Raw genomic sequence first — 56,568 nt, 5'->3', positions numbered from 1 at the left:
CAGCATTTTCAATCCGATTAACACTGAAATTTTCAATCAGTATTCCATCTCTTGGGAAAAGACGGTATCCCTTCAAAAAATCGCGCTTCAGGAGCTGTCGGCGCCGCTCATCCCCGTGTTTGAGAACGTGACCGTTATGCCGCTTGTCGGAACGATTGATACGGAGCGTGCGAAGCAGATTATGGAAAACCTTTTGAACGGCGTCGTCAAACATCGCGCGCAGGTCGTATTGATTGATATTACGGGCGTGCCGGTCGTTGATACCATGGTCGCACATCACATCATTCAGGCATCAGAAGCGGTAAGGCTTGTCGGAGCGAAATGCCTGCTAGTCGGAATCCGCCCGGAAATCGCGCAAACCATCGTTAATCTGGGAATTGATTTGTCTCAGGTTATTACGAAGAATACCCTTCAAAAAGGAATTCAAACAGCGCTGGAGATGACAAATCGAAAAATCGTTTCATTGGGGGAATAACATTGTGAGACATCCAAAAATCCCGATCCTGAAACTGTATAACTGCTTATTAGTATCCATTCAATGGGAACTCGACGATCAAACTGCTTTGCATTTTCAAGAAGACCTGCTGAACAAAATTTATGAAACCGGCGCAAACGGGGTCGTCATTGATCTTACATCCGTTGACATGATTGACTCATTTATCGCAAAAGTTCTCGGAGACGTCATTACCATGTCAAAACTGATGGGTGCCAAAGTCGTATTAACGGGGATTCAGCCTGCTGTAGCGGTAACGCTGATTGAACTGGGAATCTCACTTGAAGAAATCGAAACAGCGCTCGACTTGGAGCAAGGGCTTGATACATTGAAGCGGGAATTGGGGGAATAGCGATGAACGACCAATCCTGTGTAAAAATCATGACAGAATGGGATATCGTAGCCGCCAGACAGCTTGGCCGCAACGTTGCAAAGGAGTTAGGCTTCGGGACGGTAGATCAGGCCAGAATCACGACGGCTATCTCAGAATTGGCCAGGAATATTTATTTATATGCCGGCAAGGGCCAGGTGAGCATCGAACAAGTAAACGACAGAGGAAAAAAAGGCCTTAAAATCATAGCGGAAGACAAAGGACCCGGAATCCCCGATATCCGTAAAGTGATGGAAGACGGCTTTTCAACATCAGGCGGACTGGGAGCGGGACTTCCGGGTGTAAAAAGACTGATGGATGAATTCAGCCTGCAATCTGTTGCAGAGGAAGGAACAGAGATTCAAGCCGTAAAATGGCTTCGGTAGGAGGTAAAAACGTGGATTTCAGGGAGGTTATTGAGCAGCGGTACCACCAGCTGCTTAGCCGTTATATAGCCGAATTAACAGAAACATCTTTATATCAAGCTCAAAAATTCAGCCGAAAAACGATTGAACATCAAGTTCCTCCGGAGGAAATTATAAGCATCCACCGAAAAGTAGTGAAGGAGCTGTACCCGGATTTGCCGGAGGATGTTTTTCATTCGCTGGATTTTTTAATAGAAGTCATGATTGGCTACGGGATGGCCTATCAGGAACATCAAAGCCTGAGAGATATCCAGCAGGAGCTGCGCTCAGAGATTGAAATCGCCGCAAATGTCCAGCAAACGCTGCTCGGTACAAAAATTCCCGATGAAGACGAGCTGGATATCGGCGCAATCAGCGTTCCCGCTAAACAAATGAGCGGTGATTATTATCACTTCGTCAAAGACAAGGAATCTATTAACATTGCGATAGCCGATGTGATTGGGAAAGGAATCCCCGCCGCTTTGTGCATGTCGATGATTAAGTATGCCATGGACTCTTTGCCTGAGACCGGCATTCACCCCTCCCAAGTGCTGAAAAATCTTAACCGCGTTGTAGAACAAAATGTGGACGCAAGCATGTTTATCACCATGTTTTATGCAAACTACAACACGAAAAGCCACCAATTTACATATGCTTCAGCCGGGCATGAGCCGGGCTTCTACTACTCTGAAAAAGAAAACAAGTTTTATGATTTAGAGGCGAAGGGTTTAGTCCTGGGGATATCTCAGGATTTTGATTACGACCAATATGAACAGCATATGGAAAAAGGAGACATGATTGTTCTCTTTTCTGACGGCGTCACCGAATGCCGGACAGAAAACGGTTTCCTAGAACGCCGAGATATTCAGAACATGCTGGAAGCACACATGGAATGCTCCGCGCAGGACATGGTAAAAAATATTTACAACAGCCTGCTGCAGCTTCAGGATTTTCAGCTGCATGATGATTTTACGTTAATTGTTTTAAAAAGAAAGGTTTAAAGAAACAGCATCTCGGGTAATTAACCATTAGCATTAGTGAAGGATAACTTTCAGAGGTGATACGATGAATTTAAAAGTAGATATGAAGCAGAATCTTTCAGATATACAGGTCAATATCGCTGGAGAAATTGATGTATACTCAGCTCCGGTCGTTCGTGAAAAGCTGATGCCGCTGGCAAGCGAGGGAAAAGACATGAGAATCTGCTTAAAAGATGTAAACTATATGGACAGTACGGGTTTAGGCGTATTTGTCGGTGTGTTCAAAACGGTCAGTAAGGAAGGCGGCTCTATGAAGCTTGAAAATCTTTCTGACCGTCTCGTTCGGCTGTTTGAGATCACTGGGCTTAAGGACATCATTGATATTTCGGCAAAGTCAGAAGGTGGCGTGCAATGAAGACATCAGTTGATTATATAGAAATGAAGATTCCGGCCGAACCGGAATATGTAGGAATCGTCCGGCTTACACTTTCAGGTGTCGCAAGCAGAATGGGCTATACCTACGATGAAATTGAAGATTTGAAAATTGCTGTCAGTGAAGCCTGTACAAACGCTGTTCAGCATGCTTACAAAGATGACAGCAAGGGTGAAGTATCCGTACGATTCGGTGTGTTTGAAGACCGTTTAGAGGTTATTGTGGCGGATGAAGGAGACAGCTTTGACTTTGATCAAAAGCAGCAGGATCTAGGGCCGTACACACCTTCGCACACAGTTGATCAATTATCAGAAGGAGGGCTCGGTCTATATTTAATGGAAACGCTCATGGACGAAGTCAAAGTTCAAAGCAACTCTGGCGTCACCGTGGCGATGACAAAGTATTTACATGGGGAGCGAGTTGATCATGGCACAACCATCAAAAACTACGAAACTAACTAAAGATGAAGTTGATCGGCTCATACGCGAATTTCAAATAAATGATAATAAAGAAGCCCAGGAAACACTCGTCGAAGTGTATACCAATCTTGTCGAAATGCTGGCGAAGAAATATTCAAAAGGCAAAAGCTTTCACGAAGACCTTCGCCAAGTCGGGATGATCGGGCTGCTCGGCGCCATTAAAAGATATGATCCTGAAGTCGGAAAAGCATTCGAAGCCTTTGCGATCCCGACCATAATCGGGGAAATTAAACGCTTCCTCAGGGACAAAACGTGGAGCGTCCACGTCCCCAGACGGATCAAGGAGCTCGGCCCGCGAATTAAAATGGCGGTGGATCAGCTGACGACAGATACGCAGCGATCACCGAAAGTCGAAGAAATCGCGGCTTACCTCGACGTTTCTGAAGAGGAAGTGCTGGAAACGATGGAGATGGGCAAAAGCTATCAGGCCCTGTCTGTCGATCACAGCATCGAGGCGGACGCGGACGGAAGCACCGTCACCATTCTCGACATTGTCGGTTCCCAAGAAGAAGGATACGAACGCGTCAACCAGCAAATGATGATCCAAAGCGTGCTTCATGTGCTGTCTGACCGTGAAAAACAAATTATTGATTTAACATTTGTGCAAAATAAAAGCCAAAAAGAAACAGGGGACATTCTCGGAATATCTCAAATGCACGTCTCGCGCTTGCAGAGAAAAGCGGTGAAAAAACTGAGAGAGGCCTTGATTGGAGATCCCTCCATGGAGCTAATGTAATGATTCAGGTTGAAGAAAACGAACATGTTCAAACCCTTGTATACCAACTAAATAAAGAAGGCAAGTCCGTTTGCGGCGACAGCTTTTTCATGAAGGCGAATGAAGAGGAACTAGTATGTGCGGTAGCGGACGGTCTCGGGAGCGGATCACTTGCCAATGAGTCCTCATCAGCCATTAAAGACATCGTTGAATCCTATGCAGACGAGGACGTGGAAAGCATCATCGAACGATGCAACCAAGCGATGAGAAACAAAAGAGGAGCGACTGCCTCCATCTTAAAAATCAATTTCATCAAAAGGCAGCTGACGTACTGTTCAATCGGGAACGTCCGTTTCTTTCTGCAATCCCCATCTGGCGACAGCTTTCATCCTCTGCCGATCTCAGGTTACCTGTCAGGCAAACCGCAGAGATACAAAACTCATACGTCATCATACGAAAAAGGAGCGAAATTCATCATCCACACTGATGGGTTAGATGTTCCGAACATCCGCTCCTATTTAAAACAAGGGCAATCAATAGATGACATATCAAATTCGCTTCACATGTACACAACGTCAAGAAAAGATGATTTAACCTATATTCTCGGGCAGCTTTTATCGTAAGGCTGCTTTTTTTATGTTCAGCCGTTTTTTGATACACTAGAGGAAGAATGAAGAGATGGAGGCTTTGGTGATATGGAAACGTTAGCCCTTTTGAAAAAACAAATTGCTGCAGAAACAGCTTTATCACAAAAAAACGTCGAAAGTGTAATCCGCCTGCTTGAAGACGGCAACACCGTCCCGTTTATCGCACGGTACCGAAAAGAACAGACAGGTTCAATGGACGAGGTGCAGATTCAGACGATCTCTGAGCGCTGGCAATACATTCAAAACCTGAGCCAGCGGAAAGAGGAAGTGATCAGGTTAATCGCCGAGCAGGACAAGCTGACAGACGATTTGAAGCAAAAAATCGAACAGGCCGTCAAGCTCCAGGAAGTCGAGGATTTGTACCGCCCCTTCAAACAAAAGCGGAAAACAAAAGCGACCGTCGCCAAAAGCAAAGGGCTTGAACCGCTTGCCGAATATATTCTTTCCCTGCCGAAAGATAACCGTCTTCACGAAACGGCTGATCAATACATAAGTGCAGAAAAAGAAGTGGCTTCAAGAGAAGAAGCCATCGAAGGCGCGAAGCACATTATAGCCGAACAAATCTCGGACGATCCTTATTTCAGAAAATGGATACGCCAAGAAACCTTTAAAAAGGGAATCCTTACATCTGCGGCAGGAAAATCAGCCGGGGATGACGAGAAAAACGTCTACGAAATGTATTATGAATATGAAGAGCCGATTCAAAAAGTTGTGCCTCACAGAGTGCTTGCGATGAACCGGGGTGAAAAAGAAGGCATCTTAAAGATTGGGATCGAACCGCCCGCCGATCAAATAAAGGCCTATTTGGAAAAGCACATCATTAAACACCGCGATACACCGGTCAGGGAAACGCTGAAAGAAGCCATTGACGATGCGTACAAACGCCTGATCCAGCCGGCCATTGAGCGTGACATCCGCAAAGAGCTGTCAGAGAAAGCAGACGCGCAGGCGATCCATATTTTCTCTGAAAACCTGCGCAAGCTCCTGCTGCAGCCGCCGATGAAGGGAAAGGTTGTGCTCGGCGTCGATCCGGCCTTCCGCACTGGGTGCAAGTTAGCCGTCGTCGACGAAACGGGAAAGGTGCTCAAAATCGACGTTATTTACCCGCACGCTCCAGTGAAAAAGACAGCGGAAGCGCGGGAAAAAGTGAAAACCATTTTGGAGAAGTACGAAGTCGAGGTCGTGGCGATCGGAAACGGTACGGCATCCAGGGAGACGGAGCAATTTACGGTTGATCTATTAAAGGAAACGGAGCGGGACATTTATTATGTGATCGTCAATGAGGCCGGCGCAAGCGTCTATTCTGCGTCAGAGCTGGCGCGGGAAGAATTCCCTGATTTTCAGGTTGAAGAGCGCAGCGCCGTCTCAATCGCGCGGAGATTGCAGGACCCGCTGGCCGAACTCGTCAAAATTGATCCGAAATCAGTCGGCGTCGGCCAATATCAGCATGACGTCAGCCAAAAGCAATTAAACGAATCTCTCCGTTTTGTCGTTGAAACCGTTGTTAACCAAGTCGGCGTAAACGTCAATACCGCATCAGCCGCTCTGCTTCAATATGTAGCTGGATTATCCAAGACAGTTGCCGGCAACATCGTTAAAAAACGGGAGGAACTCGGCAAATTTACAAATCGCAAAGAGCTGAAAGACATCCCGCGTCTCGGCGCGAAAACGTATGAGCAATGCATCGGCTTTTTGAGGGTGCCGGACGGAAAAGAATCGCTCGACCGAACAGGCATTCACCCGGAAAGCTATAAAGAAACTAAGGACCTGCTTAAAAAACTCAAGCTCACAACAAGCCAGATCGGAAGCGCTGATCTAAAAGAGAAGATCAGTAAGCTGCCGCTGTCTGAAACGGCGCAAGAGCTCGGAATAGGGGAAATCACGCTGGCAGATATTTGCGGGCAGCTGACAAGGCCTGAACGCGATCCGCGTGATGAAGTGCCGAAGCCGTTACTGAAAAAAGACGTCCTTCAGCTTGAGGATTTAAAGGAAGGAATGGAACTGCAAGGCACCGTCCGCAACGTTGTAGACTTTGGCGCATTCGTCGATATCGGCGTCAAACAAGACGGGCTTGTGCACATATCCAAACTGAGCAATCAATTCGTCAAACACCCTCTCGACGTCGTATCGGTCGGAGACATCGTCACCGTATGGGTGGAAGGGGCAGACGTGAAAAAAGGCAGAGTGTCACTGTCTATGGTAAAATAAAAGCACTGCTTACGAGCAGTGTTTTTTTCTATAAAAATACCAGCATTGGTTCAAAAGCTTAATTTGATAATTATCCTTTTCTAAAAATGCTTTTTGCATTTGTTTCATCAGCCAATTCGGCATGGCTCATTCCTCCTCAGCTTTTAGTAAGAGGGCGGTATTAACACATTGTATGCGAACGGTGAATTGTCCCGTTCAATGTTTTTAATGCGAGGTGCACAATGGATAACGAACAACTTCAAAAGCTGACAGAAGACATCTCTGCCGTTTATTTCGAAAAACCGTTCCGTCACCGGGCATTGTTTAATGATCGGCTGAAAACGACGGGAGGCAGATACCTGCTGTCTTCCCATAACATTGAATTGAACCGGAAATATTTACTTGAACACGGCCAAACAGAGCTGGAAGGCATTATCAAACACGAACTGTGCCATTATCATCTTCATCTTGAAGGGAAGGGGTACAAGCACAGGGACAAAGACTTCAGAGACCTGCTTCAGAAAGTAGGGGCGCCGAGATTCTGCACGCCGCTTCAAACAAAAAAAGTTCAAAAGAAAACATATATGTATAGATGCACGGCTTGCGGCCAACAGTATATAAAGAAGCGGGCGATGAATCCGGAAAGATATGCCTGCGGAAAGTGCAGAGGAAAAATCAAAAGAATTTTGTAAAAAGGCTTGACTCATTTTGTGGTCCTATGTTAAATTATAAAAGTCGTTGAGAGACAATGATACTTTCTCAAAAAAATATTTGTTGCTTCTTGACACTATATGTCGCATCATTTATAATGAAGAAAGTCTGATTATTCCACAGTAGCTCAGTGGTAGAGCTATCGGCTGTTAACCGATCGGTCGCAGGTTCGAATCCTGCCTGTGGAGCCATATGGAGAAGTACTCAAGTGGCTGAAGAGGCGCCCCTGCTAAGGGTGTAGGTCGTGTAAGCGGCGCGAGGGTTCAAATCCCTCCTTCTCCGCCAGATAAGTTCTCAACCAGACGGCCCGTTGGTCAAGCGGTTAAGACACCGCCCTTTCACGGCGGTAACACGGGTTCGAATCCCGTACGGGTCACCACTTACCTTCGTTGGGCTATAGCCAAGCGGTAAGGCAACGGACTTTGACTCCGTCATGCGTTGGTTCGAATCCAGCTAGCCCAGCCATTTTTATTTGTAACAATCACTTTTATAGAGCGAGCCATTAGCTCAGTTGGTAGAGCATCTGACTTTTAATCAGAGGGTCGAAGGTTCGAGTCCTTCATGGCTCACCATTTGTTTTTCGCGGGTGTGGCGGAATTGGCAGACGCGCTAGACTTAGGATCTAGTGTCTTACGACGTGGGGGTTCGAGTCCCTTCACCCGCACTTTATTTTTAAAGTGTTTATCACTAGCTTTCATGCTTAGTGGAAAAACAATTTTATAGTCACGCGGTCGTGGCGGAATGGCAGACGCGCTAGGTTGAGGGCCTAGTGGGTGAATAACCCGTGGAGGTTCAAGTCCTCTCGGCCGCATCAATGATACCAAGGGTTATAGACCCTTGGTATTTTTTGTTTTATGGAAAAGTTATCTGTTACTGCCCACTCACTGCCCAGTTACTTATAGTAAGTCATCTAGTTTGTCAGCCAGCTCTAACTTTTTAAAAGGGAGGGAATACTTTTTTTAAATACCAAGGCAATAATGAGAAAACTTAAAAGAGCCCGCAGGCCCTATGGAAACATTAGTAAAATAATTCACTTAATAAAATCTGCGTCTTCTTCCATCGAATCCAAACCGTCTTCTTCTTTCGAATGCAAAAGGGAAAAATTCTCTTCTTCTAAAGCCGGCACGAAAAAATCGGTTCCTTCCACGGAATCCAAAAAAAGGCATGTGATTTTCCTCCTTTCAAGGTCATAAGTTATTGCGCGATCTGCTCCGCAGGCGTTGAACAACCTACAATGATTAGTAGAACAAATATTAAATGACTAAGGCAAACCTGAGTCCTTATCCATCATTTGTGAAAATTAATGAGATCTTGTTAACAATCTATTCATCATATCCTCTTCAGAACACTGCACCAATAATAAATAATTAATAGAATGAACAAGACAACGATTAGTGCAAAGCAACTGCGACCGCCATACTCATCGTATCCGCAGAGTCACCTCCTGTTTGGAGTAATGAATCACAGAATATTTTATGTGCAGATAAACAAAATAGATTGGGCGAACTCTTTAGTTATTTATAAAATTCCACGTTATAGCAATCTGCTGAACGTGGCACCAGTCACATGTGCATAGCTACACAATTATTACAATGATTATTTATAAGCCCCAAACAGTGCCCATTTTGTGCATGGAAATAAATCGAAAATGAGTGTAAATGAAGAGTTTAAATGCTGTAAACATAGGCTTTTATAACAGATAATAAGCTTTCACTTTAATGAGGGCCTAGTGGGTGAATAACCCGTGAAGGTTCAAGTCCTCTCGGCCGCATCATTGATACCAAGGGTTAAAGCCCCTTGGTATTTTTTGTTTCAACGATTTAGGGCGGTATTTGAGAAATACGTCCGTCAGGAAGGTGTTTTTGATCAAGTGAATATTATTATGGCGCTCACCATGCAGGAAAGTGGTGGGCGCTCTTTTATGCAAAGTTCAGAAAGCATAGGATTGCCGCTGAATACTATTACAGATCCGGAATACTCTATTGAGGTATCAAACATTGAAAACATATAAATAAGTTTAAATTCTTTACTGATCGTTCTCGAATTTGATATGATTGAAACACGTTAGATCTAATTGTTTTGTTTCTCAATTAAGAATGATCATTCTTTAATTGTCTAAGAATATATTGAGAGAGGGGTGAATATATAAAGTTGTTATGCTCCTAGCATCAATGATTCTCAACCCTTTCTCAGAAATAAGAAGTAATACGTTCTAAGGTGGGATTACATGGCTAGAAATAAAGAATTTGATGAAAAAGAAGCATTAAAAAGAGCGATGGAGCTTTTCTGGGAACAGGGTTATGAAAAAACATCCATGCAAGACTTGGTGGACCATATGGGCGTTCACCGCAGAAGTATCTATGATACATTTGGCGACAAACATACTTTATTTATGCGAGCCTTAAGTCACTATGTAGAAGTAATGGAACTAAGAATGAAGAATGAAGTGAAAACAGAATTAACGGTTAAGCAGGCTATACGAAAATTATTTGAAATGGTTATTTATCCAAAAGAAAATCAGCCAAAAGGGTGTTTAGCTGTTAATGCAGCTGTTGAATTATCCCTAATAGATGGAGAAGCAGCTAAGAAAATTACAGAGATTTTTATAAATGCGGAAGCCTTATTATTTGATCTGCTAAAACATGGTCAAGAACAAGGAGAAATTCCTAAACACTATGACATCAAAGGGCTTTCTCAATTCATTCATAATTCACTCGTAGGGGTACGAGTATTAGCAAAAACGACAAATGATAAGGAAAAATTAGAAAACATTATTGATTTGACTTTGTCGACACTAGACTGAATCTATTTTGTTATTATGGATCAACTAATCAAAAAATATGTTTTCGAGGAGAGAATGAATATGAAGTACACAGTTATTACAGGAGCAAGCTCAGGTATAGGATATGAAACTGCCCTAGCATTTGCTGCTCGCGGCAAAAACTTAATTATTGTAGCTAGGAGATTAGATAAATTAGAAGAGCTTAAATCAGCTATTCAGAATATAAATCCTGATTTGGATGTTATTATTCGTACAAGTGACTTATCTGTCACAGATCAGGCATATACACTGTATAACAATTTAAAGGAATATCAAATTGAGACTTGGATTAATAATGCCGGGCTTGGTGAATCCTCTTCTGTAATAGATCAGAATTTAGATAAAGTGGAAACCATGTTACGTGTCAACATAGAATCCTTGACAATTCTTTCTACACTATTTGTGCGAGATTATTCTGATGTAGAGGGAACTCAGTTAATTAACGTATCATCAGCACTAGGGTATGCAATTGCTGTTGGCAGTATTACTTATTCTGCATCTAAATACTTTGTTAGTGCATTCACAGAAGGGCTTGCAAAAGAACTTGAACTCAAAGGTGCGAAAATGAAGGTGAAAGTTTTAGCGCCGGCAGTGACGGAAACAGAATTCATGAAACATGCAAGTGATACGGATGAATTTAACTACAAAGAGTATATCCCTAAGTACCATACAGCTGAGCAAATGGCTGATTTTATGATGAATCTTTATGATAGCCATCATGTAGTAGGGGTTGTAGACGAAAATTATGAATTTAAATTAAGAGATCAAATCTATCCAATACTATAAGATTTTTAAATCTATATAACAATACTGTAAAGAATCTGTGAGAATGAGAAACATAGATTTCTTTACAGTATCGATTTTAATTATCCAATTAAGAATGAATGTTCTAAAAAGACATAATGCTAAGTGGATGAAAAAAATATTGTAATTCTTTCTGATTTTAATGGTGGGTTAATCATAAAATAGGAAGTCAATTGGAATAATAAATAATACAGGTGATGTAGAAATTATATTAAGAGAAGAAAGTGAACAAGATCCTGAAGCTTATCGCTGCCTTGTAAAAGAATTAAATTGATTGTAGTTTACGAAAATAATAAAAACAAGGTGAAGAACCCTAATAAATGTAACTCAACGTAAGGATGCTGATTTAAAAAATGAAATCACTCATGAAAGCAGCTCAGATCACGAAGTACTCAAAAAATCTCCATGCCCAAATCAATGACATTCCAATTCCAGAAATTGATGACAACGAAGTTTTGGTAAAGGTCAAAGCTGCGGCGGTCAATCCACTCGAAATGTTGATTATGTCAGGTAGCGTCAAACTAATTCAAGATTATGAATTCCCATTAACGCTAGGTAATGAATTGACAGGTGTGATCGAAAAAGTCGGAAAAAATGTGACAGAATTTCACGCAGGAGATGCCATCTATACACGTCTTCCGGTAGAAAAAATTGGAGCTTTTGCGGAATATGCTGCAATTGACGCTGCTGCAATTGCACCAATGCCAAAAAACTTGTCCTACGTGGAAGCCGCTGCTGCACCACTGGCTGGACTCACAGCGTATCAAGGTCTGCATGAAGAACTTGAGGCGCAGTCTGGTAAATCTGTTTTCATTCCAGGTGGATCAGGCAGCTTTGGTCAAATGGCTGTTCCAATCGCAAAGGCAATGGGCCTAAATGTCATTGTTAGCGGCAGCTCAGAAGCGCGCAAACGCACTCTGGAAATGGGTGCCGATCAATATTTGGATTATTCAACAGAAAACTATGTTGACTTGTTGTCGAATGTGGATTACGTGATTGATACACTGGGTCCTAAAGAGTTTGACAGTGAATTGAGTATCATCAAACCGGGCGGAAGATTGCTCTCTCTTCGTACAGGACCAAATAAACGTTTCGGAAAAGACCGAAATTTTCCATTGTGGAAACAAAAGCTATTTTCCCTTGCTGGCGCTAAGTATGACCGCAAAACCAAGAAACACGACGTGGAATACCATTTTATCTTCGTTCGTTCTGACGGCGCACAACTTAAAGAGATTACCAAACTCATTGAAGAGAACAACATTGTTCCAGCAATTTATCCAACACTATTTACCATAGACAACATAAATGAAGCACTAGAACTAGTCGCAAATGGGCGACCAAAAGGGAAAGTGATTATTCATTTTTAAGGGGAACTGATGAAAGCAGTCCAAAAGTAGAGAGCATTTAACCTAAAAATCGTGCCCATTTTGTGCCCAAAATGAATATAAAACGGTGTAAATGAGTGTAATGAATGACTTCAAATGCTTGAAAATGAAGGGCTTTTGTAACTGACAATATACTTCCGCTTTATTGAGGGCCTAGTGGGTGAATAACCCGTGGAGGTTCAAGTCCTTTCGGCCGCATCAATGATACCAAGGGTTTAACCATCTTTGGTATTTTTTTGTGTTTTATAAAAAATGTGTTTTGTGACCAAAAGTGTCCACTGAATTATAGTAAGTCGCCTAATTTGTCCGCTATTTCTTTTTGTTTATTAGGATATAAATGTCTGCAAACATCAATTGTTGTTTGTGTACTCCAGTGTCCTAAACGTTCTTTGATGGTGATGTAATCTCCTTGGTTTATTAGCAGAGTGTCTAACATCATGAAGTCTAATTGGTTCGAGGTTGCTGTCTTTACTAAAGTATCTGATCGAAAATATGATCGCGCGATTGATTACGTAATAAAGAAGTATAAGACCTCTTTAAGTGAAAGAGGAAGGGATACTGATGATGTCAAAAGAGATAATTCCGTAATTCGTGTATATGATGGGGTGAAACATATTCAGTTTGCTTTTTATAATGATGGCTCGCTCAATTATTCCTCGTATGATTACTATGATAAAATGGGGAATGATTATGGAGAAATGGAGCATATGCCTGCGACTGGAGAGTATGACCGTTTAGGCTTGTATAAGAAAACGCCAGATTATGAAGAGGTTAAAGGGAAAGAAACAAAAACTAAGAAGTAGATATTTGGGTAACCCAAGAATAACTAATGGTTAGCGTATTAGTACACATTTTTATAGGGGAGGACAAATATGATTGGAATACTGGCAGGAATGGGGCCAAAATCTACTGGGCCATTTGTAGATAAAGTAGTAGACGAGTGCCAAAAAATATATGGAGCAATACATGACATGGATTTCCCTCATATGATGATTTATTCTTGTCCAACTCCTTTCTACATGAATAAACCTCTCAATCATACGGACATGGAAAAGGCAATTATTGAGGGTGCTGTAAAGCTTGAAAAAACTGGTGTTGATTTTATTGCAATCCCATGTAATACCGCACATATCTATTTTAATCAATTAAAAAAATCGATTTCAGTCCCTTTACTAAGCATGGTTGATGAAACAATAAAAAAAATACCTAGAGGCTCAAAAAAAGCAGCTCTTTTAGCTACCTATCCAACGGTTCAATCTGGAATATTTCAAGAAGCCTTAAACAGAGAAGGTTATGATTTTTTACATCAAGATAGTTGGCAAATCTGTGTCGATCAAATAATAGAAAAGATTAAACAAGGTCAAATCGATGAGTCTATTACATTATATGATGAATTACATCATGAATTAGCAGAAAAGGTTGATACGGTTATAATTGCATGTACGGATTTAAATATTGTCACGGATAAAAAATTTAGCGATATCACCTTTGTTGATTCATCAGCTTGTCTCGCTCAAGCCATTGTAAATAAGTATTTATCATTAACAAAATAACTCTTTGAATAGTTGAGTGGACTTTGTGTCTGCTCTTTTTTTATGTGCTGAATTCTTATCAAGAAACAAAAGGCTTACAATAACCGCAATCATTCCAGACAAAGGCAGATTCGTTAGGAGCAATCGTATAGCCAAGTACTTCTTTGGAAACCGTCTTCGCGAACCAACCGCAATATAGACAGCTTCTTTTGATTCCCCGTAATCTAGAGCTTGAACAAGATCTGTTGTAAACTGATTCAAAGAAAGACCTTCTTTCTTTGAATTGGTTGTGGTGACTTAAATCTAAAAGAAAAGGTCTTCCTTTTTGTATTTCTTCATTTACACAAGATATTTTACGCTCTCAATTGAAGTATATCCTTTCACAATCTTAGTGAAAGATCCTGACTTATAATGAATTAACCATTAAATTGATTGTTTTATACCTTTGAACCATACAGATCTGATTGACAAAGTATCTGTTATATTGGTCGTCGGATCGCCGTTTACCAGTACAAAGTCAGCACGCATACCTTCGGCAATACGACCGCGATCATCAAGACAAAAGCAACGAGCCGTTTTTGAAGTAGCCGACTGAAGAGCTTCTATAGGAGTAAACCCCGCCTTCACCAGCAATTGCATTTCATGATGAACGCTGGCACCATGAGCAAGGCCGCCAAGATTCGGAACAGGAACCGGGGAGACATCAGTTCCGACAAGAATATCTACACCCGCATTGTGAAGATCCATCACATTTTGAAAGCTATTCTCCATACTGCCTTGGGGAAAGGTATTAAAGCTTGTGTTCAAAATATCAACCCATTCTGGACTTAATTTAGAATATACACGCGGATCATCTGCTAATTCTGATGCCGAATTTCCAAGGATTGATGAGTTCAATACCAGGCATGGTGTGACAAAAGCACCTGACTCAGCTATAGAACTCACCAACTTGGACGTTGATTCGGGTCTGTCAATAAACAAATGGCCCAAACCATCTGCTCCAATATTGATGGCTTCTTGGGAAGATTGAGCTGTCAATACATGGGCAATGACGATTTTCTCCAACTTGTGAGCTTCATCAACAGTAGCTTTTAAAATAGCGTCACTTAAAACAGGCAGTCCTGGAGCGCCCAAGACAGTGCCTTCTTCAATCATAATCTTAATGAAGTCGGCTCCATTTTTAACTTGGGTATGCACATGCTTGATTGCTTCTTTCGCAGTAGTCACTTGAGGAATTTCTTCGTGATCATGAGCGTATGCAGCAAGCATAGCCTCCTTGTCTTCCCTCGATAGCTTTTCTAATTCTTTCAAGATAAATTCAGGAATTTCATCTCCATCTGGTAACAGTTCATCTGGATGACCGCCCGGTGCAGTGATCGCAGTGCCAGCAGAACGAACGTCGGCGACATCAACCACATCTTTCAACTGGATCTCACGGCCTCTTTTAGTAAAATCGCCGTTCATTTCGAGTTCGGTTGTCACACCAAATTTTAAAGCATCCTTTAGTCCGCCTATAGAAGTGTGAACATGTGCATCAATCAAACCAGGAAGTAAAGTTGCATTATCCGCATTGATGATTGTTGCATTTGCTGGAATATCTTCGCCCACTGCAATAATTTTTTCTCCTTTGATAACAATATTTCTTGCATTGATAACCTTTTCCCCATCGAAAATACGTACATTTGTAATGGCCGTAACTTTTTCCGTAGTAGACTTATGAGTTTTGTTTGTCATTTTGATGTTCCTCCTCGATAATTAATTAGAACTCTAACAGTTAGCTTTCTAACTGTCAATAATCTAAATTCAGTCATTGACGATCGAGCGTAAATTTTGTATAGTTCATCTATTGACTGTTAGTTATCTAACTATTTATCGGTTATATTAGGAGGTATGCCATGAAGTCTCGAAAGGATACACCCTACCTTGACTTGTTTCAAATTATCGGACTTAAGCTGAAAAAAAGAGCAGACGAAAGCATAAAAGATTTGGGGTTAAACTCTCAACAAGGAAAAATCATTGACTATATCTACAAGAATCAAGATAAAGATTTAATTCAAAAGGACCTTGCAGATCGTTTCCATTTGCGCGGTGCAAGTATTACAAGTATGCTTCAAGGCCTTGAGAAAAAAGGATTGATTGAGCGCAAAATCCCTGCTGATAATGAGCGGCAAAAAAATATTTATGTTTTGCCTAAAGCCGTTGAACTGATTGAATCCTTTAATCAATCCTTTCAAAAAGTGGAAGATGAAATCATTTCTGTCCTTACTGAAGAGGAGCAGCAAACCTTAAATGAATTGTTGAACAAAATCAATCAACATTTAAAATGAGTGTCACTAATGGAATCAAACTTCCTGAAATTAAGAACCCTAAAAAAACCCAAGCTGGATTCTTTAGGCCAACTTTAGAGGGTCACTTCAGTCTTTTTTGATAGATGTTCCAGATGAAGAAATGGCACATATACCGGGTGATGGTGATCGGGATCGCCTTGGTTTGTATAAGAAAACACCTGATTATGAAGAAGTTAAAGGAAAAGAAACGAGATTGGAAGAGTAGACATTATCTGCTCTTTTTTTGTTCATGCTCGCAAAGTATTTAGATCCCAACGACCCGTAATGCGAAAAAAAAGGCGTTACCACAGGACGTCCAAGAAACCCTGATGATTAGCAAAACAACTTTATGACTAGATATTAGCATAGCGATAAGAATACTAAGCAATCGTTTGAAGAGTAATATAGTAATTTAAAAATCCTTCCGTCACTAAATTGTGAATTTAGCGAAAGAAGGAATAATGTTGGCAGAATGGTGGACAATGACGGTACATATGGTGTGATTCTCCAATGTCCTAAGCGGTCCTCAGTTCGAGTTAATCGTATTGGACTGTGTGGCAAACGTGCTGACAATGTTGTTGAAGTTGGCTAGCCAGTCGTTAGTGATAATGCTTCCAATGTAACCGTCTGGTCGGATCAGCACTAATGTGTCACCAGTGATGCCGTAAATACTGCTCAGCTTGCCGGTTGTGTCATCGAGGCGCTTGTTGTCAACTCCGAGACCGTTACCAACGGCGTAGCAGCGTAATTCGGCACCGCCAATCGGCCAACTCAACTCAGAGAGTGTCTTGATCGCGTTGGCTCCAAAGGCTAGCAGGGTGAAATGCGGTCCCTGATAAAGCTCGAATAAGCGACTTAAACCTTGTGGTCCTTTACAAGGAGCGTCCGGTGCTCTGTCGCCAACATGTAGAGTTTTAGTAGCAGAGCTATTAGTAGGGGCAAGTGGTCCGCCGTAGTACGAGATTCCGAGCTGTCGTTCCTCATCTCCGCGTTTAAGTCCTGAGAGAGGCTGCTCAATCTTAGAGTAAAGCTCGTTGGATATTCTAAGGACGCGTGCGGCAATCGGCTGCCGTTCGGCTTCATAACTCTCTAGGAGGCTCTCTGGTGCACCCTTTATGACCTGACCAAGTTTCCAGCCGAGGTTGTAAGCGTCCTGAACACCGGTGTTTAGACCCTGACCGCCGGCTGGTGTGTGTACGTGAGCGGCGTCGCCAGCCAGAAAGACCTTGTCAGATCGGTAATGCTCGGCAAGTCGGACATTAGGTCTGAACACTGAGGTCCAGGTGATGTCGCAGAGCTGTAAACCTGTGAGCGTTTGGAACTTGACGGCTAACGCAGTTTCGTCGAGGTCAACCGATTCTTCCGGTGTCAGCCGAATCATTACCTGGAACTGGTCAGAGTGAGGGAGCGGGCATGCTGCGACCTGCTTCCCATGTGTTCGTGGCCATACATGCCATCGGTTGCGTGACAGTCCGTTTATTGTGCCATCGATGATAAGCATACGGTCGGCTTCGTTGGTCTCTCCTATGAAACGAATACCAGCAGCCTTGCGGACTGTACTAGAACCACCGTCAGCTCCTACAAGATACCTGCTTCGAATCTTCTCTCCAGTAGAGAGTGTTGCAGTCACCCCGTTGTCATCCTGTTCAAAACCAATAATCGCAGTGTCAAACTCAATACTTAGTCCTAAGCGGTCAAGCAGACGGTGCAAGATAGCGTCGGTACGGTATTGAGGCAGTAATAATACATTCGGGTACGGCACATCATGAGTAACCTTTTTTCGTTTCTGCATCCGCAATGGTACAGTAATTGGTCCTAAATGAATCCCCATAAGAGGATAGGTTCCTCCTTCAGCGTGAGCTTCTTTCAGTACGCCAAGATCCTCGAATATCTCTTGGGTTCTCGGTTGAACTCCCTTCGCACGAGAGCCCTTGAATGAATGAGGCGCCTTGTCTACCAGTCTGACACTAAGGCCGCGTCGAAGCAGATCTGCCGCTAGTGTGGATCCGGTCGGACCAGCGCCGGCTATGAGCACATCGATGTCGTATTTTTCTGTCAAATGAATCGACCTCCTATATTTCGGGTGTGAGATTTAGATATCATGTTTGTCATTTCTACGCATCCTCTCTGAAATTTTCCAAACATCAGTTGAATGCGAACAAGACGTTTCAGCGCAGTGATACAGTATCTAATCGAATATCATAGTACATGAAATATGTCTTGCTCTCTTATTATTGTTAACTGGAAACATAATGTCTATAGGAAACAATGATAGATGATATTCTTCCTTCCGTCAACTATTGTTTCGTCGAAACAATAATTGTTGCTTGTTTACTTTCAATTGGTATAATGGTATCAAGTTAGCCTTTGGAGGAAAAACATCAATGAACAATAATACAAGTAAAAAGCAAAATAAAGATCGGTTAATCATGGAAGTATGGGAAACCGCAATAGATATGCTGCATAAACTTCAATCGGTAGATGACGAAGAAAAACAGTGGTTGATACAGAACAGCCAAGATCCTGTTGTTTCAGAGTCAATGAAAGAATTGACTGTTTTAATGTTGCATGTGCTGGAGGCGATTGGAAGGCTCGAGCCTGTAAACGGAATAACGATTTCGAAGCAATTCGGGATATCGAGGGGAAGTGTCTCCAAAATTACGAGAAAACTTGCAGAAAAAGAAATTATCCTCGTAGAAAACCTTCCAGATAACAAAAAAGAAATTCTGTTCCGTACCACTCCATTGGGCAAAGAGATACTTCTTTTACATCAAGACTTACATCATCAAATTGATAGTGAAATCAATCGTTTCTTTCAACGATATACCGAAGACGAATTGGGAACTGTCCTCAATGTACTCCGCGATGCATTGCATACGTCTTGGATAAATCCTGCGTCAAACGAGGAAGAAATGGCACATAGTCCAAGGGCAACGCAGATAAATGAAAAGGAAGAGCTAGACACCAGCAAGGCCAGTCGTTCTTACCCAGTGGCTGAAGAAATGTACGAGATCACGGAAATGCTCAATAAACTTGATTCCAGGAACTTAAAAAAAGCGAAAGTGATCCTTAATGAAATATTTTTTTCAGACTATGACGAATAGAGTTAATATGATGGTGCGTAATTAATGAATAATAATAGTGAAGTATTTCTGTTTATAAATCAATTTTAATCAATTGTAATAACCACCTATCTATAATGCATTAGGTGATACTGTGACGGGTGCAAAATATGTAAAGGGCATTCTATGGGAGAAAATAAAAGAGTTAAGTTAAGTGGGAACAGCATGACTTTTAAAGGGGCGAGCTTGCGTTTTACACCTAATTACCCCGGTGTTTTCACTTCTAAATAAGAATAAGTCGTTGTAAATAAAAACCTGATATTATAGGCTTTTGCAACTTGAAATAAAGTATCTCTTTATTCAGGGACTACTTTAAGAAAACCATACCAAATAATATTGGTATGGTTTTTCATGCGGTGCGATTTTGTTTATGGATAGGGTAATTCTAAATTATTGAATATAATCATATACGTTTTTGACTAACAGCAAGCAGGTTACCACAATAAATAAAGCACGAACGTAACTGCTGCCTCTTTTAATTGCAAACTTTGAGCCGCAAACTGCACCGGCCATTTGAGCAAGTCCCATTAGTAAACCATATGTATAGTTGACTTGCCCTAGGTACATAAACATCAGCAAGCCAGCAATATTACTGCCGAAATTCAAAAACTTTGCATTGCCTGCTGCTTTTAAAAAATCAAATCCGATCATTAAGAAAGCAAACATTAAAAATGAACCTGTTCCTGGCCCGAGAAATCCATCGAAAAACCGATTGCAAAAATGAAAAGGATAAAAATAATAAAATGACGGACAGATCGTTTTTTATAGGTTGAAATACTTCCCCAATCTTTTTTGAGGATGGTATAGACTGCGACAGCTGCCAGCATAACAAGCATTAATGGTTTAAGCAATTCGGGGTTCATTAAATGGACTGTCCATGCACCGGTCATAGAACCAATAAAAACGAGGGGGAATAACTTGTAAACGGATGTAAAATCAATTTTTCCAGAACGGTAAAACATAAAATGTACTCGTTAAAGAGCCTATTGTTCCAGCTAATTTATTTGTTGCAACAGCCTGTGCTGGGGTCAGCCCTAAGAATAACAATGTAGGTAAAGCAATTAATCCGCCGCCTCCTGCCACGGAATCGATAAACGCAGCTAAAAATCCAAAACATACGATAAGCAGCAGCGTGTAAAGGTTAATATCTTCCATTACTTTTCCTCCTTGAAAAGCTGGAAATGGTTATAAAAATCATCCACAATGGATAGAGGCAGCTTGTGAGAATTGATTTCTGTCCAGTTGTAAGAGAAAATAGCGCTTCTAAAAAACCCCCTTGGAATTTTTTAATACGATAAGTCAAACCTCGGTTGGTATTAGTCTGCGGAAGATCAATTATTTAGACGGAAAAGAGAGCCTGACATAAGACCTTTTTTCACATGCATTTAAAATCATTTGTATAATGTTGCTATTGGGGTATCTCCTTCAAGAAGTGTCACGATTTTTCTGTATGCTCTCTCGTTTCCAATTGATGCTTCTATAACGCGTGCAACATCTTCTCGTGGTATACGAGAGGTCTCGGAACCAGAAGGATCAGTCGTTATCTTTCCAGTCCCTCTTTTGTCAGATAGAACACCTGGACGTAAGATGGTGTAATTAAGGCTGCTTTCTTTAATGATTTTATCAGCGTAATGTTTTGCGATAAAGTAAGGTTTCATACTCTCTGGTTTCCAATAATCCCGGCGGTCTGAATCAATGCTGCTGACCATAATGAATTGGTGTACAGCATTTTTTTCAGCTGCCTCAACAGCCTTTGCAGCTCCGTCTAAATCGATCATCAGTGTTTTATCTGGCCCGGTATGTCCTCCAGATCCTGCTGTGAAGACAATAACATCAAACCCTTTGATGGCTTCAGTTATCATTTCTGTATCGTCTTCTAAGTTTAAGTACATTGGTTGAACACCCTTATCCTCAAAATAAGAAAATTGATCTTCCTTCCTTAACCCGACGGCTACATCATGTTCTTTTCTCTCGTTTAAGACATTGACTAGATTCTTTCCAACTTTCCCGTTTGCTCCAATAATGAATATTTTGCTCACTTTGATCCCTCATTTCTAATGTAATTTTAGTTGAACACCCAATGAAGAACGATTAGATTTTCCTCTGCGTTTCCAATATGCCATGTAAATACAAATGCATCAATTTATATGCTTGCTGCATGCATATAAATTGATGCATTTGAGTAAAGAGTCCGGTTGTCTTATACTTAAAAAAAGAATATCACTTGAATGACTGGTGGGAAATTGTCTTATGAATAATAAAAACGAGTTCATGGATCAGTGGTTATCAATGGACACTATACAGAATAAAATCAAAAAGGAATTGGAAAGTATATTACAGGCTCAATTTAGTTTATCGATTAAAGAGTTCTACGTTCTTTATTATCTTTCCAAGTCACCGGAAAAAAGCCTTAGGTTACAACAGTTACAGGAGAAGATAGGACTAAGTCAAAGCGCTCTTTCCAGATTAGTGGGGAATATGGAGGCCAAAAGCTGCGGTGCCTTGGAGAAGCATATTTGTTCAGATGATCGTAGAGGAAGCTATACCAGAATAACGGAATTAGGGGAGAATAAACTTCATAAAAGCCTTCATGTTTTCCATGAGATATTACAGAAGCATTTAAAAGAGCATAACTTTGATAAGATAGTGAAAGAACTAATAAAAGGGCTATAAACAGGATAACCTTTCAAAGGGCTTGAATTTTTTGAAGCTCTTTGATTTGACTTTTTGGGGATTTAGAGATAAATTGTATGCATGCGTCATGCATATATTTTTTAAGTATATATATGTATGTTGCATGCATATATTTTCGAAAGGAAAGGACGTTTTACCATGCAAGATCTATTTAGTACTTTTAAAATTAAAGATTTAGAACTGAAGAACCGTGTCGTCATGTCCCCAATGTGTATGTACTCTGTTGATAAGAAAGATGGTGTTGCAAATGATTGGCATTACTTGCATTACGTAAGCCGTGCGGTTGGTGGAGCTGGGTTCATCATGATTGAAATGACTGATGTTGAACCTGATGGAAGAATTTCTGATTATGATTTGGGTTTGTGGTCCGATGATCAAATTCCAGCGCTTGCAAGAATTGTAGAGGCTATTCACCAACATGGCGCCAAAGTAGGGATTCAGATTGCACATGCTGGCCGTAAAGCTGAAGATGCAGCTGTACCAGTCGCTCCATCAGCAATTCCTTTCGATGAGAAATCCACAACACCAAGAGCGCTATCAACAGAAGAAGTCAAAGGGATGGTAGAAAAGTTCCGTTTAGCGGTAAGACGTGCAGTCAAAGCTGGTTTTGATACGATCGAAATTCATGGGGCGCATGGATATCTGATTCATCAGTTCCATTCTCCGCTTACAAATAAAAGAGAAGATGAATATGGAAAAGACTTGACTAAATTTGGTCGAGAAATCATTCAGGCTGCTAAAGAGGAAATGCCTGCCGAAATGCCATTGCTAATGCGTATTTCTGCAAAAGAATATGTAGAGGGTGGATATGACATAGAAGAAAGCATCGAATTTGCCAAAGTTTATCAAGAAGCAGGAGTGGATATGTTCGATATCTCCTCTGGCGGTGAAGGACAGATTGCTGCTTGGGGACGGCCGGGAACACACTCAGCTTATCAGACTCCGCTTGCAAGAAAAATCAAAGAAGCTTTACAAGTTCCTGTAATAGCTGTAGGAAGACTGGATGATCCAAAATTAGCTAACGCGATCATCGGTAATGAAGAAGCAGATCTTATCGCTATCGGCCGAGGTATGCTAAGAAACCCTTATTGGACACTGGAAGCTGCGAAGCAATTGAGAAAAGAGACATCTGTACCAAAACAGTACAGTGATGGTTTTAGGTTTTAATCTAATTAATCCGTAACATAAGGAGGAATAGATAATGAGTAAAACACCTATAAACGATTATGATCAAATAGTTAAGGTAATTGGCAAATATGTAGAAGGACTTGTGACTGGAAAGAAAGAAATTATGCAGCCGGCTTTCCATAAAGACGCGACAATGTATGGATATAATTCGAATGGTTTTCTCGGAGGCCATATTCAGAATTTATGGGATTTTGTTGATGAAGCAGGTGCCGCGCCGGATCTTAAATCAAGGATCGACGTTTTAGACGCAGAAGGCACAATCGCCGCAGCTCGTATTAGTCTTGAAAACGATGCTTATGGAGAGTCCTACACAGACTATCATCAGTTGCTTAAAGCAGATGGAGAATGGAAAGTAATTGGTAAGTTATTTCACTTGCATCGGTAAACGAGTTTGTGAAAATTAGAAAGTAAATGGCACTAGAAGGAGGGGATTTTTTTATGACATATGTTAATGATAAAGTTATTGTCATAACAGGTGCATCAAGCGGAATAGGTGAGGCGGCAGCGAGCTATCTTGCTGATCGAGGTGCAAAGATCGTATTGGCTGCAAGAAGTGAAGATAAGCTGAAGAATGTTGTTGAGCGTATCTTGAATAAGGGCGGGACTGCTATATACAAAGCAACAGACATTACCAATAAAGAGGACGTCGAAGCCCTAATCGACTATACTATTGAGAAATTCGCTAGAGTTGATACGCTGATTAACTGCGCTGGCCTCATGCTGTTCTCCATGTGGGACAATGCGCATGTAGCTGAGTGGGAAAAAATGATTGACTTGAACCTGAAAGGTACTCTGTATGCCATTGCAGAAGTATTGCCGCATATGAAACGGCAAGGCAAAGGTCAAATTGTGAATGTCGGGTCTATTGCAGGGCATGCAGTAGGAGAGGGACATGGTGTCTATAGCGCAACAAAGTTTGCTGTAAAGGCAATTACTGAAAGCTTGCGCAAAGAGGTATCTGAAAAACATAACATCCAGGCATCCATGGTTTCTCCGGGAGTTATAGCTACAAATTGGCAGGATACTGTCACGGACAACGACGTAAAAGGTGTATTAAATAATCTAAATAAAGTAGCTATTGATGCAGAACATGTCGCGAAGACAATCGGTTTTGTTGTCGATCAGCCTTCAGATGTATTAATAAATGATGTTTTTGTTACGCCTACAGCCCAAGAGTGGTAAGCAGATCATATATGCAGTAAGAAAAGAGAGATGGTCGAATTGAATTAGAAAAAAACAAGAGCACCTATTATTTTAATAGGATTGCTCTTGTTTTTTAAAGCGTATAATTTAAAAAGCCCTGTCATTACAAAAAGTTAAAAGAAATAAAAAATCAATAGTTGACTTAAGCAACTGTTTCAATTACGATTAGAAAAAGTTGCTTAAGTCAATTTTTTTTTGGGAGGTATATAAATTTGAAAACAAAACGTGTTTTAGCATTCAGACAATTTAATAGGTTTTACACAGATATTTTGGGTTTTCTTAATGAACATATTTATGACAGTCCTTTCTCTTTAACAGAAACAAGGATTTTATATGAAATTTATAATACGGCCGATTGTACAGCAAAAATAATTCAAGAAAGGTTAGACCTGGACAGAGGATATGTAAGTAGAATTGTCAGAAAATTCGAAGAAGAAGACTTAATATATAAGCAAAAATGCAGAGAAGATGGACGCAATTATTTCCTTTATGTAACCACTTCAGGGGAAAATATTTATAAAAGCCTGGAGAAAAAAGCCAATCAGCAAGTTGAATATATTCTTGAATGCATAGACAAAAAGGAACAAGAAAAACTTGTACATTCAATGGAAACCATTCAAAACATTTTGCAGCATTCTTTTTATGATAAAGAATCTCCGATTTCAATAAGAGACTATTATACTTCAGAGGATGTCAAAAACATAATTGAGAAACAGCGATTATTTTATGCCGAATCCCATGGCTGGGATGAAACATTTTTATCCTATCTTCACGATACGTTTAAAGCTGATATTGAAAAAATATGGGTGGCAGAAAGCGGGAATCAATTTGCGGGTTGTATCGGCTTAGTGAATGACGATGAAAAAACAGGACAGTTAAGATGGTTCTTAGTCGATCCGTCTTTTCAAAGAAAAGGTGTTGGCAGCCGTCTGATTAAGGCGCTTGTTCAATATTGTAAAGAAAATGGATACGAGCGTATATTTCTTTGGACGGTAAGAGACATGTCAACAGCCCGGCCATTGTATAAAAAAAACGGATTCGAAATGACAGAAATTCATGAAGAAAAACCTTTATGGGGATCAAATTTAATAGAAGAGCGCTGGGACTTGGAATTATAAAGTAGAGGGGAGATAGGATGAGCATAAAATATCATTATGCATGGGTTATTGTTTTTGTCACTTTTTTAACCTTTTTAGCGGTTCAAGGCGCACGTCTTTCATTTGGAGCTTTTGTTGAACCATGGGAAAAAGATTTTTCTATGAATAGAGGAACAATCTCACTTATTTCCACACTGAGTTTTATCATATATGGCATATCTCAGCCCATTATAGGGAGGTTGGTTGATAAATTAGGTCCCCGAATGATTTTGTCAGTTAGTACTTTCTTGGTCGGGCTTAGTTTTATTTTAACTTCTTTTGTGAATCATCCATGGCAATTATTTATCCTTTATGGAATTATGATCTCTGTTGGTGTTGGAGGGGCATCTAATGTAGCCGCAACAGTTGTTGTTACAAATTGGTTTAATGAAAAACGCGGACTTGCTTTTGGAATTATGGAGGCAGGATTTGGCGCTGGTCAGATGCTTCTTGTTCCTGGCTCTCTCATTTTGATTCAATGGTTTAACTGGAAGTTAACTGTAGTGATTTTGGGCATACTTTTAATGGTTATTGTGTTTCCTATCATACTGTTATTTTTACGGAATCATCCCAGCGAGATGGGGTTATCTCCTATGGGCGGCTTTATGAAAGAAGAAGCTGAAAGTGAACAGCATACGACCAATTTTTCTGTTTGGGCAGTGTTTTGCAAGAAACAATTCTGGTTTTTAATATTACCTTTTGCTATATGCGGTTTTACAACTACAGGTCTGATGGATACTCACCTTATTCCTTTTTCTCATGACCATGGATTTTCAACAAGTGTAACCAGTGCTGCAGTTAGTGTATTGGCGGGATTTAATATTTTGGGGATATTAATTTCAGGAATTGTGGCAGACCGTTGGAGCAGTAAAAAGATGCTTATTCTTTTATATGTCATACGCGCATTATCAATTTGTATCCTGTTATATAGTCATCATCCGGTCATATTACTTATTTTTGCAACTCTGTTCGGACTAGTTGATTTTGCAACTGTAGCTCCTACTCAACTGTTAGCCACGCAATATTTCAAACAATATTCAGTGGGTTTTATTTTAGGCTGGCTATTCCTGAGTCATCAGATAGGATCAGCACTGGGAGCTTATGTACCAGGTCTTCTTTATAGTGAAATGGGTAACTATGAATTTTCTTTTTATTTCTCAATTATTATTTTGTTGGGAGCAGCAACCTTTACCTTCTTACTGCCTGAAACTATGAAAATAAAAAAAGAGCAAAAACCGAAGACTGAATCAGTTTCATATTAAACAGCTATAAAATTTTCAAGCTCATCATACGAATGTTAATTATAGGGGAAGAACAGATTCAACAGTTGATCTTTGTATTAACTTTAACAGTGCCCATTTTGTGCCCAAAATGAATATAAAATGGTGGAAATGAGTGTAACGAATGACTTCAAATGCTTGAAATGGCTGGCTTTTGCAACTGACAATATACTTCCACTTTTTATTAAGGGCCTAGTGGGTGAATAACCCGCAGAGGTTCAAGTCCTCTCGGCCGCATCTCAATAATATCAAGGGTTTAACCACCTTTGGTATTATTTTTTTATGAGGGAAATTCGGCAATACCACATTGTGGAGTCTGCAAGTGTATTCGACACTAAAAAAGTGCTGACCTCTGCACAAAACCGTTGCGCGAGTCTGCACTTTTATTCTGTAAGATACACTGCCCCTTGCCATCGGTTATGGGGAGTTTATTTAATCGTTCTTAGCCGCGCTGATACTTGGCTTTTAGAAGCTTTTTTTAAGTAGCTGAAACCAACAAATTTTTTGCCTTCTTCATCCCATAGGCGGAACTTTAACGACTTAAGACTTGTTGCCAGTGTAATGGTCGGAACGTTTTGCAATGGTTCAGTGTTATTATGCACTTTTTCAAGCTTATAGTTTGGGACTCGCGGGCTTAAATGATGAACATGATGGAAACCGATATTGCCTGTCAGCCATTGCATGACTTTTGGAAGCTTATAAAAAGAGCTTCCTTCAACTGCTGCTTTTACATATTCCCAATGCTTATCTTCTTCAAAATAAGAATCCTCAAACGTATGCTGAATATAAAACATCCAAATTCCGAGAGATCCCGATATCGTAAAAATGGGCATCTGAACCAGCAGGAAGTTTTGCCAGCCAATAGCCCAACATAAAAGTGCTGCCAAAGCGACGATCCCCAGGTTCGTTACATACGTATTCATCCGTTCTTTGCGTTTTGCCCCTTTACGATTAAAACGATTGGTAATCCCGAAGACGTAAATCGGCCCAATAATAAACATAACAAACGGGTTTCTGTACAAACGGTACATTATTTTTGTCTTAGTTGAGGCTTCCTTATATTCCTCAACGGTCAGTACCCAAATATCGCCTGTACCGCGTTTGTCCAGATTGCTGCTTGTCGCATGATGGACAGAATGGTCGTGTGCCCAATGATCAAAAGGATGCAGAGTCAGAATTCCTGTTATTGTTCCAAGGATTCGATTCGCTTTTCTGTGCTTAAAAAAGGAATAGTGGCAGCAATCATGAAAGATGATGAAGGTTCTCACTAAAAAACCTGCCGCAACGACAGAAACCGCTAATGTAAGGAAATAAGAGATCGACAAGCTTTTATATGCCAAATACCATAACAGGAAAAATGGTACCAATGTGTTAATGATTTGATAAATACTTTTTTGTAAATCGGACTTTTCATAAGGTGTAACCAGTTTTCTCAAAGTCCTTAGGTTTTGTTGATTCATTTTTTAAAGTTTCCCCTTCCCTGATGATCTTCTAAGTATAGACAACGTTTTATTGCCTGGAAGTCCCAGCGTCATACACCATATATAATAAGTATCTTTCCTATCGTATGTTAAATTATTGAAATTTATAAATTGATTTCCATCCCGGTTAAATCTTTATTAGCAGAGCCAGCCGGGATACAAAAGACGTATGAAGATTATACCCAGCTCTTTATCGGGCTAAACTCTCTCCGTGCTCCCCTATGGGAATCGGTTTATTTAGACCGTAAACATTGATTGTTTGAGGAACAAACATTACAAGTGAAGGAAATAATACCGTAAAAATGGGGATATACCATGAATGATCGTTTGGAAACATTTGCAGAAACAAAGCTTTACCAGTGAACAGCCCTGCTACTAAAAGAATATCTTGCACCTGAACAAGAAACAGCTGAGCTTTTTAAAGAAATCTTTAACAATCAATAATGAAGTACTATTAAGCAAAGAAAAAGGTTTGAAGACACTCGTGATTCATTTTCACAGTGTTTTCAAACCATAGTTATTAATAGGTCTCTTAGATATGTTATAAATTCGATGCAGAATGATTGACATTTCTAATTTTGCTTACCGCTTCTGCACTGTTATCCACACGTTTAAACAAATAACGCCATGAATAAAACAATTTGCAATTATTTCCGTTTCGTGCTATGATAAAGAAGAATTATTTTTGTTCGTGTAAAGGATAGTATGAATATCGACTTTCGTCTTGATGATACTTTGGGCAAGGATAGTAATACAATGTGTGGTAACGCACTAGGAGGCAAAAAAAATGGAACAAGGTACAGTTAAATGGTTTAATGCAGAAAAAGGTTTTGGCTTTATCGAACGTGAAAATGGAGACGATGTATTCGTACACTTCTCTGCAATCCAAGGTGACGGATTCAAATCTTTAGACGAAGGTCAAAAAGTAACGTTTGACGTTGAGCAAGGTGCTCGCGGAGCTCAAGCTGCTAACGTTCAAAAAGCTGCTTAATCTTCAATCGTTTATACAAACAGGCTCTTATATAGGGCCTGTTTTTTTATGTTCTCTGTATAATATTCAATAAAAAACCCTGCTCAAGGTTCGAGCAGGGCGATGGTAAAAGGTAATAGAAAAAGATTTAACACTTCAAAGGTTTGTTTACAGTATAACATACTGGATTGCCAAAATGCGGAATGTATATAAATTATTTATTTTTCTTTTCGAATGCAACTACATTATCTTCTTTCGTTTTTCATGAACCTGCCCGTTAATTTAAGTGCAAGACTTCACAATCTCAAGTCCTACCAACCATTTTCAGATAACCTCTGATTGAAAGTTTATCAGAAGATCTTTTCTTTTCCTGTTCCAAATGCTGGGCAGCCGCAGTTCGGGACTAATCTATTTAGCGAGGAAGCAAAAACATTTACGAAATTCAAAAAAGATAGCCAACGTAAATGTGTCGTGTGCCATCCGCTAAAAGCAGTACCGATTTCTATTAAATAAAGTTGGCGCTATTTTTATTTTATAGAAGCAATCCATGATTATTCCGACACTCTCCTTCCTTTTAATCCATCACATCAGATGAAATTTATGTATATCCTATTATTACTAGCGGTAAACAAAAAGGATCATCCTTTTTCGTAAAGAATCATCCTTTTCTTCGTTCATTCAACAATTTTTAGGTATTAAAATAACAGCTGGGCCATCTGCAAAAATTCCACCAACTTTAATTTTTTCATTTAATCTCATTATTTATGGTTTCTGGTTCTAGAAATTACGTCATTTTTTATCGTTGATCATATATTTAGATGTTACCAACTCGTGTATCTCTTTTATGAAAAGAAAATAAACAATTAACTGTCGCAGAGGATATAAGAAATTCTTAAAGATAGAGGTGAGATTGATTCTAGAAATAATCACTTAGTACCTAAAACAATGAAAGCCCTGCCTCTCTTTCATCCTTACGGCTCCTTGTCCGTGCCAGTGTGAATCAGGATTACAAAATCAAGTGACTATTTTATCGAGTTTTTTATTAAAACTTCAAATGTTCGCAGAAGAAATTTTAAAAATAAAAATGGATTAGATTGTAGGAATAACAAAAGAGGTTAATGTTCTAAAAGTAAGTTGAAGAAGTTGAACGTCATTAAAATGATTCACTTTTAATTCCCGAAAAATTCAGGATATTTTTTGGAGTGCAATATATAATCTGTAATTAACCTTAACAAAAACTTTTTATTTGATTTTCAGTGATTCCTTTAATTACTTCCAGTTCACTAATCAAAAATTCATATGCATTATCCAACATTTTTTTTTCGCTTGCATTCAGTGCTTTTTCTTTCTTCATACGCATTAAATCACGTACAACTTCAGCGCCTTCTTGGATTTCACCCGTTTTTATTTTATTCGTGTTTACTTTAAACCTTTGTTTCCACGGAAGTAACCTATCTGATTCTCCATGCTGAAAAATGTGCATAATGTGTTTTAATGCAAGGATATCAGTAACTGGCCGTATACTTGAACTCAAGATTTTACGCGTTGGGATCATAACCTGCATATTACTGATTGACATTTTTATGACATAATACTGTTGTTTTTCCCCTAAGAATTCTTTTTCTTCTATGGCTTCAATTATACCTGCTCCGTGCATTGGATAAACAATGTTATCGCCAATTTGAAACATATAATCCACCTCCATATATGGTAACCTTCTTAAGATTACCATATATCCGTTTTTTAATCAAATATTTAATAATAACATGGTCGTATTTTTGGTGTCAATAACTTTTTTAAAAAATTATATCAAGCAAAAACAACATTAAAACAATAGGGAACGTGTCGTATTCCTGAAATCTCGACTAATTAACATGGATCAGTTTTTCATTGAAAATGAGTTATTAAATCTCCTTTAGGAATTCATGACTTGGCATCAATGACATGTTTGCTGATCTATATGGGCACAATGGTTTTACAATGTTGAGGCCTAGTGGGTGAATAACCCGTGAAGGTTTCAAGTCCTCTCGGCCGCATCGATGAATGAATACCTCTTGTACTGAACATTGTTCGGTTTATCGATCTTCAGCGTTTTTTATACTATTGAAAATAAGAATGAAATTAAGATAAATGGACCAGTAAATTTATATTTTCTTGTTGTTGTAATTGAAAAATCGCCTTTAAATGTGTTGGTTAATCAAAGTAATAGTCCAAGCTACAATTTTTTATATACATAATATGTAGAGATAAAAAATATTAAAAGGAGTGATAGTAATGTCTAATTACTATTATGACGAAGGTGAAGATCAACGGTACGTTCCTCAGAACTGTGGCTGTAACTTAGGCCATGATTTTGATGGGAAGGAAGAAGAAGCACTAAGATTAGAAGAAGCAAGAGCAAAAGCGGCAAAAGCAGAAGCAAGAGCAGAAGCTGCAGAAGCAAGAGCAAGAGCAGCAGAAACAGCAAGAGCAGAAGCCGCAGCAGAAGCAGAGGCAAGAGCAAGAGCTGCAGCAGAAGCAGAGGCAAGAGCAAGAGCAGCAGAAGCAGAAGCTGCAGCAGAAAGATTAGCAGCACGAGAATGTAACAAACATAAGAAAGAGAGAGAACTTGTTTGCAAATGTAAATATAAGAAGAAAAAATAAATATTAATTTTTATTAAGATTTTTTAAATAATCTAAATCATGCGATTCAATATGTATTTTCACATTTTGAATCGCTCTTTTCTTTTTATCCTAAAAGAAAATTTTCACATGGCTACAAAAACTATAAGAAAAAAAGATTCTTGTTGAAGGATCAACCAGGAAGATTGCTCAAAAGCTATTGTTGGTTGGGAACTTATTTCAATGGCACTTCCGCAGTCAGTATTGGACAGCGATAAGAATGATTAATTCTGTAAAAGCTTTGGCCTTAGCGTATATATATTTTTAAGTTAGTAGATGATTCGTCTAAGAATTTGTCCAAACCCTACATATACTAGTATCGGAATCAAATGTTTATTGGGAGTGAAATATATGGGATCAACACAGTTAACAGGGCATGTAATCTTCAAAGGGGACCCCGGCTATACACAGGCAATTAAGAATTGGAACCCTTATGTTGATGTTTGTCCTCTAGTCTTTGTTTTTGCACAAAATTCATACGATGTAAGTAATGCTATTAAATGGGCTCGTGAGAATAATGTGCCCTTGCGTGTCAGAAGTGGCCGCCATGCTCTAGATAAGAACCTTTCAGTAGTAAGTGGAGGAATCGTTATTGATGTGAGTGACATGAATAAAGTTTTCTTAGATGAAAAAAACGCGATTGCAACCGTTCAAACTGGCATTCACGTCGGCCCGCTTGTAAAAGGATTAGCTCGAGAAGGTTTTATGGCTCCGTTTGGAGATAGCCCAACAGTTGGAATCGGAGGAATTACGATGGGCGGCGGATTTGGAGTACTCTCCCGATCGATTGGCCTTATAAGTGATAACCTTCTCGCACTGAAAATGGTAGATGCAAAAGGCAGGATTATTCATGCAAATCATTCTTGCAATGAGGATTTACTATGGGCTTCTAGAGGTGGCGGCGGAGGTAATTTTGGATATAACACTCAATATACTTTCAAAGTTCGTAGTGCCCCTAAAACTGCAACCGTCTTCAATATTATTTGGCCGTGGGAACAATTAGAAACGGTATTTAAAGCTTGGCAAAAATGGGCGCCGTTTGTAGATGAACGATTAGGATGCTACCTTGAGATTTACAGCAAAGTAAATGGTTTGTGTCATGCAGAAGGAATTTTCCTCGGTTCAAAGACTGAGCTGATTAAATTATTAAAACCTTTATTAAATGCTGGGACTCCAACACGAACAGATATCAAAACATTATACTATCCAGATGCTATAGATTTCTTAGACCCTGATGAACCCATCCCTGGCAGAAATGATCAGAGTGTTAAATTCTCCTCGGCCTGGGGACATGATCTTTGGCCTGATGAACCCATTTCAATCATGAGAAAATTTTTGGAAGAGGCCACTGGAACAGACTCCAATTTCTTTTTTATAAATTGGGGCGGTGCTATAAGCCGAGTACCTAAAGACGAAACAGCCTTTTTTTGGCGCCATCCATTGTTTTATACAGAATGGACGGCTAGTTGGAAAAATAAATCACAAGAAGCTTCAAATCTTGCATCAGTTGAAAGAGTGCGTCAGCTGATGAAACCATATGTAGCAGGTTCATATGTTAATGTTCCAGACCAGAATATTGAAAATTTCGGAAAAGAATATTATGGCGCAAACTTTGCAAGGCTTCGAAAAATAAAGGCGAAATATGATCCCGAAAATTTATTTTGTTTTCCACAAAGCATACCACCATCTCGTTAAATGGTTTATTCATTTTATAAAACAAAATAAACACCTGAGTTTTGAACTGTATCCTAAACATCATCTTGATTGCCATCCTTCGGCTGCTGCCCCTGTCAAGTTGACAGTGAAATAATAAAACAAGTTTAGAAGGCTTTATCCCTAATATCGAGGAAAGAGGCCTGCCATTGATCAGTGACACCAATATGGTCGTGATAAAGTGCCTTGCCAGAGAACTCACTGTCATCCAGATCAGCAATAGCCGTACATGCTTTTCTTAGCTTTATCATTTTATTTTTCAATTCTTTATAATCTTTTGCTTCAACCACAATTCATACAAACGTATAGAAATGATAAAAGTGAAGTAAGAAATTGTAATGAAAATAAGCTTTCATTACAAGTGATATGGATTTACAATATTGAGGACCTTTCTGAAACACACCAGAAAATTTAGGTGTGTTTTTATTTATGCCCCATGACGTGTCACCAACAAATCATTATTGCACAAAAAGGAGGCTAGCTAATTGGGGGCTTCTTAATGCCGTCAATTCCATGCAAGTAATATTATTGGAAATGACAGTGAATAAATTATTTAAATATAATAATTTTAGTAATTATAATTTTATTAAAAGAAAAAGAGCAAACCTATTAGGTTGCTCTTATAAAATATTATATCCATACTGAACCATGGCGAGTATATTGCACTGGTGTTTCAATTTGTTCATTTAATTCTTCTGCTGCTTCTCTTGGCCAGAATGGCTTCTTTAATAATTCTCTCCCGATAAATATTAGATCAGCTCGATTATTTGTAAGAATTTCTTCTGCTTGTGTGCCTGTTGTAATAAGTCCGACGGCTCCTGTAGCTATTCCAACTTCATTTTTTATTTTCTCAGCAGCTGGAACTTGATAATTTGGGTATGACTCGACTGATACTGGGGCAATGCCTCCTGAACTACAATCAATCAAATCCACTCCCTGTTCTTTCAGGCGTTTTCCAAAATAAATAAATGTGTCTGGAGTGTTTCCGCCTTCTTTATAGTCAGTACTAGAAATACGAACAAAAAGCGGTCCTTTCCATTCTTTCTTCACTTCATTTATGATTTCCTCTAAAATTTGATAACGTTTTTCTTTACTGCCTCCATATTCATCTTTACGTTTGTTGGAAAGAGGAGAAAGAAACTCATTTAATAAGTAACCATGGGCGGTATGAATTTCAAGAACATCAAAATTAGCTTCCCGTACCCGACGTGCAGCGTTTCTAAAGGCTTGAATCACTTGTTTTATACCATCCCTACTCATTTCTAAAGGAATTTTTGAATTTTTATCAAATGGTATTGCAGAAGGAGCAATAGGCTTTACACCTTCTAGGTTACAATTGCGACCTGAGTGTGAAATTTGAGCACCAACTTTTGCACCGAAAGAGTGAAGCAGGCTGGTTAGCTCTTTCAATCCTTGTATTTGAGAGTCATCCCAAATGCCTAAATCGCCCATGGCTATTCTTCCATTTGCAGTTACAGCAAGTGATTCAGTCATAATTAAACCTACTTGTCCCAAAGCTCTGCTAGCGTAGTGTACTCTATGAAAATCAGAAACTTTGCCTTCTTCATTTGCTGAGTACATACACATTGGAGACATAACAATACGGTTTTTAAGTTTCATATCCTTAATATAGAATGGAGAAAAAAGCTTTGAACCCATATTAGACGCTCCTTTTTTATTCATATTGTTTCTTGCATCTCCTATCATAAATGAATTATATTTTTATGGTAAGAACGCACATTTTTGTGGTATAGAAACAAATTTGTATTATAGTATCAATTTTTATACTTAAGAAAGAGGGGATAAAGATGAGTAATAAAGTCTGTCCGGATAAATCAGCATGTCCTGTTGCTGTAACAGTTAATGTTATAGGAGGTAAGTGGAAAGCGCTTATCTTATACCACCTTCTTTCCGGTCCAAGAAGGTTTAATGAATTAAGAAAACTTCTTCCAGATGCAACACAACGAATGTTAACACTCCAATTAAGAGAATTAGAAGGTGACGGAATTATACATCGTGAAATCTATAAACAGATTCCTCCGAAAGTTGAATATTCTTTAACAAAATTAGGAGAGAGCTTAAAGCCACTAATTTTAGTTATGAGGGATTGGGGTGAAGAATTCGAAAAGACTAAACTTAATATCTGATTTGAAAGGTAATATAGATGTCTTAGAGATTAGTAGAGAAGTAGAATAGTCGAAAGGCTATCCTATTTTTAGTTAATCTAAGATATATGGCTACACTGGTGAGTAGGAAAACCGATGGTGAATAGATACTGGAAACATTTGTGTTGAGGGAGAACAACGTTTCCCCTTTTTTCTTCAACTAACTGGGCAGGTTTGTTTACAAATAAGAAAAACTAGGGAATTGCATCTATCCCTAGTTTTTTGTAAACGTAATAAAAAAGCCGGCCCTATTTAGGATAAATAAGGTCGATTCAGTTCAATTATTAATTTTGGGTAATTCCATTTAAAATTTGAGTAAGTGCCTCTTTGATTGGCGTAGCTGGACGACCAAGAACTTTTTCGAAATCATTACTCTCGAAATCTAATGAGTCTTCTCGAATGCTTCTTTGGATGTCAACAAGTATTGGAATAACGAAATCTTGTATGCCAGCAGCCTTCATAATATCGGTATAAGTAGCATCATCTACTTGTTGAATAGGTACTTCTTTGCCCAGTAAATTCCCAAGGACAGAAACAAATTCTTCCTGAGTCAAAGGCTTACCAGAAAGCTCATAAATGGTATTTTCATGTCCATTTTCAGATAATACTGCAGCTGCTACTTCGGCATAATCTTGTTGTAATGCCCACCCTACTTTTCCATTTCCCGCTGATGTCACCCAAGGAGCTCCTGCTAAGACACTTTGAATGCTTGGAATTTCATTCTCTAAGTACCAATTATTACGCAAGAAGGAAAAAGGAATGCCTGTTTTCTTAATCGCTTCCTCAGTTGCCTTATGCGTTGGTGCGAATAAATTTGTACTTTCTTGTGCATTTGCTACACTGGTATACGCAATAAATTTAACTCCTGCACGCTCTGCTGCAGCTACCGCATTGGCATGCTGACGGATTCTTGTTTCATTGTCTCCATCCGCAGAAATAATTAATAAGCGTTCAATTCCTGCAAAAGCAGAATCCAATGTTTCTGGATAATCAAAATCTCCATGTCGAACTTCTACTCCACGAGCCTGCAAGCCTTTCGCTTTCTCTGGATTACGAACACTGATAGCCAGTTGACTGGCTGGTGCAGTCTTTAATAAAGTCTCTACAACTTTGGTGCCAAATTTTCCTGTTGCTCCTGTTACTAATAATTTCATTATTTATCTCTCCAATCTTTTTGTTTAATTATTAAGCATAATCATATATTATAGTATTAGGCGTTTTTTAAAAAGTAGTCATTTTTTTATAACATAGTCACAAAAATAGCACCATTAAGAAAGAGAGGTATTTATTATGGCACGAAGTTGGTTCGTTGGTGAACCGCCAGAGGAACAAATAGAAGTTTGTCCAGTTACACAAGCTCAAGACATAATTGCAGGAAAATGGAAAATTATTATTCTATGGCATTTAAGCACACAAACAAGAAGATTTAATGAACTTCAAAGGTTGTTACCTAATATTTCAAAAGGAATACTGACACGTCAGTTGAGAGAATTGGAAGATGACCAAATGGTTCACAGAGAAGTCTATAAAGAAGTGCCTCCCAAAGTAGAATACTCGTTAACACCTTTGGGGCAAAGTTTTATTCCTATACTTGATAGTATGGGCGATTGGAGTAAAAAATATTTAAATAGTAAATAAAAAGGTAATTCATCATCAAATAACTAAAAGGTTAAAGTGTTTCGATAAATCTCCATCACAAATGCACAATTAGTTTCATGACACATAATATAAATTTTAAAAAGCCACTTTAAGGTAAGGCAGTGGGGGAGCAAAAGGAGCGGCTTTATCTATTATTAGTTTAAACTAAAGACAATACAAAGGAATTCAACTGAGTTCCTTTTTTTATTTGTCCTTTAGTTACATTATTTTTAAGTTCAGAGTACATATGCAAGTTGATTATGTATATTTGGTTATTCTAACAGACATGACACCAGTGACATATCATTAGCTGTCTGGCAATGAAAAACACTACTCCATTTTTACTCTCAAATTAGAATGAATAATGGTAAACACTCATATTCAAAATAAACAAACGCTGATATTATAGGCTTTTACAACTCATAATACAGTATCTCTTTATTGAGGGCCTAGTGGGTGAATAACCCGCAGAGGTTCAAGTCCTCTCGGCTGCATCAATGATACCAAGGGTTGTATGCCCCTGGTATTTTTTTATGTCCTCTTTTCTTTTCGAAGTGTACTGCCTATCATCGAGCTTATCGGCAGTTTCTTTTTGTTTACTGGGGAGGAGATGATCATAAAGATTGAACGCTTCGGGTTTGTTTTTGAATGCTCGTCAAGAGGGCGCTTAGAAACTATAAATATGTGGTGAAACGAAATGCGTTTGGCTGACAAATTGCCAGCTTTGAAGCTTTTTTTGATTTATTATACATTGCTTCACCAATGATTATTAAAACAGGTAAAGCCATATTTCCTTCAACTGACCTCATAATAAAATGAAAAATTGTCACTTTTTCATGAGGCAGCTTTTGAATATAATGATAACATTCGCATGGATGTAAGCTGATGAGTGGAATAAAAGTTGCGTTTTAAGAAATTCTAGGAGTTGAGAAATATGTTTGGAATTCATGATTTCCCTTTGTTTTTATTATCATCGTTTGTCTTTATAGCTACACCTGGTATAGATGCTATGTTTGTCCTGAGCAGAAGTATCTCAAACGGCAGAGCAAGCGGCTTTGCTGCATCTGCTGGTGTTGCAAGCGGTGCATTTGTACACACAATACTCTCTACTATCGGATTGTCTATTATCTTAGCACAGTCCGTTGTCCTGTTTACTGCTATTAAAATTGTCGGCGGGCTATATTTGATTTACCTTGGTGTTAAAGCTTTTCTGAAAAAAGGTGATGGCATAAGCTTAAAGAATACAGCTAACGAAACGCTTAAAAAACACTATATGCAAGGGGTTATTACAAACATCGCCAACCCTAAAAACATTCTGTTCTATTTATCATTTTTACCTCAGTTTGCGTCAACATCAGGCCAATCAGTGTCATTGTCATTTCTGCTATTAGGGTCTGCCTTCGCTGCTATAGTTTTATTGTGGTACATGTTCGTAACATACTTTTCGACTTTGGCAACAAAAACACTAAAAGATAATAAGAAATTCAATAGTATTCTCAATAAATTCTCAGGAATAGTGTTTATTGGCCTGGGATGCAAATTGATGGTTGGCAATAAATAATTTTAAAATGTAACAAAAGAAGCTGAGGATTGTTTTTAAGATTGACATTAACCAGCTTCTTTTTTACACCCTTTTTTTCAATTTTGGACTGAGTAATCTGGTCCCATAATGCCGCTTAAAAGTTTGCCTCTTCAGAAACCATACTGAGTGTAGGAAACACCTCTTTCAGAGCTAATTGCAGCTGAAATGGTGTTCCCGTAAGGTTTTTTGCTTCTTTCAAGATGATCCTCAATATGATCTTTCCATCCAAAATGACAGGGCGTTGTAACTGGTAATAAGCTTTTACTTTATTGAGGACCTCTGGTATTTTTTTATATCCTTTTTTCTTTTTGAAATTTACTGCTTCACTCGTTATAATCATTCATCCAGCTCACCAGCAGTCTCTTTTTGTTTTTTAGTAGGAAGATCCTTGGCTCACTGTTTGTGCAACCTTCTGTCGTACTTCTCTGGCTGAATGCGAAGCTCGTAAGGCAGCATCCCAAATAGCTGGATTAACTGCTGACTGACTTACAGATAATGCCTGCTGAGTTGAAGAAACCATCGGTCTTAGAAGTCTTTCTGCTCATCTGCAGAAGCCGCATATTGGTGACCGGAGGCTGGAAGCTCTGCAGCGCCTAATGCGGAATAAACATGATAGCTTAAAATAATTAGGGAAAAGGAGAAAAGGTTACCCTTAAATGAAAAAAAGAGCAATTTTTCGAATCGCTCTTTTAACGGTATTAAGGTTAAAACCGACAAAGATATAAATGTTAAAATGTGTTAACCCCGGACTTCTTCAGTGGTAAGCACCCTTAAAGCTTTTCTCACCTTTCTTGCAAAGTCAAGCGGTTTATCGACTGACTCGAAATGTATAAACATAAGGCGCGGTTTATCAAACAGCCAGTGATTATGAACAGCAGTTACGATAATACCATATTCGCGGAGCTTACTAATAAATGGATTGATTTCTTTTTGAAGAATAACAGTTTCTCCGCTGCAAAGAGCGCGGCCATCACTTGTCATCGATTCAAATGTAAACATTTGAGGAATAAGCAGGAATGATCTTCCGGGCCTTCCGAGGACAATTGGTTTAATATTGGTACGAGATTTCATCACTGTACAAATACCATTTTCAAATGTATGCATTGTGCCGCCAAGAATATCATTAAATTCATCACAAAGGCCGGTAGCTTCGATCATTTGATCATCGGTACTTGATTTAGCACGGACACTTTCTGTAATTAAAACTCTCATAGCATCTCTGACTTTTCTTGCAAAGCTGAGCGGTTTATCGATTGATTCGAAATGCATATACATAAGGCGAGGTTTATCAAACAGCCAATGATTATGGACAGCGGTTACTTTAATGCCATGTTCACGAAGCTTACTCATAAACGGGTTAATTTCTTTTTGAAGTATAACTGTTTCGCCCAGACATAAAGCCCTGCCTTCCTGATCCATGCTTTCGAACGAAAATGCTTGGGGAATAAACGTAAATGCTTCAGCTTTTCTTCCCAATACTACTGGATGAATGTTAGTCCGTGATCTTGTAGCCAAACAAACACCATTTACAACACTAGGTGTTGAATGAAGAATCTTGGCAAATTCTCTGCAAAGATTCGATGGATTCATGTCCATGTCTTCCATATAATTTTTCTCCTCCTGAATTCAATTGTTCAACCTATTTTCATGATATTCCCAGGTACTGTAAATGGAGACGGCATTAGTCTAAATTTAAAAAAGATCCTGCCGAAGCCAAATGGCTGAAGAGTGGGCTAAACAGTATGCAGGTGACGAGCGGGAAGTTTATAGAACTGGAATAGAAGCACCTGGATGAAACCCCAATACTGTTAAAGAGATGAAGAAAATAGGTCCGCATTATGCGGTGATGCGGCAGAAAAATGCCCTTTGTAAAAGCAGAAGGAAAGCAAAAAAGGAACACCTTCCGGTTAGTCCGTGATGAAATTGGAGAACGCATAAAACGATGTGATGAAACGGGTGTGGGGGATATCTCGGCTATATTTTAACAGAGGTGGCATTAGTAACATGTGCATAGTGCAGCAGTTTTTCAGTGATTTTATCGCCTAAAAACAGTTCCCGTTTTGCCTGAAATGATGCAAATGAGTGTAATGAATGGCTTCAAATATTAATCATTTACTCATTTTTACAGGTTACGGAGTCTGGAAAGTGATGGACATCAGTCATAGGACTAAGTGAGGCTAAACTTGCACTAAAAAGCCCTTCTGGAAAAAGCCGAGGCTCAAAAAAAGAAGGATGTAAGCCTAAGTTCGGAGAGGCGGTTGGCATTCTGGAGATTCCGAAAATCAACGCAGAGCTTTCGATTGTAGAGGGAACGGATGCGGATGATTTGGAAAAAGGAGTCGGCCACTACAAAGGCAGTTATTATCCGGATGAAAACGGGCAGATTGTGTTATCGGGTCATCGAGATACCGTCTTCCGCCGAAAGGGAGAACTGAAAAAGGTGATCAATTAAAGGTTAAGCTGCCATATGGAAGTTTTTCATATGAAATAGACAAAACAAAAATCGCAGACCAAACAGATACGTCTATCATTACGCTGAGCATAACAAAGAGGAGCTTATTCTTACAACTTGCTATCCCTTTTCATATATCGGTAATGCTCCAAAGCGTTATATCATATATGGAAAGCGGATATGAGAAAATCTAGAATATCAAAGATTAGGCTGACGAAAATTTTCGCCAGCCTTTTTTAGATTGAAATTTGGTTATTCAATTGTATCCCAGTGCGGATTCCAAACTATTTCCCATAAGTGCCCATCGGGGTCTTGGAAGTGACCCGAGTATCCGCCCCAAAAAGTATCATGAGCGGGATCAGTTATAGTTGCTCCTGCCTGTTTTGCCTGTTCCATTACTTTATCGACTTCAGCTTTACTATTAACATTATGTCCTAATGTAAATTCGGCAGGGCTTGGTGCAGTTAAAGTAACTTTTGTTTCATGTGCGATGTCTTTGCGATCCCAAATGGCAAGTTTTAGTCCTGTTTGTAAGTCAAAAAAGGCAACCGCGCCATGTTCAAATTCTTTACCAACTATTCCTTCTGTAGGCAGACCCAGTCCATCTCGATAGAAGTGCAGCGATTTTTCTAGATTATCTACGCCTAAAGTGATTACTGTAATCCGTGGTTTCATAAAAATGTAACCTCCCAAGCTAATGATAAGAAAATTATATCAATCATTGATTAGAAGAGAGATAAGGATTGTCAAATTATTCAGTTTGTTTTTAATGATTCGAAACAATTGTTACGCTGCAGCATAACAAAGAAAAGTTCATTCTTACACTTATATTGGGGAAGATTAAAGGGAACATTGCGAATTTTTATCAAAAATTGACTTTTCAGTAAAGAACATTTATATTCCTATATGAACACATTATCATATAAGGGTATCCCTTGTGTCATGTTAGAATGCTTTATAACAGATAAGAAATAATAAATGCATATGTATCAAGAAACTTTAGTTAAGGAGGAGATTTTTATGGGGCACAATCACACTGAAGGATCCAATAAAAAGGTTTTATTGATCTCTTTTATCATTATTACAGGTTATATGATTATAGAGGCTATAGGCGGATTTTTAACTAATAGTTTAGCGCTTTTGTCAGATGCAGGTCATATGCTAAGTGACTCAATCTCATTAATGGTTGCTCTGATTGCTTTTAAATTGGCTGAAAAAAAGGCAAGTCACAATAAGACATTCGGCTATAAACGATTTGAAATTCTTGCAGCTGTGATAAACGGTGTTGCATTAATTCTTATTTCCCTTTATATCATTTATGAAGCAATCAAGCGTTTCTCTAATCCGCCAGAGGTAGCAACAACCGGCATGCTTATCATTAGTATCATCGGGTTAGTTGTGAATATATTGGTCGCATGGATTATGCTGAATGGTGGAGATACAAAGAATAATCTGAACATAAGAGGAGCTTATTTACATGTGATAAGTGATATGCTCGGATCTGTAGGTGCCATTCTAGCTGCGATACTTATCATCTTCTTTGGGTGGGGCTGGGCAGACCCATTGGCTAGTATCATTGTGGCTCTTCTTGTTCTAAGAAGCGGTTACAATGTGACTAAAGATTCCATTCACGTATTAATGGAAGGAACTCCAGAAAATATTGATGTTACTGACATCATTCATACAATTGAAGAGACAGAGGGAATTCAAAACATTCATGATTTACACATATGGTCTATCACGAGCGGATTGAATGCTCTTTCTTGCCACGCTGTTGTTGACGATCAACTGACCATTTCAGAAAGTGAAAGTATTTTACGCAAAATTGAACATGAGCTTGAGCATAAAGGCATTACGCATGTAACGATTCAAATGGAAACAGCAGCACATAATCACGACAATACGATCCTTTGTCAGGCGAAAATTGAGAAGCCGCGTGACCACCATCATCATTAAATTTTTATAGTGAGGAGATCAGCTTAACGTTTTACGGATTTTGTCTGCTGATAATTAAGATAAAATTGGCGGGGTGATTAATGTGTACGACACTATAGTGATCGAAGCTGGCCAAGCAGGAATTTCAGTGGGATATTATCTAAAGCAGTCGGATCAAAAGTTTATCATTTTGGATAAAAGTAATGAGGTGGGGGAAAGCTGGAAAGAACGGTATGACTCATTAATTTTGTTTACTTCTCGAATGTATAGCTCTTTGCCTGGAATGCATCTTGAAGGAGAAAAGCATGGATTTCCTTCAAAAAATGAAATTGTTGCTTATTTAAAGAAATATGCTGAAAGATTTGAAATTCCAATCCAATTACGGACAGAAGTAATAAGTGTCCTGAAATTAAAGAATCATTTCTTAATAAAAACAGATCGGGAAGAATATCAAACGAAGAATCTTGTAATGGCTACAGGTCCTTTTCATACCGCTAATATACCAAAGTTTATGATATAAGCCTTATCCGCCGCCATTCAATAACTTCAAAATATTGTATATCGGCATTGCTCATCACCTTCTTACCTCAACAATTATAGCCGCTAAGTTTCTGTTTTTCTTCTTCAAACCATTTGTGAAGTTGATTAATATGAGCTTGATGGTATCTATTATGATCTGCCATATGCCATATGCCCCATTGAATGGTTGCTTGTTTTCCAGCTTCATAATCTACTGTATGATTCAGTTGACTGTCAGTTAATTGATAACAAATAGACTTAAACATACTGAATACTTCATCATAATCAGAGAGAATTTGTTTTAATGAAACACCGGAAATGAAAGGAATCTTATTGTTCTTATCTAACATTGGTCCATACTTATCTTCAAGCTGCTTTGGTATCGGCTCACCCTTAATTTTAAATATCCAGTTGAGATCAACATATGCTAAGTGTCTTATTAGCTGAGCTGTACTATTGTATTTTTGATTTGCTCCTTTATAATCGATCTCCTCCTGTGACATGTCTGATACAATGGATTTTAAGCGACTGTAATTTTCATTAACGGCAGAATACAGCATCCCCACAAGATGGTCCATGTTGGTTTCACCTTTTAAATCTAAAATCATTAACTCCACCTCATTATCACAATTTTATAAAAGCTTTTACTTTGCGGTAATTTTAGTTTGCCTTATTACTTTTATTTGTCAAGTAATGAAGAGATTGGAGTCTGAAATAAAAAAAGTAAATTTATTTTAGTGATTATCCTATCTGTTGATCTATTAGTCTTTTTAAGTTGGTTGAAATAGCAGGAGCGATAATGGCAGATCCACCAAACCGGTTTGACTTCATATTATTTCATTTGATAACATAAAATGGTTATCGAAAATAAAAAAGCAGAATACCCGTTTTTATAAAAAAGGAGTATAACGTTGTTGAAAAGGTTTTTTCTTGTTTTTCTTACGCTGATGATGTCAATATTTGTTTTATTCACGGCTGCTGAAGAGTCTCCCGGCGAAAATGTTATTTCATTTGACGAGCCTATGATTTTATTGATATCACTTGGAATCATTTTATGTTTATTCATCCCTCCATTAGTCATGTCCTTTTTTGGCCGCTTGATTGTGAGAATCATATCGGGAGTCTATCAATGTTTTATCGTTCTCACTTTTGCGGGGCTCATTCCAATTGGATTTCTTATTCCCAATGGCTTTTTGACAATCCTTGTTTCCATTGCGGGAACTTTGGTCAGCTTAGCCAGTGTTGCGGTCACCTTATTCGTTGGCAGGACAGAGAACACAAGGAAAATAAGAAATGATACTGAAAATAACCTTTCGTAAAGCGGTCATGCGGTTTGACAACAATAACCGCGTCCCCAAAACACCAAGTGTCACCGACCTTGGTGTTTTTTTAATTCCGGCGGCACGCCATTTCGAAGTAGCCTGATTCCTTAATAAAAAGAGCGGCAGAAAAGAAGGGATAATGGGCGGGGCAGGGGTGTCAGCCCATGAAAATAACCAGAGAGAAATTAGAAAATCAGCAAATTTGGATCTATGGTGTGTCTCTTGTTAAATGTACCAAGGGAAACGGAGCTTTGGTTTTTTTATTTTCTTCAGAATTGCTTTGTTTCCTTATGATAAAGAATGTGAGGGAACCATAAAGAGAAATCAAAACAGCTTTTTCTATCTTATCAATCTTGATTTATCCTTTTTTCAGCTTGACTTTTTTACTGCAGACTTTTAAAGTGTGAAATGTTGCTTAGACTGTGATTAGCGACTTTAATGCTGAAAAGAGGTGGTTTACCCAGATGAACAATAATAAGAATCCTTGGGCGTTATTGCCATTAGTCTTATTCGTAGGGCTTTTTGTCGGCTCTGGTCTGGTGACCGGAGATTTTTATAAATTGCCGATCTTGATTGCAGCGATCATAGCATCAGCTTTTGCGCTGTTATTTAACCGGAAGAAATCGCTCAATCAAAAAATAGAATGGTTTGCTTCCGGAGCGGGACATCCTGATATTATCATTATGGTTATGATTTTTATATTGGCAGGTGCCTTTTCTTCAGCGGCTGAGGCGATGGGAGCGGTGCACTCAACTGTCAATCTTGCTTTAAGCATTATTCCGCAGCAGTTTTTGCTGCCGGGGCTGTTCATCATTGCTTGTTTCATTTCTATATCAATGGGAACATCAATGGGGACAATTGCGGCGGTTGCGCCGATCAGCGCCGGTTTGAGCGGAGAGCTTGGCATTTCCAGCGCGATTCCGATTGCTGCCGTGGTTGGCGGAGCTATGTTTGGAGATAATCTTTCTTTTATTTCCGACACGACCATTGCGGCAGTCCGAACGCAAAAAACACAAATGATGGATAAATTTAAAACGAACTTTCTGATTGTTTTGCCCGCTGCTATTGTAACTGTTATTATATTGTTTTTTATTTCGGCAGGCCATGCAGGCCATACGGGTGCTGAATCTTACAGCTGGATCAAAGTGCTCCCTTATGTCGCCGTGTTGGTCTTCGCGTTACTCGGTTTTAATGTGATGGCTGTCATTTTCGGCGGATTGGTTTTAACGGGAATCATAGGATTAGCGGGCGGCAGCCTGACGTTTGATTCTTATTTTAAGGCGATTACGGATGGAATTGCCGGAATGTCCGATCTGATCATCCTGTCCATGCTGATCGGCGGAATGGTCGGCGTTATGAAACAAAACGGCGGGATCGACTTTTTACTGGAGTTCATTACGAAACGAATCCGTTCGAAAAAAGGTGCTGAAGCCGGCATTGCCGGACTGGTCAGCGTTACGAACCTGGCTGCGGCCAATAATACGATCTCCATTATCGCAGCCGGGCCGATTGCAAAAAATATTGCTGATGAATTTAATATCGACAATAGAAAATCGGCAAGTATTTTAGATATCTTTTCGTGCATGATACAAGGACTGATCCCTTACGGCGCGCAGCTGTTATCGGCCGGGAAATTCGGGAATATTTCACCCGTCAGCATCCTGCCATACTCTTTCTACCCCGTTTTAATCGGGATCTGCGGCATTATCGCTATTATGTTTGGACTGCCGAAGTTTACAAGAAATACGAAATAAGAGATAAAAAAAGGCGCCGTTCGGTGCCTTTTTTGCATCATTCATGCTCCGTTCATGTTTTATTTTCATAAACAATAGGCAAAGAAGTAAATCCTTCATTTTCTAAGAAATGACCCCCGTGTTGGACTTCATAAAACGCAGCGTCAATTTGTTGTGCCAGATCCTTGCTCCATGCAAATCCTTCTTTTTTTATGTATCATATCAAAAATGAATCAGGATTAGCTGAAAATTGCTAGAAATAGATGTCTAACTATGTCCTGACCGTTCTTTTATGGAATGAGTAATCCTCACTAAGCGGCATGTGAGTGTCTTAAAGTATTACTGGACGCCATATCCGCCATATCTAAAGAGATTGGGCGGTATTTAATGACATTCGATTTATTTGAAACTGATATGAAGTTTCATCTAAAAACGTTCTCAAATATGGTCAGCCATCTTCTCATCAAGCAGGGCCATGTGGTAATAATATTAAATTCCATAATCCAACGGGATACAGCTGGGTAAAGAAATAAATAAACATGCCGGCCATTATTTCTAGCTTCTGGCGGTTTTATGCCATGCGAATTTTGTGATGCCTTTCTGACATGTGATAAACAAACATTGAAAATGATAGGCTATAAAAACAAATGCTGAGGGTGCTGCTCCTCAGCATTTGTTTTATAGGATTGGCAATTAATTCACGTATTAATATTTTGTAAATTCAGCTTGGTTTGTTCGGCTTCCAAGGATGGTACCAGCCTTTTCCTTCACATTATGGTGTAAAGATGACATGGACAGAATTCGGCGTTTTTAAAGTAAAAGAAGCAGAAGAAACAATTCATCTTTAAAATATGTCAAAGTGTACACAACAGACACAAGCTCAGCATATATTGAATGATACTTGTGTTCAGTTTTAGAAAGGAGAAAAAAGACTTTGACAACATATCGGATCATGACCTTTGACGGAGGCGGTACCTTAGGGGCTTTAAGTTTACAACTTATAAACAGATTGTCTCGACTAACACCAGACTTAATTAGACGAACCGATGTTTTCTCGGGAAGTTCAATCGGTTCATTTATTGCCCTTGCGTTAGCAAGCGGAAGATCGCCGAAGGAGACCCTCGAGTATTTTAAGGAAAAAATCCTGCCGGCATACAGCGTTTCCCGGCCGGGAGGACCTGTTTTTAATCAGCAATTGCCATATTCCGGTTTTATTGAAGCGGTAGAATCATTTTTTCCATCAGGTCTTCGTCTTAAAAACTTTAGAAAACGAATTGTTGTTCCTGCATTTCATTTATACTCACCGGAGCTGAATCGCTGGACTCCTGTGTTATTCCACAATTATCCTGGCTCTCCCTATTTAAATGAAAAAGCGAGTGATGTCATCCTGCGCAGCAGCGGTGCTCCCGCGACGCAGCGAGCCTATCAAAACTACGTGGATGGGTACGTAGTGGCAACTAACCCTAGTACAGCCAGTATCGCGTTTGCTGTGGGTAAAGCCAACCAGCCGCTGGATCAAATTGCAGTATTATCCATTGGAACGGGTGAAACCCCGACTCAGTTAAGAAGAGATACGAAGGGATGGGGAATGGTGAGTTCAGATAACATACGCCCCGAAAATCTGGAGGATCTTCCTCCGAATTGGGGAGTCCTTTTCGATCGATCGCCCAATGAGCCGTTACTGCCGTTTCTTTCGATTGTCGCTGGCGGAAATGGTTACTATGAATCCATGGTCAGTTCTCAACTTCTGGGAGATCGGTTTTTCCGTTTAGATCCACGGATTCCTAACTTCTCCAAAACGGACCCTTCTGTGGTTCCTGCTGTCATATCAATTGCTAACAAAACCGATTTACAACCTGCAATTCAATTTATAGAGAAAAACTGGAGCTGACAAAATAATCAATAAATCCCCTATTTCTGAAAACTGTAAGAGTAAATTGTTCGTTCTTTTATATCTAATCCAGGCGACGCATCAGTTGTAAGACTTGACCTTTGCATCAACAGACCTTCTTTCCATCAGGCGAATATTGCGGGAACGAGTGATGAAGCAATTCTAAAAATGATAAACGGGCCCGGATCATGATACTATTTCTGTTCCGACCCGTTTTTTTTTCGTTACTTTGCGAAGCGCCGTGCGGCTGCCACGCACGCTATAACGGCGACATTCACTGCGACAAGTGTCCAGCTCTTGCTGAATTTATAAAAAATGGAGATTGGCAAAAACATATCAACAGAATGAGAAAGCTGTACCGAAAAAAAAGATCCATATTATTAGAGGCTGTACAAAGCGAATTAGGGAAGTATGTCAGGATTCGCGGAGAAAACTCCGGGCTCCGTATCTTACTTGACGTTTTCTTGCCATTTAGTGAAAAAGAGCTGATTGAGAAGGCAAAGGAACAAGGCGTGAAGATTTATCCTGTTTCTCTTTCTTATAAAAAACAGCCTCCTGCAAAAGCCGTATCACTTGGATTCGCAGGGGTTTCTGAAGACAACATACGAATAGGCATTAAAAAACTGAAAGCTGCCTGGGCGATATAAGGTATAAGAGAAAGGGGAATCTAAATTTTGGAAGAGGGAATGCGCTTATCCAGATTGGGCTTACCGGGGGAATAATTGACAGGGTATCAAGAAAAACACCGGATTATGAAGAAGTAAAAGGAAACTTTAGAAGCGAATCCAGTGATTAGCGGATTGTGAAAAGCGCACCTGAAAAGGCGGGCTTTTTTTGATATCAGGACAATTCTTACGAAAAAGTAAGTCGAGTGTAAGATAGCCGCATTTATTCGATATACGGTGTCCATTAAAATAAGAAATATAAAAGGAGTGATGAAGAATGAAAAATATGAGAGTTTTCATTTTAATAGCAGGCTGCTTATCGGTTTTCATATTAGGAGGGTGTGCTGATCGCGGTGCCGTACTGGAAAGCGATTATTACGTCCAAATTCATGGAAAGGCGGAAAAAAACGAAACTAAAAACAATTACGTTTATAATGTAGAAGGTTATAATGAAAAAGGAAAGAAAAAGACGGTCTCTTTCTTTGTTGAAAAGCCTTATCAAGAAGGAGACATTGTACGTGTGCCGAGGAGCTATGATGGATATACCGGAGAACCTGAAGCTATTAAATCCGATAAACTGCCGGAAAAGATCAAAGACCGATTTAACCTGGAGAAATAACAGCGAAATGTTGGTAACGTTATGCAATGAGCAGACTCTCGTCTGCTCATTTTTTGTATAGCACCGATTGTAGGAAAAGTTACACATGAAATACTGTTTCTGTAAACGTGTTTGCGCTCTCAAAGATGCGATAAGTCAAAATAAACAAAAACATAAAGTAAAAGAAGCAGAAGAAACAATTCGCCTGTATTGAAGGGGGATCAAATAATCCCTCTATTTTTAGCAAGAGGTGCTTGCAGGTTGTACGGCTGCTTTCTAAATCGAATGATGAGTTCTGCGATGACAAGGTTAAGAACAATGGCTCCATAAACACCAATCGTGTAACTAATATCATGGATCAATCCGAATCCCTTATTGCAGGCTGAGGTAATCAAATGAATAAATAGATTAGTAAAGCAGAATAAATAACTTCTGATGATCCATTCTTGATGCTTGCTGTATTGCTTTCGTCTGGCTTTGAATATTGCAGTAACCGTCATCGCAGGCCAAATGATATTCACGATATTAAAGGCTATGCTTACACTTCTTCCGCCGGTTGAGTACGGAGCCATATATCCTGATGTAAGTGTCACGATAAGTACCGAAATGAAATAGAAATATCCATTCAGTTTGTGTACCTTAGGTATACCTGTCAACATTCTTCTTGAGAAGTTAACAGCCCCGGTGAACATAGCCAAACACGCAAAAATGACGTGCACATACATGACATTTAACCAAAGCGGCAGGTTAAATGATTCACGCAGCACAGTTTTATGGCTCAGAAAAGACGTTGATTTTGGATCCTTTATCAAATTCAAATACACAGTGTAAAAAATATATACTAAGATAAAAATGAGAATGGCTGTGTACAAGTGCTTCGCTTTAGAAGCAAGAAACTTACTCTGTTTCAGTTTGCTTTCCTCCTTTAGCTTGCGGTGCAAATGCAATCACGGCAAGGTCAGAACAGACAATATTTAAGACCGAACCATCCGGTCTCTTTTTTAGTATACATCAGCTGTGCGAATAATCTTTGTGCAAAATTTGAACTTTGCGAAAGGAAAGGTGTTATGGAGTCTGCAGCCGCAGAGAGTAAAAAACGGCGCGGCAGAAAGTATACTTGCCATATGCGACCGTTCATTCAAACGCCGATAAAAAGCGGGTGTCCATTATTAAATACGCTGTTGAAAGCGATCATTCCTATCCGGTGCCGCATGATCGTGTGCTTGAAGCTTATAAAGAAATGTCCTGCTATGTTAAATCAATATTAGATGAAGGAGCAGCCAACGGTGAATTTACATATTAAAATGCTGATTCAATCTGAGATGAACCGAAAATAAACATACCAAATGATATTGGTATGTTTTATTTTTATACTGATGATGCGCCGCCAAGGTTAATGAATCATCATCACGTCTCTGAGCGAAATGTTTTTCCTACTTGTTTTCCTAAATCAAAATAATGTCTGAAATTATAAATAAGCGGACTCCATTTTAAAGGGTCAATATGGTTTTCGTTCAATATGATGCTTTCCTCGGCATGAAAATGTATCACTTGTGTTTCTACAATCGCAAATGATGTTTCATATTCTGGAATCCGAATATGTTTCACTTCTGCTTCAATTTGGATAGGGCATTCTTTAATGCGTGTTGGTAAAACTGTTACCGAATCTAATGGTGTTAGCCCTGCTGCCTCGTATTTTTCTTTTTTGTAAGTAAACCCGATCTGTTTCTTCAAAAGCGGTATATCCTTTTTCCCGCTATAAGATGAAATTCTTTCAACGTTCTCCCATAAATCCGGGCTGGGTAAGTTTATGACACATTCCTTGTGCCTTTCTAGATTTTCAATGGCTTTTCCTCCCAGTCCTACTCCAAGGACAATACAGTTTCCGAGAGCCCACGAAGAAGACATAGGGCTAATATTGGTGGTGCCATCCTCATTCAAAGTGTTAAGAAGTAATGTTGAAGTACCGTAATACATAATTTTTGGTTTAATTTCTTTAAAATGATTGTCCAACGCTTATGCCTCCTTATCATCATTCAATTTTTATTGTAAAGGTTTAACATTTCAATTATCATCGAAATATGAATGTAAGGAGGACAAGCATGAATCCTAATATTGCAAAAACAGTTTCGCTGCTATCTGATCCCGCGCGTTCTTCCATTCTTCTCACCCTAATGGATGGAAGAATACACCCTGCAGGCGAGCTTGCATATCTCGCTAACATTAAACCTCAAACTGCAAGTTTTCATCTGCATAAATTGCTTGAAGCAAAGCTAATCAGTGCAGAGAAGCATGGAAGACATCGGTATTATAAATTATCTGACGCCGATACTGCAAAAGTGATCGAACAATTGCTTCATATTTCGCCTGATTCTCAAGTGAGATCATTAAAGGATTCAAGAGAAAAAAGCGACTTGCATTTTGCCCGCACCTGTTATGATCATTTAGCCGGTTTTATCGGCGTGCAAGTTGCAAATTCAATGATCGAGCAAGGTCTTTTAAAAAAAGCCGGCTTAAACTTTGAGGTCACTTCCGAAGGGGTTCTTTTTTTAAAGAATTTTGGTATTAACGAAGAACAACAAAGAAATAAGAGAAGAGCATTTGCGCGCTGCTGCTTAGATTGGAGTGAGCGTACACATCATATTGCCGGGGCATTGGGGAATGCGTTATTAGTAAGAATGCTGGAACAGGAATGGATAGTTCGTAAGCCTAAAACAAGAGCTGTCAAGATTACACAAAGCGGAAGAGCTGCATTTGAGAAATACTTCAACATTAATATTTGAAGAAACAAAACGATGAATAGGAAAGACAATGGAATAGTTCAACACACAGACCTAAAGCATATCGATTGCCATCGTTTATTGTTTAATCAACGCCCGTTATAATCAGATATAAGGTTTTATGCATTTCATAATAGGAGGAAATCATGGATCATAAAAATAAAGCTTTAATTTTAGTAGATATCCAAAAAGCATTCGATGATAAAAAATGGGGAGAGCGAAATAATCTTAACGCTGAGGAAAACACGTCTAAGATCCTTCAATTGTGGAGGGAAAAAGGGTTTACAGTCATCTATATAAAGCACAAGTCAGACAACCCCCGTTCGGTATTCCATCCGGACAATGAGGGATATGCTGTAAAAGACATAGTAAAGCCTATTGAAGGAGAAGTAATAATAACAAAGAAAGTGAACAGCAGCTTTATTGGTACTAATCTGGAAGAATTTCTAAAAGAGAATAAAATCGAAACAGTTATCATAACAGGCTTGACTACACCTCATTGTGTCTCAACAACTGCAAGAATGAGTGCGAATTTAGGTTTCAACACATATCTGGTTTCAGATGCTGCGGCAGCTTTTGGGATGAAAGACCAAAACGGTACATATTATGATGCGGAAACGATACACAATATATCTTTAGCGACATTACACGATGAATTTGCAACAATACTTACAACAGAACAGCTGCTTAGTTATTTTCATTATTACAAACAGCGTTAGCCCAAGCCGTTGGGGAAGCTAACGTTGACGCCGCTATGTCTATGAATACAACCGTTTGGAATATCGCTATTGCCGGCGGCGGGATTTTTGGGGGAATTCTTCTTGATCACGCTGGCAGCCGATCCTTTCCTGTCATCATGTTTTTATTAATCTTTGCAGCTTTAATGATTGCGAACAAGGGCTGTCCCAAAAGTTCATCTGGTTCTCACTGAAGAAACATACCAAATCATGTTGGTATGTTTTTTTATTTTCATCTTATTATTTTCTCTTACATCCCTGTTTGCAAACAGATACAGCTCAGTTACAACGTTCAATAAACAGAGAAAAAAGCTTCTTCATATCATCATGTTTCTTTGTGAGCATTTCCGGATGCCATTGTACACCGACGACAAATAAATCACCTTGTCGTTCTATTCCCTCGATGACCCCGTCTTTTGCATAAGCTGTTGCTTTAAATGACGGAGCGACGTCTTTTATGATTTGATGATGGAACGAATTAACCATTGCTGAATCTCCAAACAAAGAGTGAAGGTGAGAACCGGCTTCAAAAGAGACGCAATGGGTTTTTAAAGACGGCTCTTTCTCCTGGTTATGCTTAATATATGCAAAAGAAGCATATGTCAAATCCTGATATAAACTGCCGCCGAATGTGACATTTAATATTTGCACTCCGCGGCAAATAGCTAAGATTGGCTTATTTAATGCAATAGCTGTTTTTATCAATTGCTGTTCGTACGTATCCCGATCCGGAAACGTTCCGCCTAATGCCTGTAATGGTTCTTCCCCGTATAATTGCGGATTCACATCTTGGCCGCCTGACAAGATCACGCCATCCAGCCGGGAAATCTGCTGCTCCAGCAGGTCCGGCTGCTTAATAACCGGTAATATAAACGGCACACCGCCGGCTTCTGCCACAGACTGAACATAGTCATTATTTACATAAGCCCGATCATAACCCGGAAAAGGACCGGATTGATCAATCTTGATATTTCCTGTTATTCCAATCAATTGGGGCATCCTTCGTGCACCTGAGCCTTTCTTTGGTGTATATTTGTTTCGTACTATTTCAGGCAGTTCTCATGAACATAGATTTTACATATGTCTTTCAAATTATTCTTGATTTATCAATAGCTGCTATCCCCGCTGAGCCTTGCTATCGCAATAGGACATACAGTAAACATATCGATAAAGAACCATTGCTGCTGACAATGTATCAGGCTAAATAAAAAGGACCAAGCCAATGCCTTTTTCCGACAGAGAAAGGGAAAAAGGTTTAGCCGTTATTAAGAAGAGAAAGTGAATATTCAGAGAAGGTTGACTTGACTGATTTTACATCTGAAGAAAAAGATTAAAGATCTTTTAGAACATGCCAACGATGCTGGGAAGTTTTTGATTCATACAGCTTTAATCGGCCTCTTCCACAGGAAAAAAGCACCCAGTGACCCGGGTGCATCCTTCACCTATGACCCTAAAAAACGCAATACGCGTTCATTGACGTATTCAGGCTGTTCCATCGATAAGACATGGCCGGCATGTTTGATGATCTCCGTTTCAATATCAGGAACTAATGCCAAAGCGCGTTGTAAGGCTGATAGCGGGTCATAAATGACTTCATGTTCACCCAGTAATAAAAGAACAGGGACTTTTACGGATTGTAATTCGTCATCGGTAAAAACATACGGAAATCCGTCAGCGTTAGGCTTTTGAATTCTTGATTCATCATGCCACATTACTCCGGCATGAAACTGCTTCAAAAACTTCGGATGCAACTCAACACGATCTGCCATCATCCACTTTAAAAAATTCTCAACTCCATTTGGCTCCGGGAGACGCAGAGCGTATGTATAGAAATCATGATGAAAGGGGATAAACGTTTCAGCGGGACTCAGGATAACTGCGTCTTCCACTCTTTCTGACGCACGTAAAATAAAATTCATGGTATGAAGCCCGCCAAGCGAAAGTCCGATCATGTGCGCCTTGTCGATCTCCAGAGTGTCAAAAACATCGAGAAGCCAATCAGCGTAACCCGCTCTCGTGCCGCAAAAATCGGCAGGAATACTTTTGTTCTTATCACCTATAATGTCGATTGCAAATGTCCGATAATTGCTGCTCCAATCCGCAATATTTGGATACCACATCACGGAGCTGAATAATGCCCCATGAAGTAATACAAGCGGCGGGGCATCCTTGGGGCCGCTTTCGATTATATGCGTTTGACCGAAACGAGTAGGAACGCAGAATGTTTTGCGGGGGACTGGCCAAAGAGCAAGGCTTTCATCATAAGTTTGAAAATAGTGCATGCCGCTTGCACTTAATTCTGAATGGTTAGACATAAAGCTTCCCTCCTGATCAATTCGGTGGCGGTACATGAACATAGCCTGTTATTTTATGTAACAGGCTATGTTTATAATGTAATACAGTTTTCATTTATTATCAAATATTCAGAAAAGTAGAAAGATACTCAACTGTAACAGAATGATAGAGTAGATAGAACAGAATATAAACATCCGCCTATTGGAAAATCATAATATTGAAACTATGTATACGTTTGTATACAATTGGCATCAAAATCACATGTGAAAAAGGAGCTATAAGATGAGAAACAAAGAATTTGAGAAAGAGGGACTTCATCGCGGCGAGCGGGCAATTGCTAGCGCAAAAAGGTTTGATCACAGATCATGACAGGGAAGTGACGATATGATTGAATTTAACAATGTATCAAAACAGTACAAAGACGGAACTTATGCTGTGAAATCATTCAATGCAGTGATAAATAAAGGCGAATTCTTTGTCATTATCGGGCCCAGCGGCAGCGGTAAAACGACAACATTGA

At 39.3% G+C, this 56,568-nt stretch carries 55 protein-coding genes, 7 tRNA genes and 12 pseudogenes (1 of these 74 only partly in view); 52 read left to right on the top strand and 22 right to left on the bottom strand.

Annotated elements, in window-relative coordinates:
• The 9 genes from KY305_RS17605 to KY305_RS17565 all read left to right on the top strand — a co-directional run.
• Window positions 1-475, top strand: the 3' portion of a protein-coding gene (locus KY305_RS17605) for an STAS domain-containing protein (RefSeq protein ID WP_223063633.1). Its footprint begins 347 nt before the window's first position; 475 of the gene's 822 nt are visible here — the last part of the coding sequence; its start codon lies beyond the left edge, outside the window; the stop codon is at window positions 473-475.
• A gap of 4 nt (window positions 476-479) precedes the next feature.
• Window positions 480-845: an RsbT antagonist protein RsbS gene (rsbS, locus tag KY305_RS17600; protein ID WP_223063632.1), complete on the top strand. Its 366-nt coding sequence runs from the start codon at window positions 480-482 to the stop codon at window positions 843-845.
• 2 nt (window positions 846-847) lie between these two features.
• The gene (locus tag KY305_RS17595; protein WP_003156178.1) at window positions 848-1,249 is read left to right on the top strand and encodes an anti-sigma regulatory factor; all 402 of its coding nucleotides are present in this window, start codon (window positions 848-850) and stop codon (window positions 1,247-1,249) included.
• A gap of 11 nt (window positions 1,250-1,260) precedes the next feature.
• Window positions 1,261-2,268 (top strand): PP2C family protein-serine/threonine phosphatase, encoded by a 1,008-nt coding sequence (locus tag KY305_RS17590; RefSeq protein WP_223063631.1) that lies wholly within the window; start codon window positions 1,261-1,263, stop codon window positions 2,266-2,268.
• A 64-nt stretch (window positions 2,269-2,332) separates the two neighbouring features.
• Window positions 2,333-2,662 carry an anti-sigma factor antagonist gene (gene rsbV / locus KY305_RS17585; RefSeq protein ID WP_214801552.1) on the top strand — a complete coding sequence of 110 codons (330 nt, stop codon included), beginning with the start codon at window positions 2,333-2,335 and terminating at the stop codon, window positions 2,660-2,662.
• The gene (rsbW, locus tag KY305_RS17580) at window positions 2,659-3,141 is read left to right on the top strand and encodes an anti-sigma B factor RsbW (protein ID WP_223063630.1); all 483 of its coding nucleotides are present in this window, start codon (window positions 2,659-2,661) and stop codon (window positions 3,139-3,141) included. The genes rsbV and rsbW overlap by 4 nt, the downstream gene beginning before the upstream one ends.
• Window positions 3,107-3,895, top strand: a complete 789-nt coding sequence (sigB, locus tag KY305_RS17575; protein ID WP_223063629.1) for an RNA polymerase sigma factor SigB — start codon at window positions 3,107-3,109, stop codon at window positions 3,893-3,895. The genes rsbW and sigB overlap by 35 nt, the downstream gene beginning before the upstream one ends.
• On the top strand, window positions 3,895-4,497 hold the full coding sequence (rsbX, locus tag KY305_RS17570) for a phosphoserine phosphatase RsbX (protein WP_214801541.1): 603 nt from the start codon (window positions 3,895-3,897) through the stop codon (window positions 4,495-4,497). The genes sigB and rsbX overlap by 1 nt, the downstream gene beginning before the upstream one ends.
• Window positions 4,498-4,569: 72 nt before the next feature.
• The gene (locus KY305_RS17565; protein WP_223063628.1) at window positions 4,570-6,729 is read left to right on the top strand and encodes a Tex family protein; all 2,160 of its coding nucleotides are present in this window, start codon (window positions 4,570-4,572) and stop codon (window positions 6,727-6,729) included.
• A gap of 9 nt (window positions 6,730-6,738) precedes the next feature.
• Here KY305_RS17565 and cmpA read toward each other — a convergent pair whose 3' ends face one another.
• Window positions 6,739-6,852 carry a cortex morphogenetic protein CmpA gene (gene cmpA, locus KY305_RS17560; RefSeq protein ID WP_003156164.1) on the bottom strand — a complete coding sequence of 38 codons (114 nt, stop codon included), beginning with the start codon at window positions 6,850-6,852 and terminating at the stop codon, window positions 6,739-6,741.
• Between the two features lie 98 nt (window positions 6,853-6,950).
• Here cmpA and KY305_RS17555 point away from each other — a divergent pair, with 98 nt between their 5' ends.
• The 8 genes from KY305_RS17555 (at window position 6,951) to KY305_RS17520 (ending at window position 8,230) form a co-directional block, all read left to right on the top strand.
• A complete protein-coding gene (locus tag KY305_RS17555; protein WP_223063627.1) occupies window positions 6,951-7,400 on the top strand; it encodes a SprT family protein in 450 nt (149 codons plus the stop codon).
• A 135-nt stretch (window positions 7,401-7,535) separates the two neighbouring features.
• A tRNA-Asn gene (locus KY305_RS17550) sits at window positions 7,536-7,610 on the top strand.
• A 3-nt stretch (window positions 7,611-7,613) separates the two neighbouring features.
• Window positions 7,614-7,704: transfer RNA gene (locus KY305_RS17545), tRNA-Ser, on the top strand.
• A gap of 19 nt (window positions 7,705-7,723) precedes the next feature.
• Window positions 7,724-7,798: transfer RNA gene (locus KY305_RS17540), tRNA-Glu, on the top strand.
• Window positions 7,799-7,809: 11 nt separating this feature from the next.
• Window positions 7,810-7,884 (top strand) — tRNA-Gln (locus tag KY305_RS17535).
• A 31-nt stretch (window positions 7,885-7,915) separates the two neighbouring features.
• Window positions 7,916-7,991 (top strand) — tRNA-Lys (locus tag KY305_RS17530).
• A gap of 10 nt (window positions 7,992-8,001) precedes the next feature.
• Window positions 8,002-8,083 (top strand) — tRNA-Leu (locus KY305_RS17525).
• A gap of 63 nt (window positions 8,084-8,146) precedes the next feature.
• Window positions 8,147-8,230 (top strand) — tRNA-Leu (locus KY305_RS17520).
• 518 nt (window positions 8,231-8,748) lie between these two features.
• On the opposite strand, the pseudogene KY305_RS20420 reads toward KY305_RS17520, so the two are convergent.
• A pseudogene (locus KY305_RS20420) lies at window positions 8,749-8,838 on the bottom strand (YjcZ family sporulation protein); the annotation flags it as partial.
• A 394-nt stretch (window positions 8,839-9,232) separates the two neighbouring features.
• Here KY305_RS20420 and KY305_RS17510 point away from each other — a divergent pair.
• From KY305_RS17510 to KY305_RS17495, 4 genes and pseudogenes are all read left to right on the top strand, one after another.
• Window positions 9,233-9,409, top strand: a pseudogene (locus KY305_RS17510) (lysozyme family protein); the annotation flags it as partial.
• Between the two features lie 237 nt (window positions 9,410-9,646).
• Window positions 9,647-10,222, top strand: a complete 576-nt coding sequence (locus KY305_RS17505; RefSeq protein ID WP_223063626.1) for a TetR/AcrR family transcriptional regulator — start codon at window positions 9,647-9,649, stop codon at window positions 10,220-10,222.
• A gap of 60 nt (window positions 10,223-10,282) precedes the next feature.
• Complete coding sequence (locus KY305_RS17500) at window positions 10,283-11,026, top strand: SDR family NAD(P)-dependent oxidoreductase (RefSeq protein ID WP_223063625.1); 744 nt, start codon at window positions 10,283-10,285, stop codon at window positions 11,024-11,026.
• A gap of 371 nt (window positions 11,027-11,397) precedes the next feature.
• On the top strand, window positions 11,398-12,411 hold the full coding sequence (locus KY305_RS17495) for an NADP-dependent oxidoreductase (protein ID WP_223063624.1): 1,014 nt from the start codon (window positions 11,398-11,400) through the stop codon (window positions 12,409-12,411).
• Window positions 12,412-12,712: 301 nt separating this feature from the next.
• Here KY305_RS17495 and KY305_RS17490 read toward each other — a convergent pair.
• A pseudogene (locus KY305_RS17490) lies at window positions 12,713-12,935 on the bottom strand (tyrosine-type recombinase/integrase); the annotation flags it as partial.
• Between KY305_RS17490 and KY305_RS17485 the strand changes: the two are divergent.
• On the top strand, window positions 12,867-13,232 hold the full coding sequence (locus KY305_RS17485; RefSeq protein WP_223063623.1) for a cystatin-like fold lipoprotein: 366 nt from the start codon (window positions 12,867-12,869) through the stop codon (window positions 13,230-13,232). The pseudogene KY305_RS17490 and the gene KY305_RS17485 overlap by 69 nt on opposite strands.
• Window positions 13,233-13,301: 69 nt before the next feature.
• The gene (locus KY305_RS17480; protein WP_223063622.1) at window positions 13,302-13,982 is read left to right on the top strand and encodes an aspartate/glutamate racemase family protein; all 681 of its coding nucleotides are present in this window, start codon (window positions 13,302-13,304) and stop codon (window positions 13,980-13,982) included.
• Here the strand turns inward: KY305_RS17480 and KY305_RS17475 are convergent.
• Together KY305_RS17475 and KY305_RS17470 are read right to left on the bottom strand one after the other, a co-directional pair.
• Window positions 13,971-14,222, bottom strand: a complete 252-nt coding sequence (locus KY305_RS17475; RefSeq protein ID WP_223063658.1) for a hypothetical protein — start codon at window positions 14,220-14,222, stop codon at window positions 13,971-13,973. The genes KY305_RS17480 and KY305_RS17475 overlap by 12 nt on opposite strands.
• A gap of 162 nt (window positions 14,223-14,384) precedes the next feature.
• A complete protein-coding gene (locus KY305_RS17470) occupies window positions 14,385-15,695 on the bottom strand; it encodes an amidohydrolase family protein (RefSeq protein WP_223063621.1) in 1,311 nt (436 codons plus the stop codon).
• Window positions 15,696-15,856: 161 nt separating this feature from the next.
• On the opposite strand from KY305_RS17470, the gene KY305_RS17465 reads away from it, so the two are divergent.
• Entirely contained in the window at window positions 15,857-16,288 is a 432-nt protein-coding gene (locus tag KY305_RS17465; protein ID WP_223063620.1) for a MarR family winged helix-turn-helix transcriptional regulator, read from the top strand.
• Window positions 16,289-16,403: 115 nt separating this feature from the next.
• Window positions 16,404-16,514: pseudogene (locus tag KY305_RS20155) on the top strand (cystatin-like fold lipoprotein); the annotation flags it as partial.
• 300 nt (window positions 16,515-16,814) lie between these two features.
• Here KY305_RS20155 and KY305_RS17460 read toward each other — a convergent pair.
• Window positions 16,815-18,347, bottom strand: a complete 1,533-nt coding sequence (locus KY305_RS17460; RefSeq protein WP_223063619.1) for an FAD-dependent oxidoreductase — start codon at window positions 18,345-18,347, stop codon at window positions 16,815-16,817.
• A gap of 325 nt (window positions 18,348-18,672) precedes the next feature.
• Here KY305_RS17460 and KY305_RS17455 point away from each other — a divergent pair, with 325 nt between their 5' ends.
• Window positions 18,673-19,392: a MarR family transcriptional regulator gene (locus KY305_RS17455; RefSeq protein ID WP_223063618.1), complete on the top strand. Its 720-nt coding sequence runs from the start codon at window positions 18,673-18,675 to the stop codon at window positions 19,390-19,392.
• Window positions 19,393-19,800: 408 nt separating this feature from the next.
• Here the strand turns inward: KY305_RS17455 and KY305_RS17450 are convergent.
• Both KY305_RS17450 and KY305_RS17445 read right to left on the bottom strand, forming a co-directional pair.
• A pseudogene (locus KY305_RS17450) lies at window positions 19,801-20,565 on the bottom strand (TSUP family transporter).
• Between the two features lie 236 nt (window positions 20,566-20,801).
• The gene (locus KY305_RS17445; protein ID WP_223063617.1) at window positions 20,802-21,449 is read right to left on the bottom strand and encodes an SDR family oxidoreductase; all 648 of its coding nucleotides are present in this window, start codon (window positions 21,447-21,449) and stop codon (window positions 20,802-20,804) included.
• A gap of 211 nt (window positions 21,450-21,660) precedes the next feature.
• Here KY305_RS17445 and KY305_RS17440 point away from each other — a divergent pair, with 211 nt between their 5' ends.
• The 6 genes from KY305_RS17440 to KY305_RS17415 all read left to right on the top strand — a co-directional run bounded on the left by KY305_RS17440 (window position 21,661) and on the right by KY305_RS17415 (window position 26,893).
• A complete protein-coding gene (locus KY305_RS17440; protein ID WP_223063616.1) occupies window positions 21,661-22,083 on the top strand; it encodes a MarR family winged helix-turn-helix transcriptional regulator in 423 nt (140 codons plus the stop codon).
• A 159-nt stretch (window positions 22,084-22,242) separates the two neighbouring features.
• Window positions 22,243-23,271: an NADH:flavin oxidoreductase/NADH oxidase gene (locus KY305_RS17435; RefSeq protein WP_223063615.1), complete on the top strand. Its 1,029-nt coding sequence runs from the start codon at window positions 22,243-22,245 to the stop codon at window positions 23,269-23,271.
• A gap of 34 nt (window positions 23,272-23,305) precedes the next feature.
• Window positions 23,306-23,677, top strand: coding sequence for a nuclear transport factor 2 family protein (locus KY305_RS17430; RefSeq protein ID WP_223063614.1), 372 nt, complete (start codon window positions 23,306-23,308; stop codon window positions 23,675-23,677).
• A gap of 53 nt (window positions 23,678-23,730) precedes the next feature.
• A complete protein-coding gene (locus KY305_RS17425; RefSeq protein ID WP_223063613.1) occupies window positions 23,731-24,474 on the top strand; it encodes an SDR family oxidoreductase in 744 nt (247 codons plus the stop codon).
• A gap of 233 nt (window positions 24,475-24,707) precedes the next feature.
• Window positions 24,708-25,613: a bifunctional helix-turn-helix transcriptional regulator/GNAT family N-acetyltransferase gene (locus tag KY305_RS17420; protein ID WP_223063612.1), complete on the top strand. Its 906-nt coding sequence runs from the start codon at window positions 24,708-24,710 to the stop codon at window positions 25,611-25,613.
• A 17-nt stretch (window positions 25,614-25,630) separates the two neighbouring features.
• Entirely contained in the window at window positions 25,631-26,893 is a 1,263-nt protein-coding gene (locus KY305_RS17415) for an MFS transporter (protein WP_223063611.1), read from the top strand.
• A 446-nt stretch (window positions 26,894-27,339) separates the two neighbouring features.
• On the opposite strand, the gene desA is transcribed toward KY305_RS17415, so the two are convergent.
• Window positions 27,340-28,371, bottom strand: coding sequence for a Delta(5) desaturase DesA (gene desA / locus KY305_RS17410; protein WP_223063610.1), 1,032 nt, complete (start codon window positions 28,369-28,371; stop codon window positions 27,340-27,342).
• A 132-nt stretch (window positions 28,372-28,503) separates the two neighbouring features.
• Between desA and KY305_RS20415 the strand changes: the two genes are divergently transcribed.
• Together KY305_RS20415 and cspC are read left to right on the top strand one after the other, a co-directional pair.
• Window positions 28,504-28,647: a molecular chaperone TorD family protein gene (locus KY305_RS20415; protein WP_223063609.1), complete on the top strand. Its 144-nt coding sequence runs from the start codon at window positions 28,504-28,506 to the stop codon at window positions 28,645-28,647.
• A 532-nt stretch (window positions 28,648-29,179) separates the two neighbouring features.
• A complete protein-coding gene (gene cspC / locus KY305_RS17400; RefSeq protein ID WP_010333136.1) occupies window positions 29,180-29,383 on the top strand; it encodes a cold shock protein CspC in 204 nt (67 codons plus the stop codon).
• Window positions 29,384-30,590: 1,207 nt separating this feature from the next.
• Here the strand turns inward: cspC and KY305_RS17395 are convergent.
• On the bottom strand, window positions 30,591-31,052 hold the full coding sequence (locus KY305_RS17395; protein WP_223063608.1) for a CarD family transcriptional regulator: 462 nt from the start codon (window positions 31,050-31,052) through the stop codon (window positions 30,591-30,593).
• Window positions 31,053-31,636: 584 nt separating this feature from the next.
• On the opposite strand from KY305_RS17395, the gene KY305_RS17390 reads away from it, so the two are divergent.
• Complete coding sequence (locus KY305_RS17390) at window positions 31,637-32,005, top strand: hypothetical protein (protein WP_223063607.1); 369 nt, start codon at window positions 31,637-31,639, stop codon at window positions 32,003-32,005.
• A gap of 369 nt (window positions 32,006-32,374) precedes the next feature.
• The gene (locus tag KY305_RS17385) at window positions 32,375-33,718 is read left to right on the top strand and encodes an FAD-binding oxidoreductase (RefSeq protein WP_223063606.1); all 1,344 of its coding nucleotides are present in this window, start codon (window positions 32,375-32,377) and stop codon (window positions 33,716-33,718) included.
• A gap of 164 nt (window positions 33,719-33,882) precedes the next feature.
• On the opposite strand, the pseudogene KY305_RS17380 reads toward KY305_RS17385, so the two are convergent.
• Window positions 33,883-34,029: pseudogene (locus tag KY305_RS17380) on the bottom strand (hypothetical protein); the annotation flags it as partial.
• 337 nt (window positions 34,030-34,366) lie between these two features.
• Window positions 34,367-35,395 carry an NADPH dehydrogenase NamA gene (gene namA, locus KY305_RS17375; RefSeq protein WP_223063655.1) on the bottom strand — a complete coding sequence of 343 codons (1,029 nt, stop codon included), beginning with the start codon at window positions 35,393-35,395 and terminating at the stop codon, window positions 34,367-34,369.
• Between the two features lie 149 nt (window positions 35,396-35,544).
• Here namA and KY305_RS17370 point away from each other — a divergent pair, with 149 nt between their 5' ends.
• Entirely contained in the window at window positions 35,545-35,883 is a 339-nt protein-coding gene (locus KY305_RS17370) for a winged helix-turn-helix transcriptional regulator (RefSeq protein WP_223063605.1), read from the top strand.
• Window positions 35,884-36,185: 302 nt separating this feature from the next.
• On the opposite strand, the gene KY305_RS17365 is transcribed toward KY305_RS17370, so the two are convergent.
• Window positions 36,186-37,055, bottom strand: a complete 870-nt coding sequence (locus KY305_RS17365; RefSeq protein WP_223063604.1) for an SDR family oxidoreductase — start codon at window positions 37,053-37,055, stop codon at window positions 36,186-36,188.
• Window positions 37,056-37,191: 136 nt separating this feature from the next.
• On the opposite strand from KY305_RS17365, the gene KY305_RS17360 reads away from it, so the two are divergent.
• Together KY305_RS17360 and KY305_RS17355 are read left to right on the top strand one after the other, a co-directional pair.
• A complete protein-coding gene (locus KY305_RS17360) occupies window positions 37,192-37,539 on the top strand; it encodes a winged helix-turn-helix transcriptional regulator (protein WP_223063603.1) in 348 nt (115 codons plus the stop codon).
• Between the two features lie 934 nt (window positions 37,540-38,473).
• Complete coding sequence (locus KY305_RS17355; protein WP_223063602.1) at window positions 38,474-39,100, top strand: LysE family translocator; 627 nt, start codon at window positions 38,474-38,476, stop codon at window positions 39,098-39,100.
• 115 nt (window positions 39,101-39,215) lie between these two features.
• On the opposite strand, the gene KY305_RS17350 is transcribed toward KY305_RS17355, so the two are convergent.
• Together KY305_RS17350 and KY305_RS17345 are read right to left on the bottom strand one after the other, a co-directional pair.
• A complete protein-coding gene (locus tag KY305_RS17350) occupies window positions 39,216-39,461 on the bottom strand; it encodes a hypothetical protein (protein WP_223063601.1) in 246 nt (81 codons plus the stop codon).
• Between the two features lie 398 nt (window positions 39,462-39,859).
• Entirely contained in the window at window positions 39,860-40,726 is an 867-nt protein-coding gene (locus KY305_RS17345; protein ID WP_223063600.1) for a DUF1259 domain-containing protein, read from the bottom strand.
• A gap of 112 nt (window positions 40,727-40,838) precedes the next feature.
• On the opposite strand from KY305_RS17345, the pseudogene KY305_RS20150 reads away from it, so the two are divergent.
• Window positions 40,839-41,106, top strand: a pseudogene (locus KY305_RS20150) (low molecular weight phosphatase family protein).
• A gap of 106 nt (window positions 41,107-41,212) precedes the next feature.
• Window positions 41,213-41,757 (top strand): annotated as a pseudogene (locus tag KY305_RS17340) (class D sortase).
• Between the two features lie 68 nt (window positions 41,758-41,825).
• Here KY305_RS17340 and KY305_RS17335 read toward each other — a convergent pair.
• Window positions 41,826-42,248: a VOC family protein gene (locus tag KY305_RS17335; protein ID WP_223063599.1), complete on the bottom strand. Its 423-nt coding sequence runs from the start codon at window positions 42,246-42,248 to the stop codon at window positions 41,826-41,828.
• A 345-nt stretch (window positions 42,249-42,593) separates the two neighbouring features.
• Between KY305_RS17335 and KY305_RS17330 the strand changes: the two genes are divergently transcribed.
• Entirely contained in the window at window positions 42,594-43,529 is a 936-nt protein-coding gene (locus KY305_RS17330) for a cation diffusion facilitator family transporter (RefSeq protein ID WP_223063598.1), read from the top strand.
• 82 nt (window positions 43,530-43,611) lie between these two features.
• Window positions 43,612-44,013 (top strand): annotated as a pseudogene (locus tag KY305_RS17325) (NAD(P)-binding domain-containing protein); the annotation flags it as partial.
• A gap of 82 nt (window positions 44,014-44,095) precedes the next feature.
• Here the strand turns inward: KY305_RS17325 and KY305_RS17320 are convergent.
• Entirely contained in the window at window positions 44,096-44,635 is a 540-nt protein-coding gene (locus tag KY305_RS17320) for a DinB family protein (protein ID WP_262417849.1), read from the bottom strand.
• A 303-nt stretch (window positions 44,636-44,938) separates the two neighbouring features.
• Here KY305_RS17320 and KY305_RS17315 point away from each other — a divergent pair, with 303 nt between their 5' ends.
• Together KY305_RS17315 and KY305_RS17310 are read left to right on the top strand one after the other, a co-directional pair.
• Window positions 44,939-45,346: a hypothetical protein gene (locus KY305_RS17315; protein WP_223063597.1), complete on the top strand. Its 408-nt coding sequence runs from the start codon at window positions 44,939-44,941 to the stop codon at window positions 45,344-45,346.
• A gap of 467 nt (window positions 45,347-45,813) precedes the next feature.
• Complete coding sequence (locus KY305_RS17310) at window positions 45,814-47,103, top strand: Na+/H+ antiporter NhaC family protein (protein WP_223063596.1); 1,290 nt, start codon at window positions 45,814-45,816, stop codon at window positions 47,101-47,103.
• Window positions 47,104-47,155: 52 nt separating this feature from the next.
• On the opposite strand, the pseudogene KY305_RS17305 reads toward KY305_RS17310, so the two are convergent.
• A pseudogene (locus tag KY305_RS17305) lies at window positions 47,156-47,281 on the bottom strand (alpha/beta hydrolase); the annotation flags it as partial.
• A 735-nt stretch (window positions 47,282-48,016) separates the two neighbouring features.
• On the opposite strand from KY305_RS17305, the gene KY305_RS17300 reads away from it, so the two are divergent.
• The 3 genes and pseudogenes from KY305_RS17300 to KY305_RS17290 all read left to right on the top strand — a co-directional run bounded on the left by KY305_RS17300 (window position 48,017) and on the right by KY305_RS17290 (window position 50,257).
• A complete protein-coding gene (locus KY305_RS17300; protein ID WP_223063595.1) occupies window positions 48,017-48,973 on the top strand; it encodes a patatin-like phospholipase family protein in 957 nt (318 codons plus the stop codon).
• Between the two features lie 293 nt (window positions 48,974-49,266).
• Window positions 49,267-49,620: pseudogene (locus tag KY305_RS17295) on the top strand (MocR-like pyridoxine biosynthesis transcription factor PdxR); the annotation flags it as partial.
• Window positions 49,621-49,915: 295 nt separating this feature from the next.
• Window positions 49,916-50,257 carry a YxeA family protein gene (locus KY305_RS17290; protein WP_223063594.1) on the top strand — a complete coding sequence of 114 codons (342 nt, stop codon included), beginning with the start codon at window positions 49,916-49,918 and terminating at the stop codon, window positions 50,255-50,257.
• Window positions 50,258-50,457: 200 nt separating this feature from the next.
• Here the strand turns inward: KY305_RS17290 and KY305_RS17285 are convergent, their stop codons facing one another.
• Window positions 50,458-51,096, bottom strand: a complete 639-nt coding sequence (locus KY305_RS17285; RefSeq protein WP_223063653.1) for a DUF2306 domain-containing protein — start codon at window positions 51,094-51,096, stop codon at window positions 50,458-50,460.
• Between the two features lie 257 nt (window positions 51,097-51,353).
• On the opposite strand from KY305_RS17285, the gene KY305_RS17280 reads away from it, so the two are divergent.
• Window positions 51,354-51,539, top strand: a complete 186-nt coding sequence (locus tag KY305_RS17280; protein ID WP_223063593.1) for a hypothetical protein — start codon at window positions 51,354-51,356, stop codon at window positions 51,537-51,539.
• A 104-nt stretch (window positions 51,540-51,643) separates the two neighbouring features.
• Here the strand turns inward: KY305_RS17280 and KY305_RS17275 are convergent, their stop codons facing one another.
• Entirely contained in the window at window positions 51,644-52,213 is a 570-nt protein-coding gene (locus KY305_RS17275; protein ID WP_223063652.1) for a flavin reductase family protein, read from the bottom strand.
• Window positions 52,214-52,338: 125 nt separating this feature from the next.
• Here KY305_RS17275 and KY305_RS17270 point away from each other — a divergent pair, with 125 nt between their 5' ends.
• The gene (locus tag KY305_RS17270; protein WP_223063592.1) at window positions 52,339-53,019 is read left to right on the top strand and encodes an ArsR/SmtB family transcription factor; all 681 of its coding nucleotides are present in this window, start codon (window positions 52,339-52,341) and stop codon (window positions 53,017-53,019) included.
• A 143-nt stretch (window positions 53,020-53,162) separates the two neighbouring features.
• A complete protein-coding gene (locus KY305_RS17265; protein WP_223063591.1) occupies window positions 53,163-53,735 on the top strand; it encodes a cysteine hydrolase family protein in 573 nt (190 codons plus the stop codon).
• A gap of 297 nt (window positions 53,736-54,032) precedes the next feature.
• On the opposite strand, the gene KY305_RS17260 is transcribed toward KY305_RS17265, so the two are convergent.
• Both KY305_RS17260 and KY305_RS17255 read right to left on the bottom strand, forming a co-directional pair.
• Complete coding sequence (locus KY305_RS17260) at window positions 54,033-54,752, bottom strand: gamma-glutamyl-gamma-aminobutyrate hydrolase family protein (RefSeq protein ID WP_223063590.1); 720 nt, start codon at window positions 54,750-54,752, stop codon at window positions 54,033-54,035.
• Between the two features lie 443 nt (window positions 54,753-55,195).
• Window positions 55,196-56,068 carry a carboxylesterase gene (locus tag KY305_RS17255; RefSeq protein WP_223063589.1) on the bottom strand — a complete coding sequence of 291 codons (873 nt, stop codon included), beginning with the start codon at window positions 56,066-56,068 and terminating at the stop codon, window positions 55,196-55,198.
• 364 nt (window positions 56,069-56,432) lie between these two features.
• Between KY305_RS17255 and KY305_RS20145 the strand changes: the two are divergent.
• Window positions 56,433-56,568 (top strand): annotated as a pseudogene (locus KY305_RS20145) (glycine/betaine ABC transporter ATP-binding protein); the annotation flags it as partial.

It is taken from the genome of Bacillus sp. YC2 (assembly GCF_019891195.1).
Lineage (GTDB): Bacteria > Bacillota > Bacilli > Bacillales > Bacillaceae > Bacillus.
This window is presented reverse-complemented; position numbering and strand designations above follow the sequence as displayed.

Coding starts and splice junctions, on each gene's coding strand:
- cspC (WP_010333136.1), top strand. CDS start 29,180: ATGGAACAAGGTACAGTTAAATGGTTTAATGCAGAAAAAGGTTTTGGC.
- KY305_RS17310 (WP_223063596.1), top strand. CDS start 45,814: ATGAACAATAATAAGAATCCTTGGGCGTTATTGCCATTAGTCTTATTC.
- KY305_RS17365 (WP_223063604.1), bottom strand. CDS start 37,055: ATGAAATTATTAGTAACAGGAGCAACAGGAAAATTTGGCACCAAAGTT.
- KY305_RS17440 (WP_223063616.1), top strand. CDS start 21,661: ATGAATAATAAAAACGAGTTCATGGATCAGTGGTTATCAATGGACACT.
- KY305_RS17260 (WP_223063590.1), bottom strand. CDS start 54,752: ATGCCCCAATTGATTGGAATAACAGGAAATATCAAGATTGATCAATCC.
- KY305_RS17275 (WP_223063652.1), bottom strand. CDS start 52,213: ATGTATTACGGTACTTCAACATTACTTCTTAACACTTTGAATGAGGAT.
- cmpA (WP_003156164.1), bottom strand. CDS start 6,852: ATGCCGAATTGGCTGATGAAACAAATGCAAAAAGCATTTTTAGAAAAG.
- KY305_RS17430 (WP_223063614.1), top strand. CDS start 23,306: ATGAGTAAAACACCTATAAACGATTATGATCAAATAGTTAAGGTAATT.
- KY305_RS17385 (WP_223063606.1), top strand. CDS start 32,375: ATGGGATCAACACAGTTAACAGGGCATGTAATCTTCAAAGGGGACCCC.
- KY305_RS17465 (WP_223063620.1), top strand. CDS start 15,857: ATGAAGTCTCGAAAGGATACACCCTACCTTGACTTGTTTCAAATTATC.
- KY305_RS17330 (WP_223063598.1), top strand. CDS start 42,594: ATGGGGCACAATCACACTGAAGGATCCAATAAAAAGGTTTTATTGATC.
- KY305_RS17255 (WP_223063589.1), bottom strand. CDS start 56,068: ATGTCTAACCATTCAGAATTAAGTGCAAGCGGCATGCACTATTTTCAA.
- sigB (WP_223063629.1), top strand. CDS start 3,107: ATGGCACAACCATCAAAAACTACGAAACTAACTAAAGATGAAGTTGAT.
- rsbV (WP_214801552.1), top strand. CDS start 2,333: ATGAATTTAAAAGTAGATATGAAGCAGAATCTTTCAGATATACAGGTC.
- KY305_RS17350 (WP_223063601.1), bottom strand. CDS start 39,461: ATGATTATAACGAGTGAAGCAGTAAATTTCAAAAAGAAAAAAGGATAT.
- KY305_RS17290 (WP_223063594.1), top strand. CDS start 49,916: ATGAAAAATATGAGAGTTTTCATTTTAATAGCAGGCTGCTTATCGGTT.
- rsbX (WP_214801541.1), top strand. CDS start 3,895: ATGATTCAGGTTGAAGAAAACGAACATGTTCAAACCCTTGTATACCAA.
- namA (WP_223063655.1), bottom strand. CDS start 35,395: ATGGGTTCAAAGCTTTTTTCTCCATTCTATATTAAGGATATGAAACTT.
- KY305_RS17435 (WP_223063615.1), top strand. CDS start 22,243: ATGCAAGATCTATTTAGTACTTTTAAAATTAAAGATTTAGAACTGAAG.
- KY305_RS17360 (WP_223063603.1), top strand. CDS start 37,192: ATGGCACGAAGTTGGTTCGTTGGTGAACCGCCAGAGGAACAAATAGAA.
- KY305_RS17595 (WP_003156178.1), top strand. CDS start 848: ATGAACGACCAATCCTGTGTAAAAATCATGACAGAATGGGATATCGTA.
- KY305_RS17390 (WP_223063607.1), top strand. CDS start 31,637: ATGTCTAATTACTATTATGACGAAGGTGAAGATCAACGGTACGTTCCT.
- KY305_RS17345 (WP_223063600.1), bottom strand. CDS start 40,726: ATGGAAGACATGGACATGAATCCATCGAATCTTTGCAGAGAATTTGCC.
- KY305_RS17370 (WP_223063605.1), top strand. CDS start 35,545: ATGAGTAATAAAGTCTGTCCGGATAAATCAGCATGTCCTGTTGCTGTA.
- KY305_RS17485 (WP_223063623.1), top strand. CDS start 12,867: ATGAAGTCTAATTGGTTCGAGGTTGCTGTCTTTACTAAAGTATCTGAT.
- KY305_RS17500 (WP_223063625.1), top strand. CDS start 10,283: ATGAAGTACACAGTTATTACAGGAGCAAGCTCAGGTATAGGATATGAA.
- KY305_RS17565 (WP_223063628.1), top strand. CDS start 4,570: ATGGAAACGTTAGCCCTTTTGAAAAAACAAATTGCTGCAGAAACAGCT.
- KY305_RS17355 (WP_223063602.1), top strand. CDS start 38,474: ATGTTTGGAATTCATGATTTCCCTTTGTTTTTATTATCATCGTTTGTC.
- KY305_RS17265 (WP_223063591.1), top strand. CDS start 53,163: ATGGATCATAAAAATAAAGCTTTAATTTTAGTAGATATCCAAAAAGCA.
- KY305_RS17480 (WP_223063622.1), top strand. CDS start 13,302: ATGATTGGAATACTGGCAGGAATGGGGCCAAAATCTACTGGGCCATTT.
- KY305_RS17425 (WP_223063613.1), top strand. CDS start 23,731: ATGACATATGTTAATGATAAAGTTATTGTCATAACAGGTGCATCAAGC.
- KY305_RS17495 (WP_223063624.1), top strand. CDS start 11,398: ATGAAATCACTCATGAAAGCAGCTCAGATCACGAAGTACTCAAAAAAT.
- KY305_RS17505 (WP_223063626.1), top strand. CDS start 9,647: ATGGCTAGAAATAAAGAATTTGATGAAAAAGAAGCATTAAAAAGAGCG.
- desA (WP_223063610.1), bottom strand. CDS start 28,371: ATGAATCAACAAAACCTAAGGACTTTGAGAAAACTGGTTACACCTTAT.
- KY305_RS17335 (WP_223063599.1), bottom strand. CDS start 42,248: ATGAAACCACGGATTACAGTAATCACTTTAGGCGTAGATAATCTAGAA.
- KY305_RS17395 (WP_223063608.1), bottom strand. CDS start 31,052: ATGTTTCAAATTGGCGATAACATTGTTTATCCAATGCACGGAGCAGGT.
- KY305_RS17455 (WP_223063618.1), top strand. CDS start 18,673: ATGAACAATAATACAAGTAAAAAGCAAAATAAAGATCGGTTAATCATG.
- rsbW (WP_223063630.1), top strand. CDS start 2,659: ATGAAGACATCAGTTGATTATATAGAAATGAAGATTCCGGCCGAACCG.
- KY305_RS17270 (WP_223063592.1), top strand. CDS start 52,339: ATGAATCCTAATATTGCAAAAACAGTTTCGCTGCTATCTGATCCCGCG.
- KY305_RS17470 (WP_223063621.1), bottom strand. CDS start 15,695: ATGACAAACAAAACTCATAAGTCTACTACGGAAAAAGTTACGGCCATT.
- KY305_RS17555 (WP_223063627.1), top strand. CDS start 6,951: ATGGATAACGAACAACTTCAAAAGCTGACAGAAGACATCTCTGCCGTT.
- KY305_RS17320 (WP_262417849.1), bottom strand. CDS start 44,635: ATGATTTTAGATTTAAAAGGTGAAACCAACATGGACCATCTTGTGGGG.
- KY305_RS17415 (WP_223063611.1), top strand. CDS start 25,631: ATGAGCATAAAATATCATTATGCATGGGTTATTGTTTTTGTCACTTTT.